This is a genomic window from Streptomyces sp. NPDC057280 (assembly GCF_042668605.1).
GTDB lineage: Bacteria > Actinomycetota > Actinomycetes > Streptomycetales > Streptomycetaceae > Streptomyces.
This window is the reverse complement of record NZ_JBHUYR010000013.1, coordinates 111,291-167,601: the sequence shown is the minus strand read 5'-3', so window position 1 is coordinate 167,601 and position 56,311 is coordinate 111,291. Positions and strand designations below refer to the sequence as shown.

At 71.5% G+C, this 56,311-nt stretch carries 49 protein-coding genes, 1 tRNA gene and 1 pseudogene (2 of these 51 only partly in view); 21 read left to right on the top strand and 30 right to left on the bottom strand.

Annotated elements, in window-relative coordinates:
* The 6 genes from ACFUO4_RS41670 to bldG form a co-directional block, all read right to left on the bottom strand.
* Positions 1–1,522: the 5' portion of a protein kinase gene (locus ACFUO4_RS41670; RefSeq protein ID WP_383495348.1), read on the bottom strand. 1,058 nt of this gene lie to the left of the window's left edge; the window shows 1,522 of its 2,580 coding nt (coding positions 1–1,522); the start codon lies at positions 1,520–1,522; the stop codon falls past the left edge of the window.
* 168 nt (positions 1,523–1,690) lie between these two features.
* On the bottom strand, positions 1,691–3,208 hold the full coding sequence (locus ACFUO4_RS41665) for a methyltransferase (protein ID WP_383495345.1): 1,518 nt from the start codon (positions 3,206–3,208) through the stop codon (positions 1,691–1,693).
* Between the two features lie 68 nt (positions 3,209–3,276).
* A complete protein-coding gene (locus tag ACFUO4_RS41660; protein WP_079312741.1) occupies positions 3,277–3,879 on the bottom strand; it encodes a small secreted protein in 603 nt (200 codons plus the stop codon).
* 194 nt (positions 3,880–4,073) lie between these two features.
* Positions 4,074–6,479 carry a sodium-translocating pyrophosphatase gene (locus tag ACFUO4_RS41655; RefSeq protein WP_383495341.1) on the bottom strand — a complete coding sequence of 802 codons (2,406 nt, stop codon included), beginning with the start codon at positions 6,477–6,479 and terminating at the stop codon, positions 4,074–4,076.
* Between the two features lie 275 nt (positions 6,480–6,754).
* Positions 6,755–7,192, bottom strand: a complete 438-nt coding sequence (locus tag ACFUO4_RS41650) for an ATP-binding protein (protein ID WP_383495338.1) — start codon at positions 7,190–7,192, stop codon at positions 6,755–6,757.
* A 119-nt stretch (positions 7,193–7,311) separates the two neighbouring features.
* Positions 7,312–7,653: an anti-sigma factor antagonist BldG gene (bldG, locus tag ACFUO4_RS41645; protein WP_005475923.1), complete on the bottom strand. Its 342-nt coding sequence runs from the start codon at positions 7,651–7,653 to the stop codon at positions 7,312–7,314.
* 81 nt (positions 7,654–7,734) lie between these two features.
* Between bldG and ACFUO4_RS41640 the strand changes: the two genes are divergently transcribed.
* Positions 7,735–10,446 (top strand): DEAD/DEAH box helicase, encoded by a 2,712-nt coding sequence (locus ACFUO4_RS41640; protein WP_383495333.1) that lies wholly within the window; start codon positions 7,735–7,737, stop codon positions 10,444–10,446.
* Here the strand turns inward: ACFUO4_RS41640 and ACFUO4_RS41635 are convergent.
* The 7 genes and pseudogenes from ACFUO4_RS41635 to ssd all read right to left on the bottom strand — a co-directional run.
* Positions 10,397–10,777: pseudogene (locus ACFUO4_RS41635) on the bottom strand (Rv3654c family TadE-like protein); the annotation flags it as partial. The gene ACFUO4_RS41640 and the pseudogene ACFUO4_RS41635 overlap by 50 nt on opposite strands.
* The gene (locus ACFUO4_RS41630; protein ID WP_383495330.1) at positions 10,774–11,130 is read right to left on the bottom strand and encodes a TadE family type IV pilus minor pilin; all 357 of its coding nucleotides are present in this window, start codon (positions 11,128–11,130) and stop codon (positions 10,774–10,776) included. The gene ACFUO4_RS41630 and the pseudogene ACFUO4_RS41635, both read right to left, overlap by 4 nt.
* A complete protein-coding gene (locus ACFUO4_RS41625) occupies positions 11,117–11,305 on the bottom strand; it encodes a DUF4244 domain-containing protein (protein WP_383495327.1) in 189 nt (62 codons plus the stop codon). Before ACFUO4_RS41625 ends, ACFUO4_RS41630 begins: the two co-directional genes overlap by 14 nt.
* A 90-nt stretch (positions 11,306–11,395) precedes the next feature.
* Entirely contained in the window at positions 11,396–12,181 is a 786-nt protein-coding gene (locus tag ACFUO4_RS41620; protein ID WP_383495324.1) for a type II secretion system F family protein, read from the bottom strand.
* A gap of 144 nt (positions 12,182–12,325) precedes the next feature.
* Positions 12,326–13,201, bottom strand: a complete 876-nt coding sequence (locus ACFUO4_RS41615) for a type II secretion system F family protein (RefSeq protein ID WP_383495321.1) — start codon at positions 13,199–13,201, stop codon at positions 12,326–12,328.
* Positions 13,185–14,348: a TadA family conjugal transfer-associated ATPase gene (locus ACFUO4_RS41610; RefSeq protein ID WP_383495318.1), complete on the bottom strand. Its 1,164-nt coding sequence runs from the start codon at positions 14,346–14,348 to the stop codon at positions 13,185–13,187. Before ACFUO4_RS41610 ends, ACFUO4_RS41615 begins: the two co-directional genes overlap by 17 nt.
* Before the next feature lie 470 nt (positions 14,349–14,818).
* Positions 14,819–15,922: a septum site-determining protein Ssd gene (gene ssd, locus ACFUO4_RS41605; protein WP_383495315.1), complete on the bottom strand. Its 1,104-nt coding sequence runs from the start codon at positions 15,920–15,922 to the stop codon at positions 14,819–14,821.
* Between the two features lie 585 nt (positions 15,923–16,507).
* Between ssd and ACFUO4_RS41600 the strand changes: the two genes are divergently transcribed.
* Positions 16,508–17,341, top strand: coding sequence for an HAD family phosphatase (locus ACFUO4_RS41600; protein WP_079309325.1), 834 nt, complete (start codon positions 16,508–16,510; stop codon positions 17,339–17,341).
* Positions 17,342–17,733: 392 nt separating this feature from the next.
* Here ACFUO4_RS41600 and ACFUO4_RS41595 read toward each other — a convergent pair whose 3' ends face one another.
* Positions 17,734–18,558, bottom strand: a complete 825-nt coding sequence (locus ACFUO4_RS41595) for a Fic family protein (RefSeq protein ID WP_079309326.1) — start codon at positions 18,556–18,558, stop codon at positions 17,734–17,736.
* Between the two features lie 101 nt (positions 18,559–18,659).
* Here ACFUO4_RS41595 and ACFUO4_RS41590 point away from each other — a divergent pair, with 101 nt between their 5' ends.
* Positions 18,660–19,640 carry an ATP-binding protein gene (locus ACFUO4_RS41590; RefSeq protein ID WP_383495312.1) on the top strand — a complete coding sequence of 327 codons (981 nt, stop codon included), beginning with the start codon at positions 18,660–18,662 and terminating at the stop codon, positions 19,638–19,640.
* Positions 19,641–19,647: 7 nt separating this feature from the next.
* On the opposite strand, the gene ACFUO4_RS41585 is transcribed toward ACFUO4_RS41590, so the two are convergent.
* The gene (locus ACFUO4_RS41585) at positions 19,648–20,922 is read right to left on the bottom strand and encodes a hypothetical protein (RefSeq protein ID WP_079309328.1); all 1,275 of its coding nucleotides are present in this window, start codon (positions 20,920–20,922) and stop codon (positions 19,648–19,650) included.
* 307 nt (positions 20,923–21,229) lie between these two features.
* On the opposite strand from ACFUO4_RS41585, the gene ACFUO4_RS41580 reads away from it, so the two are divergent.
* A complete protein-coding gene (locus tag ACFUO4_RS41580) occupies positions 21,230–23,707 on the top strand; it encodes a bifunctional SulP family inorganic anion transporter/carbonic anhydrase (RefSeq protein WP_383495308.1) in 2,478 nt (825 codons plus the stop codon).
* Positions 23,708–23,741: 34 nt separating this feature from the next.
* On the opposite strand, the gene ACFUO4_RS41575 is transcribed toward ACFUO4_RS41580, so the two are convergent.
* Together ACFUO4_RS41575 and ACFUO4_RS41570 are read right to left on the bottom strand one after the other, a co-directional pair.
* Positions 23,742–24,353, bottom strand: a complete 612-nt coding sequence (locus tag ACFUO4_RS41575; protein WP_383495305.1) for a hypothetical protein — start codon at positions 24,351–24,353, stop codon at positions 23,742–23,744.
* Entirely contained in the window at positions 24,350–24,970 is a 621-nt protein-coding gene (locus ACFUO4_RS41570; RefSeq protein ID WP_383495302.1) for an RNA polymerase sigma factor, read from the bottom strand. The genes ACFUO4_RS41575 and ACFUO4_RS41570 overlap by 4 nt, the downstream gene beginning before the upstream one ends.
* Before the next feature lie 241 nt (positions 24,971–25,211).
* On the opposite strand from ACFUO4_RS41570, the gene acs reads away from it, so the two are divergent.
* From acs to ACFUO4_RS41545, 5 genes are all read left to right on the top strand, one after another.
* Complete coding sequence (gene acs, locus ACFUO4_RS41565; RefSeq protein ID WP_079309331.1) at positions 25,212–27,170, top strand: acetate--CoA ligase; 1,959 nt, start codon at positions 25,212–25,214, stop codon at positions 27,168–27,170.
* A 173-nt stretch (positions 27,171–27,343) separates the two neighbouring features.
* Entirely contained in the window at positions 27,344–28,780 is a 1,437-nt protein-coding gene (gene nhaA, locus ACFUO4_RS41560) for a Na+/H+ antiporter NhaA (RefSeq protein ID WP_383495299.1), read from the top strand.
* 62 nt (positions 28,781–28,842) lie between these two features.
* Complete coding sequence (locus ACFUO4_RS41555) at positions 28,843–29,331, top strand: phage holin family protein (RefSeq protein WP_383495296.1); 489 nt, start codon at positions 28,843–28,845, stop codon at positions 29,329–29,331.
* A complete protein-coding gene (locus tag ACFUO4_RS41550; RefSeq protein WP_079309334.1) occupies positions 29,328–30,272 on the top strand; it encodes an alpha/beta fold hydrolase in 945 nt (314 codons plus the stop codon). Before ACFUO4_RS41555 ends, ACFUO4_RS41550 begins: the two co-directional genes overlap by 4 nt.
* Positions 30,273–30,399: 127 nt before the next feature.
* A complete protein-coding gene (locus ACFUO4_RS41545) occupies positions 30,400–30,582 on the top strand; it encodes a hypothetical protein (protein ID WP_079083232.1) in 183 nt (60 codons plus the stop codon).
* Positions 30,583–30,607: 25 nt separating this feature from the next.
* Here the strand turns inward: ACFUO4_RS41545 and ACFUO4_RS41540 are convergent, their stop codons facing one another.
* From ACFUO4_RS41540 to nth, 3 genes are read right to left on the bottom strand one after another with little or no spacing between them, the layout of a single operon-like run.
* A complete protein-coding gene (locus ACFUO4_RS41540; protein ID WP_079309335.1) occupies positions 30,608–31,807 on the bottom strand; it encodes a MarP family serine protease in 1,200 nt (399 codons plus the stop codon).
* Positions 31,808–31,855: 48 nt separating this feature from the next.
* A complete protein-coding gene (locus ACFUO4_RS41535) occupies positions 31,856–32,548 on the bottom strand; it encodes a CoA pyrophosphatase (RefSeq protein ID WP_079309379.1) in 693 nt (230 codons plus the stop codon).
* A 52-nt stretch (positions 32,549–32,600) separates the two neighbouring features.
* Positions 32,601–33,473 (bottom strand): endonuclease III, encoded by an 873-nt coding sequence (gene nth / locus ACFUO4_RS41530; RefSeq protein WP_383495289.1) that lies wholly within the window; start codon positions 33,471–33,473, stop codon positions 32,601–32,603.
* A gap of 348 nt (positions 33,474–33,821) precedes the next feature.
* Here nth and ACFUO4_RS41525 point away from each other — a divergent pair, with 348 nt between their 5' ends.
* On the top strand, positions 33,822–34,496 hold the full coding sequence (locus tag ACFUO4_RS41525; RefSeq protein WP_058924095.1) for a Crp/Fnr family transcriptional regulator: 675 nt from the start codon (positions 33,822–33,824) through the stop codon (positions 34,494–34,496).
* Positions 34,497–34,580: 84 nt separating this feature from the next.
* A complete protein-coding gene (locus ACFUO4_RS41520) occupies positions 34,581–35,402 on the top strand; it encodes a nucleotidyltransferase domain-containing protein (protein ID WP_383495286.1) in 822 nt (273 codons plus the stop codon).
* 12 nt (positions 35,403–35,414) lie between these two features.
* On the opposite strand, the gene ACFUO4_RS41515 is transcribed toward ACFUO4_RS41520, so the two are convergent.
* From ACFUO4_RS41515 to ACFUO4_RS41500, 4 genes are all read right to left on the bottom strand, one after another.
* Entirely contained in the window at positions 35,415–36,245 is an 831-nt protein-coding gene (locus ACFUO4_RS41515; protein ID WP_059194069.1) for an MBL fold metallo-hydrolase, read from the bottom strand.
* Positions 36,242–37,111, bottom strand: a complete 870-nt coding sequence (locus ACFUO4_RS41510; RefSeq protein WP_383495282.1) for an NUDIX hydrolase — start codon at positions 37,109–37,111, stop codon at positions 36,242–36,244. Before ACFUO4_RS41510 ends, ACFUO4_RS41515 begins: the two co-directional genes overlap by 4 nt.
* A 96-nt stretch (positions 37,112–37,207) precedes the next feature.
* On the bottom strand, positions 37,208–37,675 hold the full coding sequence (locus ACFUO4_RS41505) for a RidA family protein (RefSeq protein WP_079309340.1): 468 nt from the start codon (positions 37,673–37,675) through the stop codon (positions 37,208–37,210).
* Positions 37,672–37,830 carry a DUF4177 domain-containing protein gene (locus tag ACFUO4_RS41500; RefSeq protein WP_003967454.1) on the bottom strand — a complete coding sequence of 53 codons (159 nt, stop codon included), beginning with the start codon at positions 37,828–37,830 and terminating at the stop codon, positions 37,672–37,674. Before ACFUO4_RS41500 ends, ACFUO4_RS41505 begins: the two co-directional genes overlap by 4 nt.
* A gap of 286 nt (positions 37,831–38,116) precedes the next feature.
* Here ACFUO4_RS41500 and ACFUO4_RS41495 point away from each other — a divergent pair, with 286 nt between their 5' ends.
* Together ACFUO4_RS41495 and ACFUO4_RS41490 are read left to right on the top strand one after the other, a co-directional pair.
* On the top strand, positions 38,117–39,094 hold the full coding sequence (locus ACFUO4_RS41495) for an ArsA-related P-loop ATPase (protein WP_079309341.1): 978 nt from the start codon (positions 38,117–38,119) through the stop codon (positions 39,092–39,094).
* On the top strand, positions 39,091–40,398 hold the full coding sequence (locus ACFUO4_RS41490) for an ArsA family ATPase (RefSeq protein ID WP_079309342.1): 1,308 nt from the start codon (positions 39,091–39,093) through the stop codon (positions 40,396–40,398). Before ACFUO4_RS41495 ends, ACFUO4_RS41490 begins: the two co-directional genes overlap by 4 nt.
* 59 nt (positions 40,399–40,457) lie before the next feature.
* Here ACFUO4_RS41490 and wblA read toward each other — a convergent pair whose 3' ends face one another.
* Positions 40,458–40,796 (bottom strand): transcriptional regulator WblA, encoded by a 339-nt coding sequence (wblA, locus tag ACFUO4_RS41485; RefSeq protein ID WP_179143393.1) that lies wholly within the window; start codon positions 40,794–40,796, stop codon positions 40,458–40,460.
* 474 nt (positions 40,797–41,270) lie between these two features.
* Between wblA and ACFUO4_RS41480 the strand changes: the two genes are divergently transcribed.
* The gene (locus tag ACFUO4_RS41480) at positions 41,271–43,544 is read left to right on the top strand and encodes a transglycosylase domain-containing protein (RefSeq protein ID WP_383495277.1); all 2,274 of its coding nucleotides are present in this window, start codon (positions 41,271–41,273) and stop codon (positions 43,542–43,544) included.
* A gap of 324 nt (positions 43,545–43,868) precedes the next feature.
* On the opposite strand, the gene ACFUO4_RS41475 is transcribed toward ACFUO4_RS41480, so the two are convergent.
* Positions 43,869–44,336 (bottom strand): GatB/YqeY domain-containing protein, encoded by a 468-nt coding sequence (locus ACFUO4_RS41475; RefSeq protein WP_079309344.1) that lies wholly within the window; start codon positions 44,334–44,336, stop codon positions 43,869–43,871.
* 100 nt (positions 44,337–44,436) lie between these two features.
* Between ACFUO4_RS41475 and ACFUO4_RS41470 the strand changes: the two genes are divergently transcribed.
* The 4 genes from ACFUO4_RS41470 (at position 44,437) to ACFUO4_RS41455 (ending at position 47,534) form a co-directional block, all read left to right on the top strand.
* Positions 44,437–45,363 carry a metallophosphoesterase gene (locus ACFUO4_RS41470; RefSeq protein WP_079309345.1) on the top strand — a complete coding sequence of 309 codons (927 nt, stop codon included), beginning with the start codon at positions 44,437–44,439 and terminating at the stop codon, positions 45,361–45,363.
* 430 nt (positions 45,364–45,793) lie between these two features.
* On the top strand, positions 45,794–46,588 hold the full coding sequence (locus ACFUO4_RS41465) for a Pr6Pr family membrane protein (RefSeq protein ID WP_383495273.1): 795 nt from the start codon (positions 45,794–45,796) through the stop codon (positions 46,586–46,588).
* A gap of 42 nt (positions 46,589–46,630) precedes the next feature.
* A tRNA-Pro gene (locus tag ACFUO4_RS41460) sits at positions 46,631–46,704 on the top strand.
* 518 nt (positions 46,705–47,222) lie between these two features.
* Positions 47,223–47,534: a zinc-ribbon domain-containing protein gene (locus tag ACFUO4_RS41455; protein ID WP_383495270.1), complete on the top strand. Its 312-nt coding sequence runs from the start codon at positions 47,223–47,225 to the stop codon at positions 47,532–47,534.
* A gap of 42 nt (positions 47,535–47,576) precedes the next feature.
* Here the strand turns inward: ACFUO4_RS41455 and ACFUO4_RS41450 are convergent, their stop codons facing one another.
* Positions 47,577–48,380, bottom strand: a complete 804-nt coding sequence (locus tag ACFUO4_RS41450) for an NAD(P)H-dependent oxidoreductase (protein WP_383495434.1) — start codon at positions 48,378–48,380, stop codon at positions 47,577–47,579.
* A gap of 174 nt (positions 48,381–48,554) precedes the next feature.
* Here ACFUO4_RS41450 and ACFUO4_RS41445 point away from each other — a divergent pair, with 174 nt between their 5' ends.
* On the top strand, positions 48,555–49,385 hold the full coding sequence (locus ACFUO4_RS41445; protein ID WP_383495267.1) for a helix-turn-helix domain-containing protein: 831 nt from the start codon (positions 48,555–48,557) through the stop codon (positions 49,383–49,385).
* A gap of 90 nt (positions 49,386–49,475) precedes the next feature.
* Here ACFUO4_RS41445 and ACFUO4_RS41440 read toward each other — a convergent pair whose 3' ends face one another.
* The gene (locus ACFUO4_RS41440; RefSeq protein ID WP_383495264.1) at positions 49,476–50,237 is read right to left on the bottom strand and encodes a TIGR03943 family putative permease subunit; all 762 of its coding nucleotides are present in this window, start codon (positions 50,235–50,237) and stop codon (positions 49,476–49,478) included.
* Positions 50,234–51,175 (bottom strand): permease, encoded by a 942-nt coding sequence (locus ACFUO4_RS41435; RefSeq protein WP_383495431.1) that lies wholly within the window; start codon positions 51,173–51,175, stop codon positions 50,234–50,236. The genes ACFUO4_RS41440 and ACFUO4_RS41435 overlap by 4 nt, the downstream gene beginning before the upstream one ends.
* A gap of 401 nt (positions 51,176–51,576) precedes the next feature.
* Between ACFUO4_RS41435 and ACFUO4_RS41430 the strand changes: the two genes are divergently transcribed.
* Positions 51,577–53,523 carry an NAD-binding protein gene (locus ACFUO4_RS41430; protein WP_383495261.1) on the top strand — a complete coding sequence of 649 codons (1,947 nt, stop codon included), beginning with the start codon at positions 51,577–51,579 and terminating at the stop codon, positions 53,521–53,523.
* 705 nt (positions 53,524–54,228) lie between these two features.
* On the opposite strand, the gene ACFUO4_RS41425 is transcribed toward ACFUO4_RS41430, so the two are convergent.
* Positions 54,229–56,148, bottom strand: a complete 1,920-nt coding sequence (locus ACFUO4_RS41425) for a prolyl oligopeptidase family serine peptidase (protein WP_383495258.1) — start codon at positions 56,146–56,148, stop codon at positions 54,229–54,231.
* A gap of 130 nt (positions 56,149–56,278) precedes the next feature.
* Between ACFUO4_RS41425 and ACFUO4_RS41420 the strand changes: the two genes are divergently transcribed.
* Positions 56,279–56,311: the 5' portion of an SURF1 family protein gene (locus ACFUO4_RS41420; RefSeq protein WP_079309369.1), read on the top strand. Its footprint extends 753 nt past the window's final position; only the first 33 of its 786 coding nucleotides appear in the window; it begins with the start codon at positions 56,279–56,281; its stop codon lies off the right edge, out of view.

Below are 56,311 nucleotides of genomic sequence, written 5' to 3'. Positions count from 1 at the left end.
GGGCGCCGCCGCCCGCGTAGGGGCCGTAGGGCGTGGGGCCGCCGCTGCTCGCGTAGGGCCCTTGCGCATAGGGGTTGCCGGGCTCGGGCGAGGGTGAGGACGGCTGCTGAGGGACGGCGGCCTGCCGCCACGGGTCGTACGCGGCCCCGGCCGCCCCACCTCCGCCGGCTGCTGCTCCCGGCGTGTGGGGCGTCTGCGGGGCGCCCGGCGTGAAGGGCCCGCCCGACGACGGCGGAACGCCTGGCGTGAAGCCCCCACCCGACGACGGCGGCGCCCCCGGCGTGAAGCCCCCACCCGGCGTGCCCGGCGTCTGCGGCGTCCCAGGTGCCTGCGGAGCACCCGGCGTCTGCGGGGCACCCGGCGTCCCAGGCCCCGCACCACCACCCCCGCCACCCCCGCTGGCCCACCCCGGCGACGTACTCGCGACGTACCCCGGCGGTGAGCCGTCCATCAGCCCGCCTCCCGGAGCGGCACCGGAGCCGACCGGTTGCCCGCCCGCCCCCTCACCCGCACCGAACGCCCCTGCACCCGCACCGAACCCACCGTGCGGCGGCCCGAATCCGGGCGTCGCGCCGAACCCCGCCGCCGCCCCGGCGTCGACACCTGCCCCCGCCTGTCCCGCCTCTCCCGCCGCCGCGGGCCAACCCGGCGATGCCCCTCGCACCACCCGCTCCAGCCCCCGCGCCACCGCCTCCGGCGACGACCTGCGCACCGGGTCCTTCACCAGCAACCCCTGGAGTACGGGTGCCAGTTCACCGGCCCGTACCGGTGCCGTCGGTTCCTCCCCGAGCAGGGCCGTCAGGGTCGCGTACTCGCCGTTTCGGTCGAAGGGGCCGTGGCCCTCCACGGCCCAGTACAGGGTCGCGCCCAGCGAGAACAGATCCGCGGCCGGTGACGGCGGCTCCCCACGCGCGCGCTCCGGCGCGAGATAGCCGGGCGTGCCGAGGATGCCCGCCGTGGCGGTGAGCCGGGGTTCCCGGGACTCGGGCTGGAGGGCGATGCCGTAGTCGGTGAGCAGCACGCGCGCGTACGGGTCGCCTGAAGCATCCGAGCCCAGCAGGATGTTGGCCGGTTTCACATCCCTGTGGAGGATGCCGATCCGGTGCCCCGCGGTCAGCGCGTCGAGCACGGCGAGTCCGACGCGGGCCGCCTGGACGGGCGGCAGCGGCCCCGAACTCCGCACCACCGCCTGGAGGTCGACCGCGTCCGGCACGTACTCCATGACGATCCACGGCAGTCCCTCGTGCACCACCACGTCATGCACCGTCGCCACGTGGCGATGCCCGCGCAGCCGCGCCGCGTGCCGCGCCTCGCTGCGGGCCCGCGCGATGCGCTGCGCGGGCTCGCTCGCGTCCATCGGTACGTCCGGAAGCGCGATCTCCTTCAGCGCGACCTCGCACGCCAACTCGTCGTCGTACGCCAGCCAGACCCGGCCCATGCCGCCCGCGCCGAGCGTCCGCAGCAGCCGGTAGCGGCCGCCGACGACCCTGCCTTCACCGTGATCCGGCGTCTCCCCCGACATCACGCCTCCCCCCGAGGCCCGAGCGGGTACGCCTCCCCCGAGGACGCGTCGGGCCTGCCCCTCGAAGGTAGCCTCGCACGCCCCACTGACAGGAGACCTTTTCGTCACCAATCAGGCCAGACCTGGCGCACGCGCCTCAGGCGTGTGCGCGGGGCGCAGGCGTCGCACTCACGCCGGCTCCAGGAACCCCTGCTCCACCAGCACCCGGATCTGCGCCGGTGTACGGTCCCGCAGCAACACCGGGTCCTCGCCCACCAGTTGCGCGATCGCGTCCAGGATCCGCCCCGCGCTCAGCGAGCCGTCGCACACGCCGGCGAAGCCCGCGCCGACGGTGTCCACCTTGGTGGCGCGGCGCATGCCGCGGTTCTGGCGCAGCACCACATGCTCCGGGTCCTCGGCGCCGGGCAGCCCGACCTGCTCCTGCACGATCTCCGGCGCCAGCTTGAAGTGCCCTTCCAGCAGCGCCGCGTCGTCGTGGTCCCGCAGATAGTCGAGCCGCTCGAAGTGCGCCGCGACGGTGTCGCCGAGCGGCTGCTCGACGGGGTGCGGCCACTCCTCCGCGATGACCGAGGGCACGGCGGCCGCCGTCTTGCGCAGGGTGATCCAGCCGAACCCGACCGCCTTCACCTTGCGCGCCTCGAACTCGTCCAGCCAGGCGTCGTACAGCGCCTGGTACTCGGCCGGGTCCCCACGGTGGTCACCGGCGTCCCTGAGCCACAGCTCGGCGTATTGCGTGACGTCCTGCACCTCGCGCTGGACGATCCACGCGTCGCAACCGCGCGGCACCCACGACCTGAGCCTGTCCTGCCAGTCCTCCCCTTCCACGTGCTGCCAGTTGGCGAGGAACTGCGCGAACCCGCCCTCGTTCAGCCGTTCCCCCGCCTGCTGAACGAGCGACCGGCACAGATCGTCCCCGCCCATCCCGCCGTCCCGGTACGTCAGCCGGGCGCCCGGCGAGATCACGAAGGGCGGGTTGGAGACGATCAGGTCGTACGTCTCGTCGTCGCGCACCGGCTCGAAGAGGGAGCCCTCCCGCACGTCGGCCGCGGGGGCGCCGGACAGGGCCAGGGTCAGCGCGGTGATGTGCAGCGCGCGCGGGTTGAGGTCGGTCGCCGTCACGCGCGTGGCGTGCCGAGCGGCGTGCAGCGCCTGGATGCCGGACCCGGTGCCGAGGTCGAGCGCGGCGCCGACGGGCGTGCGGACGGTGATGCCGGCGAGGGTCGTGGAGGCGCCGCCGACGCCGAGGACGACGCCCTCCTCGCGGCTGCCGATGCCCCCGGCGCCGCCCACGGCGCACCCCAGGTCGGACACGATGAACCAGTCCTCGCCGTCGGGCCCGCCGTACGGCCGTACGTCCACCGTCGCGGCCACTTCCTCGGCACCGGCCCGCACCAGCCACCCGGCCTCCAGACACGCCTCCAGGGGCAGTACGTCCGCCACGCGCGCGTGGAGCACGGGTTGCTGGAGCAGGAAGAGCCGTACGAGCACCTCCAGCGCGCTGTCCCCGCGGGTGGCCCGCAGCGCGGGCACCGTCTCGCTGCGGGCGAGCGCCGCGTACGCGGGCGCGCCGAGCAGTTCGAGCAGGCCGTCGGCGGTGAAGGAGGCGCCCAGGAGGGCGTCGCGCAGGGCGGCGGCGACGTCGGGGCGGTCGGCGGAGGGCAGGGGGGCAAGGCTGGAGTCACTCACCACCCCATTGTGGACGCAAACCGGCGCCGCAGGCGGTGCCTGCGGCGCCGGGACGGCCGGAGCGGGTGTCAGCCGTTCGTCGCCGACGGCGTGGCGGACGCGCTCTTGCAGCTCTCCTGCTGGGCCATCGCCTTGCCGACGTCACCCTCTTCGAGGTTCTTGAGGGCGTCGCTGCCGCTGGTGCTCAGCTTGTCGAGCTCGGTCGCGACGTCCTTGAGGCCGTCCGCGAACTTGCCCTGGTCCTTCGTGTCGAGCTCGTCGACCTGCTTCTTGAGAGACGCGTAGGAGGCGGACAGGCTGTTGAGCTCCTTGACCGCGTCCAGCTGCTTCTTCTCGGCGTTCTTGCTGTCGCCGGTGTCGGGGGCCCCGGCCTTCTGCACGGCCGCGCCGATCGCCTTGTAGGCGTCGGACATGTCCTGGAAGGCCTGGGCGTCGGTCTTCTGGACGTCCTCCGGCTTGCTGTTGTCCGAGGTCTGCTGCTGGATCGCGGCGTTCGCGGCCTCGATCTTCTTGGCCTGCGGCTGGACGGCGTCACAGACCTGCTTGGCCCAGGCGTCCAGCTTCTCGCTGTTGTCGTCACCGCTGCTGCATGCCGACAGCGCCATCGCCAGTACCGCACCGCCGGACAGCGCGGCTGCGAGCTTCTTGTTCACCGGATTGGTCCCTTCCATGGCTCCTCGGCCCCGGAACATACACGGCACCTGGAGGACATCTACAAGCAGGACGTCCGATAAGTCATGCATTAAAGCCATTTGCACCAAGTGAGAGAAGGGTCACGAAGGGGGCGTGCGCACACAGAGCGGGCGGGCAGCGCATCCACCGCGCCGCCCGCCCGCCCCAGGTGAGGAGGCTGTCGCAAGACCGCCTACGACACCACCGCGGGGTCGGCCGAACTCGCCACCCTCTTGGCACCGTCCTCCTCGTCCCCCACGGCGATCCCGCGCCGCTTGGAGACGTAGACCGCGCCGACGATCACGGCGAGCGAGAGCAGGGCGATCCCGATCCGGACGCCGATGCTCTTGTCCTCGCCGTAGCTGAACTTGATGACCGCAGGCGCGATGAGCAGCGCGACGAGGTTCATCACCTTCAGCAGCGGGTTGATCGCGGGCCCGGCGGTGTCCTTGAAGGGGTCGCCGACCGTGTCGCCGATGACGGTCGCGGCGTGGGCCTCGCTGCCCTTGCCGCCGTGATGGCCGTCCTCGACGAGCTTCTTGGCGTTGTCCCAGGCACCGCCGGAGTTGGCGAGGAACACCGCCATGAGCGTGCCCGCCCCGATCGCGCCCGCGAGATACGCGCCGAGCGCGCCGACACCGAGCGTGAACCCGATGAAGATCGGCGCCATGACGGCGAGCAGCCCGGGTGTGGCGAGCTCGCGCAGGGCGTCCCTCGTACAGATGTCGACGACCTTGCCGTACTCCGGCTTCTCGCTGTAGTCCATGATCCCGGGCCGCTCGCGGAACTGCCGCCGCACCTCGTAGACCACGGAACCCGCCGACCGCGACACGGCGTTGATGGCGAGCCCGGAGAAGAGGAAGACGACCGCGGCGCCCGCGATGAGGCCGACGAGGTTGTTGGGCTGCGAGATGTCCATCATCAGGTTCATCGGGGCGCCCTCGCCGGACACCTTCTCCCCGACGTCCTGCGCGCCCGTGAGGATCGCGTCACGGTACGACCCGAAGAGCGCCGACGCCGCCAGGACGGCGGTGGCGATGGCGATGCCCTTGGTGATGGCCTTGGTGGTGTTGCCCACGGCGTCCAGGTTGGTGAGCACCTGCGCGCCCGCGCCCTCGACGTCACCGGACATCTCGGCGATGCCCTGGGCGTTGTCGGAGACGGGACCGAAGGTGTCCATGGCGACGATCACGCCGACTGTGGTGAGCAGACCGGTGCCGGCCAGCGCCACCGCGAACAGCGCCAGCATGATCGACGTACCGCCGAGCAGGAACGCCCCGTAGACGCCGAGGCCGATCAGCAGGGCGGTGTAGACGGCCGATTCGAGACCGACGGAGATACCGGCGAGGACGACGGTGGCCGGGCCGGTGAGCGAGGTCTTGCCGATGTCCCTGACGGGACGGCGGCTGGTCTCGGTGAAGTAGCCGGTCAGCTGCTGAATGACGGCGGCCAGCAGGATGCCGATGGCGACCGCGACGAGCGCGAGGATCCGCGGGTCGCCGTCCTTCCCGGAGATCGCGCCGTCGGTGACGCCGTCGAGATCGGCGTACGACGACGGCAGGTACGCGAAGACGGCCACGGCGACCAGCACGAGCGAGATCACCGCGGAGATGAAGAACCCCCGGTTGATCGCGGACATGCCGCTGCGGTCGGACCGGCGCGGCGCCACCGCGAAGATGCCGATCATGGCGGTCAGCACACCGATCGCGGGCACGATCAGCGGGAAGGCGAGCCCGGAGTCACCGAACGCCGCCTTGCCGAGGATCAGCGCGGCGACCAGGGTCACGGCGTACGACTCGAAGAGGTCGGCCGCCATACCGGCGCAGTCGCCGACGTTGTCGCCCACGTTGTCGGCGATGGTCGCGGCATTGCGCGGGTCGTCCTCCGGAATGCCCTGCTCGACCTTGCCGACCAGGTCGGCGCCGACGTCGGCGGCCTTGGTGAAGATGCCGCCGCCGACACGCATGAACATGGCGATCAGGGCGGCCCCGAGGCCGAAGCCCTCGAGCACCTTCGGCGCGTCGGCCGCGTACACCAGCACGACACAGGAGGCGCCCAGCAGACCGAGCCCCACCGTGAACATGCCGACGACGCCGCCCGTGCGGAAAGCGATCTTCATTGCTTTGTGCGAGACGGCGGTGAGATCCTTTTCCGGTTCACCTTCCGCCGGGGTCGCTTCCCGTGCCGCCGCGGCAACGCGCACATTGCTGCGCACGGCGAGCCACATGCCGATATATCCGGTGGCCGCCGAGAACCCCGCGCCGATCAAGAAGAAGACGGATCGACCGGCACGCTGATTCCAGTCGTCCGCGGGCAGCAGCATGAGCAGGAAGAACACGACCACGGCGAATACGCCGAGTGTGCGCAGCTGCCGGGCCAGATAGGCGTTGGCGCCTTCCTGTACGGCCGCTGCGATCTCTTTCATGCTGTCGGTTCCCTCGCCCGCCGCGAGCACCTGGCGCACCAGGACACCCGCGACCACGAGCGCGGCCACCGCGACGGCGGCGATCACCCAGACGATGATCCGGTTGTCGTCCGTCAGGACCGCGGCTGCGAGAGAAGTGGGATGGTCCAACTGAGGGGTAGAAAGCCCCGCCATTCGTCCTCCTTGACGCTTGGGCTGAGCTCAAGATGTGGACGGATTGTAGGTAGCGGAACCTGATCAAAACAGTGGGCGGTAAACGGAATTCGCCTTCACATGCTCTTCAGCAAATGATCGACGTCACGCCACAGAACCCGAAAGAGCTAATGCCCCAAAGGCATTGACTGATCGTGAATCATTTCACGAATTCCGAAAATACAAAGGGCCCCGCCGGAGCGGAGCCCTTTGATGTTCTGCAAGTATGTACTCGCATGTACTCGTATATATGAAGGTCAGGGAAGCGTTGCGGCCGGCGGAGTGGTCGGCCAGGTCATACGGATCGACCCGCCGTGCTCCCCCGCGGTGACCTCCACGTCGTCGACGAGGCCGCTGATGACCGCGAGGCCCATCTCGTCCTCCTCGGTCTCCGCGTCCGGGTCCTCGGCCGCCGCGCCGGGCGCCCGGTCACCCGGGGCCGAACGCGGCGCCTCGTCGCCGACCTCGATGGAGAACTGCTTCTCCTCCTCGATCAGCAGCACCTTCACCGGAGCGGTGATGCCGCCGTTCCGGTGCAGTCCGACGGCACGGGAACAGGCCTCGCCGACGGCGAGCCGCACCTCGTCGAGCACGGCCTCGTCCACTCCGGACCTGCGCGCCACCGCCGCCGCCACCAGGCGGGCGGTCCGGACGTGCTCGGGCAGCGCGCTGAAGCGGAGTTCAACGGTGGCCATGCATCCCCCTCGGAACTACGGGCGTGCTGTCGGGGGACCGGACCGCCGATTTGTCCGGACCCCCCAGGTACTACAGCCGTCCCGGGCGCGGTTCAGGTCACCACGCCCGGTCCGCTGGTTCAGTCGGTCGCCGCCACCGCTTCGTCGACCGAGGTGTGGATCGGGAACACCTTGGTGAGACCGGTGATGCGGAAGATCTTCAGAATGCGCTCCTGGTTGCAGACCAGGCGCAGCGAGCCCTCATGGGCACGCACCCGCTTCAGGCCGCCGACCAGCACGCCGAGCCCGGTGGAGTCGAGGAAGTCCACGCCCTCCATGTCGACGACGAGGTGGAAACTCCCGTCGTTCACCAGCTCGACCAGCTGCTCGCGCAGCTTGGGCGCGGTATATACGTCGATTTCGCCACCGACCTCGACGACCGTACGATCGCCGACGGTACGGGTCGACAGGGACAGGTCCACGGATCCTCCAGCACCTTGCTATCGAGCGGTCGCCCGTTAGGACACTCTCGGCAGAGCCCCCAGGACGGTTCGCCAGCCGCGATGGCATTCAATCACTTACCGGCAGGCGTGCACGACGCCTTGGTCCCATTGTCCGTCACGCCGGTGACACACTCGGTGCCGATGGCCAAGAATCACCGATCCGATCGATCCCCGACGGACGCCGTATCCCGGGTGGACCCGGGCACGGTGCTGGGCAGGCTCGCCTCGGGGCCGAGCCGTGCTTCGCGCATCACTCATACGGAGCACTTGCCCCCGCGGGCGGGTCGGCATGCCGTCTGGCCTGACCGGATTCGCCCGGAGGTGCTCGCGGCCGTGCAGGCGGCGGGCATCGAGCACCCCTGGGCCCACCAGGCACGCGCCGCGGAGCACGCCCTGGACGGCGAGTCGGTGGTCGTCGCCACCGGCACCGCCTCCGGCAAGTCCCTGGCGTACCTCACGCCCGTCCTGTCGGCCCTCCTGGACGGCTCCGAGGCCCCCAACGGCCGCGGCGCCACCGCGCTCTACCTCGCCCCGACGAAGGCGCTCGCGGCGGATCAGTGCCGTTCCGTGAAGGAACTTTCACAACCGCTGGGCAATTCAGTTCGACCAGCCGTCTACGACGGTGACACCCCGTTCGAGGAACGCGAGTGGATCCGCCAGTACGCCAACTACGTGCTGACCAACCCCGACATGCTGCACCGCGGCATCCTCCCGTCCCACCCCCGCTGGTCCTCCTTCCTGAAGGCGCTCAGGTACGTCGTCATCGACGAGGTCCACACCTACCGCGGCGTCTTCGGCTCCCACGTCGCCCAGGTCCTGCGCCGACTGCGCCGCCTCTGCGCCCGCTACGGCTCCTCGCCGGTCTTCCTGCTGGCCTCCGCGACCGCCGCCGAGCCCGCGGTCGCCGCCCGCCGCCTCACCGGCCTGCCGGTCGTCGAGGTCGCCGACGACGCCTCCCCGCGCGGTGAGCTGGTCTTCGCCCTCTGGGAGCCCCCGCTCACCGAGATGCAGGGCGAGAAGGGCGCGCCGGTCCGCCGCACGGCCACCGCCGAGACGGCCGACCTGCTGACCGACCTGACGGTCCAGGGCGTCCGCTCGGTCGCCTTCGTCCGCTCCCGGCGCGGCGCCGAGCTCATCTCGGTCATCGCCCAGGAACGGCTGGCCGAGGTCGACCGCTCGCTGGCCCGGCGTGTCGCCGCCTACCGCGGCGGCTATCTCCCGGAGGAGCGCCGCGCCCTGGAGCAGGCCCTCCACTCGGGCGAATTGCTGGGGCTGGCGGCGACGACGGCCCTGGAGCTGGGCATCGACGTCTCCGGTCTGGACGCCGTCGTCATCGCCGGCTACCCGGGCACGCGCGCGTCCCTGTGGCAGCAGGCCGGCCGGGCGGGCCGCTCCGGGCAGGGCGCCCTGGCCGTCCTGGTCGCCCGCGACGACCCCCTGGACACCTTCCTCGTCCACCACCCCGAGGCCCTCTTCGACCGCCCTGTGGAGACGACGGTCCTCGACCCGGACAACCCCTACGTCCTCGCCCCGCACCTGTGTGCGGCGGCGGCGGAACTTCCGCTGACGGACGAGGACCTGGAGCTGTTCGGCCCGGAGACCGCGGGCCTGCTCCCCCAGCTGGAGGCCGCGAAGCTGCTGCGCCGCCGCACCAAGGCCTGGCACTGGACCCGCAGGGAGTCCGCCGCCGACCTCGCCGACATCCGCGGCGGCGGCGGCCGCCCGGTGCAGATCGTCGAGTCCGGCACGGGCCGCCTGCTCGGCACGGTCGACGCGGGCGCGGCCCACACGACCGTCCACGAGGGCGCCGTCCACCTCCACCAGGGCCGCACCTATCTGGTCCGGTCCCTGGACCTGGAGGACTCGGTGGCGCTGGTGTCGGAAGCGAACCCGCCGTACTCGACCGTGGCCCGCGACACCACCTCCATCGCCGTCCTGGAGACGGACGTCGAAGTCCCCTGGGGCCAGGGCCGGTTGTGCTACGGCTCCGTCGAGGTCACCAACCAGGTGGTCTCCTTCCTCCGCCGCCGCCTCATCACCGGCGAGGTCCTGGGCGAGACGAAACTCGACCTCCCTCCTCGTACGTTGCGCACCCGCGCGGTGTGGTGGACCGTCACCGAGGACCAGTTGGACGAGGCCCGCATCAACCCCGAGATCCTCGGCGGCGCCCTGCACGCCGCCGAACACGCCTCCATCGGCCTGCTCCCCCTCTTCGCGACCTGCGACCGCTGGGACATCGGCGGGGTGTCCATCCCCCTGCACCCCGACACCCTCCTCCCGACGGTCTTCGTCTACGACGGCCACCCCGGCGGCGCGGGCTTCGCGGAGCGCGCCTTCCACACCGCCCGCGCCTGGCTCACCGCCACCCGCGAAGCCATCGCCTCCTGCGAGTGCGACGCCGGCTGCCCGTCCTGCATCCAGTCCCCCAAGTGCGGCAACGGCAACGACCCGTTGCACAAGAGGGGGGCGGTGCGGTTGCTCACGGCGTTGCTGCGGGGGGCGCCGGGGGAGGGGGCGGCTGGGTCCTCGGGGCCGACGGAGGGGGTGGCTCCGGAAGCTGGTCCCCAGGCGCCGGCGGAGCGTTCGGTCCCGGAAGCCGGTTCCCAGGCGCTGGCAGAGGGGTCGGTCCCGGAAGCCGGTCACCAAGCGCCGGCGCAAGGTTCGGTCCCGGAAGCCGGTCACCAGACGTCGGCGGAGGGTTCGGCGCCGGAAGTGGATCTCCAGGATCCGGCGCCGGGACCGGCTGTTCCGCCGGTCCCGCCCGGGCCCTGACCTCCGCCGCGAACGGCCCCCGCCCTGCCGTCGCCGTCACGTCCGAGACGTCACCCACCAGCGCGCACCGCACGAGCCGCGTGCCCTGCGCCACGGCCACCCGACCGGCCCTGGCGCAGGCCGCGGTAGCGCCCTCGGCCCAGTGGTCCGCCGCCGCGAGCGCCGCCAGATCCGCACCGCCGGCCGCACGATGCCGGGTCACCACGGCCTGCCCCAGAGCGAGCACGACCCCGAACACCACGCAGAGCACGGCGATCGCACCGACGCTCCACACGGTGGCGGAGCCACGGTCGGAACCGATCCCCCGCCGACGCACACCGCGCCCGCTCATCTCCAGCCCTCCACCGAGGCCACGGCCTCCTCCCGCACCTCGAACGGCAACCCGCCCAGCACCGGCGGCCTGGCCACGACCACCACCCGGACCTGCGTCTTCTCCCGGCTGACCGTGACCTTCGCACCGCGCGGCGCCGCCCCGCGGGCCACTTCGACGACCGCGTCTGCCGGGTCCTCCCGCGCCGCCGCCCTGGCCCCCGTCCGAGCCGCGTCCACGCACTGGATCTGCGCGGCCACCACGAGCAGCCCCCACACCAGCGCCATCGCGAACATCACCAGCACGGGCAGCACCACGGCGGACTCCGCCGTGACGAACCCCCGGTCCGCGCGGTCCCGTTCACATCCGCGCATCGAGGGCCTGCTTCACGATGCCCTGGAGCTCCGCGCTGACGGCCCCGCTGGTCACCACCTTGTAGAGGACGACCGCGAACGCCACCGCCGCGACGATCCCCATCGCGTACTCCGAGGTGACCATCCCCGTGTCCTTCCGCGCCGTTCGAAGCCGCGCGAGTACCACCTTGTACATCTCAACCCCCGTAAGGATCAGCTCTGTTGTCTCTTCTGCTCTGCCATCTCTTACTTCTCGATCACCGCAGCCGGCTCACGCCCGCCCCCGTCATCCACCACCCCCTCCCATGGCCGCGCCCGCCAGTCCGATCACGATGGGCAGCACCCCCACCGCGATGAACGCGGGCAGAAAACACAGCCCCACCGGCGCGGTCACGAGGACGGCGGCCCGCCGGGCCCGTGCCGTCGCGGTGCGCGCCCAGTCGGCCCGGGCCTCCGAGGCGAGCCGGGCGACGGGGACGGCGGCGGGCAGTCCCGAGACGTCGGCCCGTTCCAGCAGCCGCGCCAGGGGTCCGGCGCCCGGCATCGAGGCCAGTCGGCGCCAGGCGTCGCCGGGTTCACCGCCCAGCCGCACCTCCGCCGCGCCCCGCGCCAGCCCCTCCCCGACCGGGCCGCCCAGCGCCTCGCCCACGGCCTGCGCCGCGACCACCGGTCCGGCACCGGCCGCGATACAGGCCGCCAGCAGATCGGCCGCGAGGGGCAGTTGACGCGCGGCCTCTCCGGCGTCGTACTCCTCCTCGGCGCCCGCGGCCGTCTGCCGCCTGCGCCACCACCACAGCCCGACGGCCACGCCCAGCCCGACGGCGACCCCGGCGACACCCCCGACGAGAGCCCACCCGCCGGCCACCACGCCCGCCGAGGGCAGCCACCGCCGCACGGCCTTCCGCGGGTCACCCCGCGGCCCCGCGGACTTCGCCTCCCGCGCCACGAGCCGGGCCAGTCGCCGCCGAACCGCCCGCTCGCGGCGCACCCGCTCGACCCACCTCGCCCCCCACGCGAGAACCAGCAAGGCCCCCACCACTGCCCCCAACCTGTGGACAACCTCCGCACTCACCGCACCCTCCTCACGCTCCGCCGCTCCGGCCCACCAGCGCCCCTCCCCCGTCTCACAGCCCCCCTCCTCCGCACGCCCCGGCCCTCCCCCGTCTCACAGCCCCCTTCTCCGCACGCCCCGGCCCATCACCGCCCCGCGCCCCGCTCACACCGCCTCCGCTCCCCGCACGATCCGCATCGCCCACCACATCCCCAGCCCCTCCAGCACCCCGCCCACCACCAGGCACCCCAGCCCCGGTCCCGTGTGCAGCAGGACGTGGAGCGGGTCGGAGCCGAGGGCCGTGCCGAGCAGCAGGCCCAGGACCGGCAGGCCGGCGAGCATCAGGGCCGTGGCGCGGGCGCCCGACAACTGGGCGCGCAGGTCGGCGCGTTGATCCCGCTCGGCGCGCAAGGCCGCTTCGAGCCGGTCGACCCCCGCGGCCAGCCCCGCACCCCGGTCCACAGCCACCCGCCAGCACGCCGCGAGCCCCAGCAGCCCGTCGGCCCCCGGCTGCCGTGCCGCCGCCGCGAGCGCGTCCGGCACGTCACCGCCGAACCGCGCCGCCGCCAGCACGGCCGCCTGCGCGTCACCGAGCCCGTCGCCGTCGCGCGCGGCCCGCAGCAGGGCCTCGCCCGGCTGCCGCCCGGCCCGCACCTCTCCGGCGAGCACCCCGCACAGCGCGATGACCGCGTCCCCGCGCCGCTCCCGAGCCCGCCGCTCCCGCCGGGCCAACCGCACCCGCCGCAGCAACGGCACCCCGGCCAACCCGGCGACCAGCGGCACCACCGAGGCCCCCAGCACCGCGAGCACCGCCCCTGCCGCCGCCGACCACCACTCGGCCCCCAGGCCGGCCCGCAACCGCCGCACCTCACCGCCCAGTCGCCCCCACAGGGGCGGCGGCCCGGTGCCGGCCGCACCGCCGCTCCCCGCGAGCAGCAGCCGTGCCCGTCGAGCCCCGACATGGGGCCCGCCCAGCAACCAGACGACCGCCCCGGCACAGGCCACGGCGGCAGCCGCCGACATCTCACTCACCCCGGTCATGGCATCCCTCTCCGAGCAGCCCCCGCAGCCGCTCCCACCCCTGCTCGTACGCGAAGCCCTCCGCGCGCCAGCGCAGCGCCGGCACCGTGCACACCAGCCCCGAGGGATCCCGTTCCAGCACCCGCACCTCGGCGATCCGCCGCCGTCCGGTCCGGTCGCGCACCAGGTGCAGCACGACCGACAGGGCGGCCGCCACCTGGGAGTGCAGCGCGGCCCGGTCGAGCCCGGCGGCCGTGCCGAGCGCCTCCAGACGGGCCGGCACATCGGCGGCGGCGTTCGCGTGGACCGTCCCGCAGCCGCCCTCGTGACCGGTGTTCAACGCGGCCAGCAGATGCACCACTTCGGGCCCCCGCACCTCGCCCACGACCAGCCGGTCCGGCCGCATCCGCAGCGCCTGCCGCACCAGGTCCTGGAGCGTGACCAGACCCGCGCCCTCCTGGTTGGCCGGTCTGCTCTCCAGGCGGACGACGTGCGGATGGTCGGGCCGCAGTTCCGCCGAGTCCTCGGCGAGCACGATCCGCTCCCCGGGCCCGACCAGCCCCAGCAGCGCGCTCAGCAGCGTCGTCTTGCCGCTGCCGGTCCCGCCGCTGATGAGGAACGACAGCCGTGCGTCGACCAGCGCCCGCAGCACCCGGTCCCCGCCCGGCGGCACGGTGCCCGCCGCCACCAACTCGTCGAGCGTGAACGCGCGCGGCCGCACGACCCGCAGCGACAGACAGGTGCAGTCGACGGCCACCGGTGGCAGCACCGCGTGGAGCCGTGTCCCGTCGGGCAGCCGGGCGTCCGCCCACGGCCGTGCGTCGTCGAGGCGCCGCCCGGCCACCGCGGCCAGCCGCTGCGCGAGGCGTCGTACGGCCGCGGCGTCGGGGAAGGAGACCCCCGTCAGCTCCAGTCCGCCGCCCCGGTCCACCCAGACCCGGTCCGGCGCCGACACCAGGACATCGGTGACGGACGGGTCGGCCAGGAGCGGCTCCAACGGCCCGCTGCCGACCAGCTCGGACCGCAACCGCGCGGCGGCGCCCAGGACTTCGGCGTCCCCGAGCACCCGCCCCTGCTCACGCAGTGCCTGCGCCACACGCGCGGGCGTCGGTTCGGCCCCGCTCTCGGCGAGCCACTGCCGCACACCGTCGAGAAGCTCCGGAGCCATGTCGGCCCCGCCCTGCGCACTCCCGAACCGCCCTGGAGCCGGGCCCACATCACCCCGCACCCCGCCCGAGACCTCCGGAGCCAGGCCCTCGCCACGCCGCGCGCCATCAAAGGCACCCGCGCCGCCCCGAACCCGGCCGAACGCACCCGGCCCCACGTCCGCGCCGTCCTCCATCCGGCCGAACACACCCGGCCGCCCGTCCGCGCCGTCCTCTATCCGGCCGAACGCACCCGGCCGGACGTCCGCGCCGCCCCCTGCCCGACCGAACCCACCGGACCTCGCCTCCGCGCCACCCCGTGCACCCTCGAACCCACCGGGCCCCGCCTCCGCGCCACCCCGTGCACCCTCGAACGCACCCGGCCCAGCCCCGTCGCCACCCGGCCCGCCACGCGCATGTGCCCGCTCATCTGCACGCGCGCATGTCAGCTCGTCCGCACGCGCGCGTGCCCACGCGTCCTCCAGCGCCGCGGTCATGCCGCCTCCACCAGTGCCCGCTCCCAGAACTCCTTGCAGAACCGCGTCAGCGGTCCCCTCCCGGCGCCGGGCGGTGTCCTGGCCTCGTGCGGTCGCAGCAGGCCCGCCTCGACCGGCACCTCGCCCAGCAGGGGCAGGCCGAGCAGGCGTGCCACCTCACGGTCGTCGAGTCCGGGTGCGTACGGGCCCCGTACGGCGACCCGCAGGTCCCGTACGACCATCCCGACCGCGGAGGCCACCCGTCCGGCCGCCGCGACGGCCCGCAGCTCCGCGGGAACGACGAGGATGCCGAGGTCGAGCTGGGCGAGCGTCTCGGCCACGCCGCCGTCGATACGGCGGGGCAGGTCCACGACGACCGTGCCGCCCCGGCGTCGGGCCGCGGCCAGCACCGCGCGGACGGCCTGCGGCGGGACGGCGACGCAGTCGCCGCGGTCCCAGCTGAGCACCCGCAGGGAGTGCAGCTCGGGCAGCGACTCCTCCAGGGCGCCACCGCCGACCCTGCCGCGCGAGGCGGCGAACGCCGGCCAGCGCAGCCCCTCGGCGGTCTCCCCGCCGAGGAGTACGTCGAGTCCGCCGCCCAGCGGATCGGCGTCCACGAGCAGGGTGCGCAGTCCCTCCCGCGCGGAGGTGACGGCCAGCGCGCACGCGAGCGTGGAGGCGCCGGCCCCGCCCCGGCCGCCGATGACGCCGACGGTGAGGGCGGGCCGGCCGACGCCCTCGGCGACGTCGGCGATCCGGTCGACGAGCCACTGCTCGCCGTCGGGCAGCATCAGGACGTGGTCGGCGCCGATCTCGACGGCCCGGCGCCACACCCCGGAGTCGTCCTGGTCCCTGCCGACGAGCACCACCCCGCCTCTGCGCGCGGCGCCCCGCACTCGTCGTACGGCATCGTCGCCGACCAGGACGAGCGGCGCGGCCTCCCATCGGTCCCGCGGCTCGGGCACCCCTGGGTGCACCTCGGGTGTGGCGCCGGCCGCCGCGCAGAGCCGGAGCAGGTCGTCGAGGAGCCCGGGGTCCTCGGTGATGATCAACGGTCCGCCCTGGCGCCCTCCGGCGCCGGACGGCGGATCGTGTGTGACGGCTGCGGCCACGCTTTCCATCCCCCTTCGCTGCATCCCGCGAGGGCATCAAGCGCCTCGCGATTCCCGAACGTGTGAAGAACCGGCAACCGGCCTCCATATGAACGGCCGATAGGAACCGGCCAAACGCGCCCGGTTAACCGGATCCGGCCATCGGATCGGCGTCGGCGGGCCGCGCTGGAATCACGGTGCAACGCAGCGGGAAATGAAGTGGATCTTGGTCGATATCTGTGGACAACTCGCCCGTTGTGAATATGTCCGTCACCCAAACCGGTGAGCTCCGCACCGGTTCCGGCCGACCTCTGTGCGACTTCCGCAGAGCAGCGCTACGACTACGGACAGTGACGGATCACGGGCATACGGAAGAGGCGGCCGAAGCCGCCTCGGTGCGGCGCTACAGCCGCTTGCGAAAAAGAGAAAACCCACCCGGACATGCGACGACCCCCACCGGGGGGGAGAGTGGGGGTCGTCTCCACGGCCGACTCGGGGGGGGAGGAGCCGGGCCGGGTTAGCACGGTCGCGAACGATCCGTGACTTCCATGGTGTACCCGAGAGCCCTCTCAGGCAAACCCACGCGCCCCACCTTACGCCGAATGGGCTGCGCCTATGCTCGGGGTCGTGGAAAACCACTCCTTGCCCCGCACAGCGGCCTTCTTTGACCTGGACAAGACGGTCATTGCGAAGTCGAGCACGCTCACGTTCAGCAAGTCGTTCTACCAAGGCGGCCTGATCAACCGCAGGGCCGCGGTGCGTACCGCGTACGCCCAGTTCGTCTTCCTCGTGGGCGGTATGGACCACGACCAGATGGAGCGGACCCGCGAGTACCTCTCCCAGCTCGTGCGCGGCTGGAACGTGCAGCAGGTGAAGGAGATCGTCGCCGAGACCCTGCACGACCTGATCGACCCGATCATCTACGACGAGGCCGCCTCCCTCATCGAGGAGCACCACCGGGCCGGCCGTGACGTCGTGATCGTGTCCACGTCGGGCGCGGAGGTCGTCGAGCCGATCGGTGAACTCCTCGGCGCGGACCGCGTGGTGGCGACCCGGATGGTGGTCGGCGAGGACGGCTGCTTCACCGGCGAGGTGGAGTACTACGCCTACGGTCCGACGAAGGCCGAGGCGATCAAGGAGCTGGCCGAGTCCGAGGGGTACGACCTGGAGCGCTGTTACGCCTACAGCGACTCGGCGACCGATCTGCCGATGCTCCAGTCGGTGGGCCATCCGCACGCCGTGAATCCGGACCGCGCGCTGCGTCGTGAGGCGCTCGCGCGCGGGTGGCCGATTCTCGATTTCCACCGTCCGGTCCGGCTCAAGCAGCGCTTCCCCGCGTTCTCCGTACCGCCCCGCCCGGCACTGGTCGCGGCGGCCGCCATAGGGGCCGCGGCCGCCACCGCGGGCCTCGTCTGGTACGCGAGCCGGCGCCGGGCGTCGGCTCTCTGAGCTGCGCCGGGGTCACGACTGTGCCCATGTCCGGCATATCGGTGCCCGTTTAGCGCCTGTTTGAGAGTAAAAGTAAAGAACTGCAGCCAGCACTTCCGCTTACCCGGGTCCTGGAGTACAAAGGGGTTAACGGCCCGCGAGACCAAGGACATCCGAGAGGATCACCTTAATAACGCATTTGGCCCCACGGACCGCGCATGAACACTGGGCACCCACGCGACGTCGACCCGTCGATTACGGGCCAGCCGCACCAGGTGACGGGCAAAGTTCCCGACCTGATGGGCAACATATCGAGGACGCTTGGTAACCCGGTGAGCATGCCAGCGGCGGTACGAATCCTCGTACCGCCGCAACCCTGTTCAGGCCCCCCGCGCGGGGGGCCTGTTTCGTTCCTACGCCGCCCCGCGCTGCAATGCCTCGCACACCGCGGTCGACTCGCGCGCACCGAGTTCGATCGCCTTGCCGCAGTGGGCGATCCAGGCGGCCATCCCCTCCGGAGTGCCGGAGACATAGCCTTCGAGCGCCGCCAGATAGGCCGCCCGGCCCAGTTCGGCGTGGCCGACCTCGGCCGGGCAGACGGACTTGGGATCGAGACCACTGCCGATCAGGACGATGCGCTCGGCCGCACGCGCGACGAGGCCGTTGTGGGAGGTGAAGGGCCGCAGCGCGAGGAGTTCACCGTGCACGACGGCCGACGTCACCAGCGCGGGGGCGGAACTGCCCGCGATGATCAGCTCGGACAGGCCCTCCAGGCGGCCGTTGACCTCCGCCGCGCTCGGCAGCGGCAGCTCGATCAGCGGCTCGTCGACCGGTTCGCCCTCCCGGCGCGGACGCCCGACCTCGTCGCCGCTGCTCGCCGCGGCCACCAGGTGCAGCCGGGCCAGGACGCGCAGGGGCGACTGCCGCCAGATGGACAGGAGTTGGCCGGCCTCCGCGGTCAGCCTGAGCGCGGCGCCCATCACGCGCGCCTCGTCGTCCCCGCTGAAGTCGGAGCGGCGGCGCACCTCTTCGAGCGCCCAGTCGGCACCGGACAGCGCCGCGGAGCCGCGTGAGCCACGCAGCGCGGCCTCGCCGGTGACCGTGTTGCTGCGGCGCCGCATGATCCGGTGTCCGTAGACCCGGTCCACGGCCTTGCGCACGGACTCCACGGAGTCGGCCACACCGGGCAGCGAGCCCAGGGCCGCGAGCGGGTCGGCGGTCGCGCCTGTCGTACTCATGAGTACGACCCTACGCAACGCCGGGCCGGACCCCACGATGGAGTGGTCTTCTTCACGCACACCTGCCACGTACAGCTACTGCACCACTACCCTTCGTGAACATGAAAATTGCTTTCGTCGGGAAGGGCGGCAGCGGCAAGACCACCCTGTCCTCCCTGTTCATCCGGTATCTCGCCACGACCGGGCGGCCGGTGGTCGCGGTCGACGCCGACATCAACCAGCACCTGGGCGCCGCCCTCGGCCTCGACGAGGCGGAGGCCGCCGCGCTGCCCGCGATGGGCGAGCGGCTGAAGCTGATCAAGGAGTACCTGCGCGGCGACAACCCGCGCATCGCCTCCGCCGAGACGATGATCAAGACGACACCGCCCGGCGAGGGCTCCCGCCTGCTGCGCGTGCGCGAGGACAACCCGGTCTACGACGCCTGCGCCCGGCCGGTGGAACTCGACGGCGACACCGTCCGTTTGATGGTCACCGGGCCCTTCACCGACGCCGACCTGGGAGTGGCCTGCTACCACTCCAAGACGGGAGCGGTGGAGCTGTGCCTGAACCACCTGGTGGACGGGCGCGACGAATACGTCGTGGTGGACATGACCGCCGGCTCCGACTCCTTCGCCTCCGGCATGTTCACCCGCTTCGACATCACGTTCCTCGTCGCCGAGCCGACCCGGAAGGGGGTCTCCGTCTATCGCCAGTACAAGGAGTACGCCCAGGACTACGGCGTCGTGCTGAAAGTCGTCGGCAACAAGGTGCAGGGCCAGGACGACCTCGACTTCCTGCGCGCCGAGGTCGGGGACGACCTGCTCGTGACGGTCGGGCACTCGGACTGGGTGCGCGCCATGGAGAAGGGCCGGCCGCCCCGGTTCGCGCTCCTGGAGGACGCCAACCGCCGCGCGCTGCGCCTGTTGCAGACAGCCGTCGACGCGACGTACGACCTGCGCGACTGGCAGCGCTACACCCACCAGATGGTGCACTTCCACCTGAAGAACGCCCAGGCCTGGGGCAACGAGCGGACCGGGGCCGACCTGGCGGCGCAGGTCGACCCCGGGTTCGTGCTCGGCGAGAGCCTGGTGGCGACCGCCTGACGGACCCCTACCGCCCCGCCGCCGGAGCCCCCGGTACGCCCTTCGGGGCCGGGGCCGGGCGGCTGGAGAGGAAGGACGCCCAGCCCTGCTTCGGGGCCTCGCCGACGCCGAGCGTCCGCATCTTGGCCAGGACCTCGGGGTCCTGGGCGTCCAGCCAGTCGGCGAGCTGCCGGAAGGAGACACAGCGCACGTCGGGCTTGTTGCAGACCTGCTCGACGGTCTCCTCGACGGCGCGCATGTAGGTGCCGCCGTTCCAGGACTCGAAGTGGTTGCCGATGATCAGCGGGGCGCGGTTGCCGTCGTAGGCGCGGTGGAAGCCCTTGAGCAGGCCGTCACGCATCTGGTCGCCCCAGAACTCGTACTTGTTCGGGTCGCCCTGGGTGTTGGTGCCGGACTGGTTGACCATGAAGTTGTAGTCCATGGTCAGCTGCTCGTAGGAGTGCCCGGGGAACGGCACGAGCTGCATCGACAGGTCCCACAGCCCCTCCTTCTTCCGCGGCCAGAGCTGCTCGTTGACACCGCTGGTGTCGTAGCGGAAGCCCAGCTCGCGGGCGGCCTTCATGAAGTTCTTCTGGCCCTCCAGGCAGGGCGTGCGGGCGCCGACGAGCTCCTTGTCGTAGTCGAAGGGGAGCGGGGCGGCCTTCTTCATGCCGGTGTTGGTCTTCCAGGACTTCACGAACTGCTTCGCCTGGGCGATCTCGTCCTTCCACTCCTCGACCGACCACTGGCCGACCCCGCCGCCGCTCCCGCAGAAGTGGCCGTTGAAGTGGGTGCCGATCTCGTTGCCCTCCAGCCACGCCCCGCGCAGCTGCTTCACGGTCGCGGCGATGCCCTCCTCGTCGTTGAAGCCGATGTCGGAGCGGCCCGGGGAGTGCTGCGGCGGCCGGTACAGGTCGCGCTTCTCCTCCGGCAGCATGTACACGCCGCTGAGGAAGTAGGTCATGGTCGCGTTGTTCGCCTTGGCGACCTTGCGGAAGTGGGAGAACAGCTTCTGGCCGTCCTCGCCGGCGCCGTCCCAGGAGAACACCACGAACTGCGGCGGCTTCTGACCGGTCTTCATCCGTTCCGGCCGGGGCAGGTGGGGCTGGGCGCCGGTGTACGCGGTGGAGCCGTCGCCGATCAGGCGGACCGCGCTCTTCGGCGGTGCCTGGGCGGGCTTCGCCTTCTGCGGGCCGGCGGCCCCTTCCTTGGAACCGTCGGTGCCGATCGCGCATCCGGCGAGCGATGCGGCACAGACCGCGGCGACCACGGCGCCGGCGGCGATCCTCTGGGTGGCGGCCATGTTCCGCCCACCTACTTCCTTCTGTCCGGGAACTGGGGCCAACGACAGCGCCGCCAAGCTCGCACGAGACCGAGAAGGAATTAGTACGACAAGCCGATGAAATATCTGCATCACCCTGATGGGTGACTTATGGGGCCATTTGCCAGAAAAGTCTATGCCTGGCCTTTACTCTGAATTACGATCCGTTTACCGAGCGTTGATTCATCCCGCCGCTGCACGCCGTGACCCACGGCCGCGACCCGACCCCCGCCATCGGGCGGGGGACCACCTGTTCCGCGACCGCGCTGCCCCGGAGGAGACGGGAACTATGTCCGCCTGCGTCCCCACCCGCGCCGCCGACTCGAGTCGGACGAAGCGCATCCACCGACCCCACAGCCCCCCGCCGTCCCGGCCCCGCCGCTTCCGCATCGCGGGCGCCGACGTGTCGGCCTCGATCGCGGTCTTCCTGATCGCCCTGCCCCTGTCCCTGGGCATCGCCCTCGCCACCGGCGCGCCCCTCCAGGCCGGTCTCGTCGCCGCCGCCGTGGGAGGCCTCGTCGCCGGACGGCTCGGCGGCTCCGCGCTCCAGGTGAGCGGCCCGGCCGCCGGGCTCACGGTCGTCACCGCCGACCTCATCCACCGCTACGGCTGGCGCACCACCTGTGCGATCACGGTCCTCGCCGGTCTGGCCCAACTCGGCCTCGGCTGCCTGCGCGTGGCCCGCACCGCCCTCGCCGTCAGCCCCGCGATCGTGCACGGCATGCTCGCCGGCATCGGCGTCACCATCGCCGTGGCCCAGCTGCACATCGTGCTCGGCGGCACCCCGCAGAGTTCCGTCCTGGCCAACCTCCGTGCGCTGCCCGCCCAGTTGGCCGGCCTCGCGCCGGCCGCCGTGTCGGTGAGCGTGCTGACGCTGACCCTGCTGCTGCTCTGGCCGCGCATCCCCGGCCGGGTGGGCCGTCTGCTGCGCAAGGTCCCGGCCGCTCTCGTCGCCGTCACCGGCGCCAGCGCGGTCGCGGCCCTCACCGGGCTGTCCGTGCCCAAGGTGGACCTGCCCTCCTGGAGCAGCCACGCCTTGGCCGGACTGCCCGAGGGGCCGGTGCTCGGCATCGCCGCCGCCGTCCTGACGACCACCCTGGTGTGCAGCGTGCAGTCGCTGCTCGGCGCGGTCGCCGTGGACAAGATGGCGGCCGCCCGGCCCGGTCTGACCGCCCGGGTCGGACGCTCCAACCTGGATCGTGAGCTGCTCGGCCAGGGCGCCGCCAACATCGTCTCCGGCACGCTCGGCGGACTCCCGGTCGCAGGGGTCGCCGTGCGCAGTTCGGCGAATGTGCACGCGGGTGCCGTGAGCCGGAACTCCACGATGCTGCACGGCGTTCTCGTAGTGATCGCCGCACTGCTGATGGTCCCCGTCCTGGAGTTCATCCCGCTCGCCTCACTCGCCGCCCTGGTGATGGCCGTCGGCATCCAGATGGTGTCCCTGCACCACATCCGTACGGTGACCCGCCACCGCGAGGTCCTGGTGTACGCCGTCACCACCCTCGGCGTGGTGGCCCTCGGCGTCCTGGAGGGCGTGACCCTCGGCATCGCCGTGGCCGTCGCCGTCGCCCTGCACCGCCTCACCCGCACCCGCATCACGCATGAGCACGACGAACAGGAAGGAGTCCATCACGTCCATGTACGAGGCCAGTTGACGTTCCTCGCGGTGCCCCGCCTCAGCCGGGCCCTGCACCTCGTTCCCCACGGCGCCCATGTCGTCGTCGAGTTGGACGGCTCCTTCATGGACCACGCGGCGTTCGAGGCACTGCAGGACTGGCAGAACACGCACACCGCGCAGGGCGGCACCGTCGAACTCACGGGCCGCCGCGCCGGAATCACGATCGCCGAGCCCGGCGAGACGCCCGCGACCGGCACCGGCACCACGCACCCGGCGGACGCCGACGCTCCACCGACCGCCGCCGGCTGCCGCTGCCGCCCCTGGACACCCTGGCGCAACCACCAGTGCGAACGCCCACCGTCCGCGCCACAGTCCGAGACGTCCGACGCACCCCAGGCGCCCGGCACACCCGGCGCGACGACCGGTGCGCCCGACACCCCCTCCCCCGGCGCCGCCCGCGCCGACGGCCCGAGCGGGCATGAACTGGCCCGTGGTATCAGCGCGTTCCAGCGCCACACCGCTCCCCTGGTGCGGGGTGAGCTGGCCCGGCTGGCCCGTGAGGGGCAGCAGCCCTCCCAGCTCTTCCTCACCTGCGCCGACTCGCGGCTGGTCACCTCGATGATCACCTCCAGTGGTCCGGGCGACCTGTTCGTGGTGCGCAACGTCGGCAACCTCGTCCCGCTACCCGGCGAGGAGAGCGGGGACGACTCGGTCGCGGCCGCGATCGAGTACGCGGTGGACGTGCTGAAGGTGCGGTCCATCACGGTGTGCGGCCACTCCGGGTGCGGAGCCATGCAGGCCCTGCTCAACTCCGATCCCGGAGGCGTCCAGACGCCGCTCAAGCGGTGGCTGCGGCACGGACTGCCGAGTCTGGAGCGCATGGCCGACGACGGCCGGCCGTGGGCCAGACTCGCCGGCCGGGCGCCCGCGGACGCGGTGGAGCAGCTGTGTCTGACCAACGTGGTCCAGCAGCTGGAGCATCTGCGGGCGCACGAGTCGGTGGCCCGGGCGCTGCACAGAAGGGAGTTGGAGCTGCACGGGATGTACTTCCACGTGGGCGAGGCGCAGGCGTATCTGCTCACCGAGGCCTCGGACGCGGGGGTGTTCGACCACGTGACCGGCGCCGAGGAGCTGCGCAGCCCGGCGTAAGCGCATCCCCGATCTCCCTTACCCCGTGCCCCGCTCAGCGGAGACCGGATGTCTCTGCCGGGTGGGGTGCGGCGGGGACCGGATTGCAAGGGCCGGCCTCACCGCGGAGGAAGGAGAGGCTGGAGACCGGCAGGAAGCTCCCGTCGGGCTGGCGCTGCCCCATCTCCACGACGGCCAGGGTGTCCCCGCGCCGCAGGTCGAACACCCTGCTGGGGCCCCCGTCCGCATCCGGGCGGCCCCGGACCCATTCCCCCCGGTTCTCCGTGCACTCGTAACCGTTCGGCAGCTTGTCCACGACCACGCGGATGCCGTTCGCCTCCAGCCGCTTGACGAGCGCGTCCGGCATGGTGCCGCCGAGGCCGAACTCGTTCATGGTGACCGTCACGGTCCCATCCGCATGCGACACCACCGCATAGGCCGGGCTCTCGGCTGGTGAGCCCGGCAGCAGCACCGCGGCACCCGCGACGGCGGCGCAGGCCAGGGCGACGAGTGCGAGCCTCGGCGCCGTGAACGCCGTACGGGCCCTGAAGCGGCGGCGCTCCACGGACGTCGGCGCCGCCTCGGCCGTACCGTCGTCCGCGCGCAAGCCGATCTCGCGTCGGAGTTCCGCCAGCAGCCGGTCCTCGAATGTCGTCCTGGTGGTCATGCCTCTCCCCCGGTTCCTCCGGTGACGTACGACAGGGATGTGGCGCGCGGCCCGTCGGCGGGCTCGTCCGCCGCCCGGCGCAGCGACTTGCGGGCCCGGTGCAGCCGTACGCGGGCCGTGACCTGGGTGATGCCCAGGGCGGCGGCGGTCTCGGGGACCGTCAGCTGGTCGACCACGATCAGCTCCAGAACGGCTCGCTCCCCCGCGGGGAGCCGTTCCAGCGCGGCGAGGGCGCGGCGGCCCGGGGACTCCGCGTCGAGCTTGTCCTCCAGGCGCGCGATGTCGTCCGGCTCCAGCAGCCGCCGCCCGGAGATGCGCCGGTCGCGGACCGTCTCCCGGGCCACGCGGCGGTGTTCCCCCGCGACGACGTTGCGGGCGATGCCGTAGAGCCAGGCGGTCTCACTGCCCCGGCCCGGGCGGTAGGTGTGGGCGGAGTCCAGGACCGCGAGGAAAATCTCGGCGGTCAGGTCGGCGACCGTGTGCGGGTCGGCGACACGCCGGGCCACGAAAGATGTCATCGCGTCCACATGGCGCCGGTAGAACTCCTCGAAGAGCTCTGGGTCGCGGACCGCCGCCTGCGGCCCGCCCCGTATCCCTTCCACACGTACCTCCTTCATGTCGGGGGCGCTTCATCAGTACTTGGGCCGGAGTGTGAAAGGCGTTACAGGGACTGAACTCTGCCTGGTCGGCGTCCGTGGGTACGGATGACGCCGGCCGCCACCGAAGACGTACGAAAAGGTCCCACAGACCGTCCCGCACAGGTCTAAACCAATTTTCCGTCGACCCTTGTCAGCAGGGGCTTCGGTCTGATGAGCTGTGGCCTGGGACACAACGGACACCCTGGGAAAGGGAGATGTCGTGAGCAACGAATCCTTGGCCAACCTGCTCAAGGAAGAGCGCAGGTTCGCGCCGCCCGCGGACCTGGCAGCGAACGCCAACGTCACCGCGGAGGCGTACGAACAGGCCAAGGCTGACAGGCTCGGCTTCTGGGCCGCGCAGGCCCGTCGGCTGACCTGGGCCAAGGAGCCGACCGAGACGCTGGACTGGTCGAACCCGCCGTTCGCCAAGTGGTTCAAGGACGGCGAGCTCAACGTCGCGTACAACTGCGTCGACCGGCATGTCGAGGCGGGCCACGGCGACCGGGTCGCCATCCACTTCGAGGGGGAGCCCGGCGACAGCCGCGCGATCACCTACGCCGAGCTCAAGGACGAGGTCTCCAAGGCCGCGAACGCCCTGCTGGAGCTGGGAGTTCAGAAGGGCGACCGGGTCGCCGTCTACATGCCGATGATCCCGGAGACGGCGATCGCGATGCTGGCCTGCGCCCGGATCGGCGCCGCGCACTCCGTCGTCTTCGGCGGGTTCAGCGCCGACGCGCTCGCGACCCGTATCCAGGACGCGGACGCCAAGGTCGTCATCACCTCCGACGGCGGCTACCGGCGCGGCAAGCCGTCCGCGCTCAAGCCGGCCGTGGACGAGGCTGCCGACAAGGCGGGCAACGTCGAGCACGTGCTCGTCGTGCGGCGCACCGGGCAGGAAGTGGCCTGGAACGACAGCCGGGACCTGTGGTGGCACGAGATCGTCGACCGGCAGTCCACCGAACACACCCCCGAGGCCTTCGAGGCCGAGCAGCCGCTCTTCATCCTCTACACGTCCGGTACGACGGGTAAGCCGAAGGGCATCCTGCACACCTCCGGCGGCTACCTCACCCAGGCCGCGTACACCCACTACGCCGTCTTCGACCTCAAGCCGGAGACGGACGTGTACTGGTGCACGGCCGACGTCGGCTGGGTCACCGGGCACTCCTACATCGTCTACGGGCCGCTCGCGAACGGCGCCACCCAGGTCATGTACGAGGGCACGCCGGACACCCCGCACCAGGGCCGCTTCTGGGAGATCGTGCAGAAGTACGGGGTCACGATCCTGTACACGGCGCCGACCGCCATCCGTACGTTCATGAAGTGGGGCGACGACATCCCCGCGAAGTTCGATCTCAGCAGCCTGCGGGTGCTGGGGTCGGTCGGTGAGCCGATCAACCCCGAGGCCTGGATCTGGTACCGCAAGCACATCGGCGCCGACCGGACGCCGATCGTGGACACCTGGTGGCAGACCGAGACCGGCGCGATGATGATCTCGCCGCTCCCGGGCGTGACGGAGACCAAGCCCGGTTCCGCGCAGACCCCGCTGCCCGGCATCTCCGCCACCGTCGTCGACGACGAGGCGAACGAGGTGCCGAACGGCGGTGGCGGCTACCTGGTGCTGACCGAGCCGTGGCCGTCGATGCTGCGCACCATCTGGGGCGACGACCAGCGCTTCCTCGACACCTACTGGTCGCGCTTCGAGGGCAAGTACTTCGCCGGTGACGGCGCGAAGAAGGACGACGACGGCGACGTCTGGCTGCTCGGCCGGGTCGACGACGTGATGCTCGTGTCCGGGCACAACATCTCCACCACCGAGGTCGAGTCCGCGCTCGTCTCCCACCCGTCCGTCGCCGAGGCGGCCGTCGTCGGTGCCGCCGACGAGACCACCGGACAGGCCATCGTCGCCTTCGTGATCCTGCGCGGCACGGCGAACGCCGAGGACGAGAACCTCATCGCCGACCTGCGCAACCACGTCGGCGCCACCCTCGGCCCGATCGCCAAGCCCAAGCGCGTCCTGCCGGTGGCCGAGCTGCCGAAGACCCGCTCCGGCAAGATCATGCGCCGCCTGCTGCGGGACGTCGCCGAGAACCGCCAGCTCGGTGACGTGACGACCCTGACCGACTCCACGGTCATGGACCTCATCCAGGCCAAGCTCCCGGCCGCACCCAGCGAGGACTGAGCCCGCCGAGAAGAGGGGCGGCGTCACCGCCGTAGAAAAGGGGCGCCCGGCGTGAGAACGCGCCGGGCGCCCCTTTTAGGTAAACTAAACAAAACTAGCGTGACTCCACAGGTGTGCCGGGAAGTCTGGTCGGCGAGCAGCTCAGCCCTACCCACCGACCGGAGGTCCCCCTCATGGCCGCGCCCCGCTCCTCCACCCCCCGCAAGGTCTTCGGACGGCTCTCGCTGCCCGAACGCACCTTCGTGGCGGACGCGCTGCGCACCGAGACCGTGGGCGGTGTGCTGCTCCTCGCCGCCGCGATCGCCGCGCTGATCTGGGCGAACGTCCCCGCACTGCACGACAGCTACGAGTCGGCCAGCCACTTCCACTTCGGCCCCGAGGCCCTCGGCCTGAACCTCTCCGTCGCCCACTGGGCCGCCGACGGCCTTCTCGCGATCTTCTTCTTCGTCGCCGGCATCGAACTCAAGCGCGAGCTGGTCGCCGGTGACCTCAGGGACCCCAAGGCGGCCGCGCTGCCGGTCGTCGCGGCCCTGTGCGGGATGGCCGTACCGGCGCTCGTCTACACGCTCACCAACCTCAGCGGCGGCGGATCGCTCGACGGGTGGGCGGTCCCGACCGCGACCGACATCGCTTTCGCGCTCGCCGTGCTCGCCGTCATCGGAACGTCCCTGCCGAGCGCCCTGCGCGCCTTCCTGCTCACGCTCGCCGTCGTCGACGACCTCTTCGCGATCCTGATCATCGCGGTCTTCTTCACCGACCGGATCGACTTCGCCGCCCTCGGCGGCGCGGCGATCGGCCTGGCCGTCTTCTGGCTGCTGCTGCGCAAGGAAGTACGCGGCTGGTACGTGTACGTCCCGCTCGCCCTGGTGATCTGGGGGCTGATGTACAACAGCGGCATCCACGCCACCATCGCCGGCGTCGCCATGGGCCTGATGCTGCGCTGCACCACGCGCGAGGGCGAGCAGCACTCCCCCGGCGAGCATGTCGAGCACCTGGTGCGCCCCCTCTCGGCGGGTCTGGCCGTACCGCTGTTCGCGCTGTTCAGCGCCGGTGTCTCAGTCTCCGGCGGCGCTCTCGGCGACGTGTTCACCAAGCCGGAGACCCTCGGCGTCGTCCTCGGACTCGTCGTCGGCAAGGCGATCGGCATCTTCGGCGGGACCTGGCTGACGGCACGCTTCACCCGGGCCTCGCTCAGCGACGACCTGGAGTGGGCGGACGTCTTCGCCGTCGCGACCCTCGCCGGCATCGGCTTCACCGTGTCGCTGCTCATCGGCGAGCTGGCCTTCGACGGGGACGCGGCCCTCACCGACGAGGTCAAGGCGGCCGTGCTGACGGGCTCGCTCATCGCGGCGACCCTCGCGACCGTGCTGCTGAAGGTGCGCAACGCCAAGTACCGGCGGATGGTCGAGGCCGAGGAGCGCGACGACGACCTCGACGGCATCCCGGACATCTACGAGGAGGACGACCCGGCGTACCACCTGCGGATGGCCGAGATCCACGAGAGCAAGGCCGCCGAGCACCGCCGGATCGCCGAACTGAAGGCCGCGCAACGCGCCGGGCTTGCCGAAGTGACGGGCGGGGCAGGCGAGGAGGACGACCGTCGGGCATGATCTGACGGGACGGTACAAAAGACATGCCCCCATAGAGTCCCAGTGAATATAGGGAGACCGCGATGAGCGCACCCGACGGCAGCCCGGTCGGCGCCGAACGCAGTATCGGCCAGCTGTTCGCCTCGGCGACGACCGAGATGTCCGCGCTGGTGCACGACGAGATCGCACTGGCCAAGGCACAGCTCAAGCGGGACGTGAAGCGCGGCGCGACGAGCGGCGGCGCGTTCATGGTGGCCGGCGGCGTGCTGGTGTTCTCGCTGCCGATGCTGAACTTCGCGCTGGCGTACGGCATCCGGACCTGGAGCGACTGGAACCTCGCGGTCTGCTTCCTGCTGTCCTTCGCCGCCAACGTCCTCATCGCGGGCGTCCTCGCGCTGATCGGCATGGTCTTCGCGAAGAAGGCCAAGCAGAGCGGCGGCGCGCAGAAGACCGCCGCGTCGATGAAGGAGACGGCGAGCATCCTGCAGAACGCCAAGCCGCACCCGCGGCCCGAGCTGCCGCAGGACCGTGTCCCGGAGGCCATCGAGGCTGTGGCACGCTCGTCGTCATGAGCGAGCCCGCCACTCCTTCGGCCGAATCCGTCGTACGGCCCGACGTCCTCGGTGACAGACCGCTGACCCACCGGGACGTCGCCGCCAACGGCGCGCGGTTCCACATCGCCGAGATGGGCGACGGGCCGCTCGTGCTGCTGCTGCACGGCTTCCCGCAGTTCTGGTGGGCGTGGCGGCATCAGCTGCCCGCCCTCGCGGACGCCGGTTTCCGGGCCGTCGCCATGGACCTGCGGGGTGTCGGCGGCAGCGACCGCACCCCGCGCGGCTACGACCCGGCGAACCTGGCCCTCGACATCACCGGCGTGATCCGCTCGCTGGGCGAGCCGGACGCCGCGCTGGTCGGCCATGACCTGGGCGGGTATCTGGCGTGGACGGCGGCGGCGATGCGGCCCAAGCTGGTGCGGCGGCTCGCGGTGTCCTCGATGCCGCATCCGCGGCGCTGGCGCTCGGCGATGCTCTCGGACGTCAAGCAGACCCGCGCCGGGTCCTACATCTGGGGGTTCCAGCGCCCTTGGATCCCGGAGCGGCAGCTGACCGCGGACGACGGTGCGCTGGTCGCCGAGCTGATCCGGGACTGGTCCGGGCCGAGCCTGCCGGACGACGACGCGGTGGAGACGTACCGCCGCGCGATGTGCATCCCGTCGACCGCGCACTGCTCGATCGAGCCGTACCGCTGGATGGTGCGGTCGATGGCCCGCCCGGACGGCGTCCAGTTCAACCGGCGCATGAAGCGGCCGGTCCGCGTGCCGACGCTGCATCTGCACGGCTCGCTCGATCCGGTGATGCGGACCCGGAGCGCGGCCGGTTCCGGGGAGTACGTCGAAGCGCCGTACCGCTGGCGGCTGTTCGACGGTCTCGGGCATTTCCCGCACGAGGAGGATCCGGTCGCTTTCTCCACCGAACTGATCAATTGGCTGAAAGACCCCGAACCCGATCGGTGACCGTCCGAACGCGCCCGGTATCCGGACCTGAACATCTGTCCTACGAACAGCCACTTGCCCGGCGCATAGGCCAATTGGGGGCCGTGGGGGCGGTTATCGACCTTGGGGCAGGGGCACACGTCGGGGTATGGGCTGGACGCACGACTACAGTGACGCAGCACGCTCCCGCCGCTCGGGCCACGGTCTGAGCCCCCACCAGCGAGGAGGTGCCCCGCAGGAGCAGGGAGCGGACCTCCGGGTGGGCATCCCGCGCATCCTGCGCCGCCGGGCCCGCTGGGTCTCGGTACGGCTGCGTCACCCCCGAGGCTGACGCGCCCTCAGACCCTCCCCGCGACTCACAGCGCGCAGCTGTCGCTGTCCACCTGTTGGTTCGCGGTGCGCCCCTTGTCGATGTCCTCCCGGATCTCGTCCGCGGTCAGCGCGTACCCGGTCTCGGCGTTGTCGAGGGACTTCGCGAACACGACCCCGTACACCTCGCCTTCGGGCGTGAGCAGCGGGCCGCCGGAGTTTCCCTGGCGGACGGTCGCGTAGAGGGAGTACACATCGCGGTGCACGGTGCCGCGGTGGTAGATGTCCGGACCGTTGGCCGGGATGCGCCCGCGCACGCGCGCGGCACGGACGTCGTACGCGCCGTTCTCCGGGAACCCGGCGATGATCGCGTCGTCGCCGCTGACGGCGTCCGTGGCCGTGAACTTCAGGGCGGGCGCCTTCAGTTCGGGTACGTCGAGGACGGCGATGTCGCGCTTCCAGTCGTACAGCACGACCGTGGCGTCGTACTTCGGGCCCTCGCCGCCGATCTGGACGGTGGGCTCGTCGACGCCGCCCACGACATGCGCGTTGGTCATGACGCGGCGCTCGCCGAACACGAAGCCGCTGCCTTCGAGGACCTTGCCGCAGCTCTGGGCGGTGCCCATGACCTTGACGATGGACTGCTTGGCCTTGGCGGCGACCGGGCTGCCCACGAGCGCGGGGTCCGGCGGCTGGACCTCCTTGATCGGCTCGTCGGAGAACGGGCTGAAGACCTGCGGGAAGCCGTTCTGCGCGAGGACCGAGGTGAAGTCCTTGAACCAGGTGTCGGCCGCGTCCGGCAGCGCCTCGGAGACCCCGAGGAGCACCTTGGAGCCGCGGACCTCCTTGCCGAGGGTCGGCAGGGTGGTCTGGGCGAGGGCGGAGCCGATGAGCCAGGCCACGAGGAGCATCGCGACCACATTGACCAGGGCGCCGCCGGTGGCGTCCAGGGCGCGGGCCGGGGACCACGTGATGTAGCGGCGGAGCTTGTTGCCGAGGTGGGTGGTCAGGGCCTGGCCGACGGAGGCGCAGACGATGACGACGACCACGGCGACGACGGCCGCGGTGGTGCTGACCTCCGACTTGTCGGTCAGGGCGTCCCAGATGACGGGGAGCACATAGACGGCGACGAGACCGCCGCCCAGGAAACCGATCACCGACAGGATGCCGACGACGAAGCCCTGGCGATAGCCGACGATCGCGAACCACACGGCGGCGACCAGCAACAGGATGTCCAGCACGTTCACCGGTTCAGGCCTCGCCTCATCACATGACACTGCACGGCAGACACCCTGTCATGACCGCCAGTCGAGCGGGACCTGCCTGTCCCGGTCCCAGGGGCGCTCCCAGCCGGAGTAGTGCAGCAGCCGGTCGATGATTCCGGCCGTGAATCCCCAGACCAGGGCCGATTCGACCAGGAATGCCGGACCTCGGTGGCCGCTGGGGTGGACGGTGGTGGCCCGGTTGCCCGGGTCCGTGAGATCCGCCACGGGGACGGTGAAGACGCGGGCCGTCTCGTTGGGATCGACGACCCCCACCGGGGTCGGCTCGCGCCACCAGCCCAGCACGGGCGTGACGACGAAGCCGCTGACCGGGATGTACAGCTTGGGCAGCACGCCGAAGAGCTGGACGCCGGTCGGATCGAGGCCCGTCTCCTCCTCGGCCTCGCGCAGCGCGGCCCGCAGCGGCCCGTCGCCCTGCGGATCGCCGTCCTCCGGGTCGAGGGCGCCGCCCGGGAAGGACGGCTGCCCGGCATGGGAGCGCAGCGAGCTGGCCCGCTCCATGAGCAGCAGCTCGGGCCCGCGCTCGCCCTCCCCGAACAGGATCAGCACGGCGGACTGCCGCCCCGCGCCGTCCGCCGGCGGCAGGAAGCGGCTCAGCTGCACCGGCTCGACCGTCTCCACGGCACGCACCACCGGGTCCAGCCAGCCGGGCAGGCCGTCCTTGCGCAGCGCCACGCTGCCCTGCGCGTTGCTCGCGTGCGTCATCGCCACCCCCGTTCCACCCGCTTCAACGCCCGGGTATCCCCTGATCGTTCCGTCATCCGGCCCCCAGCGGCGGGGCCGCCTTGCCGCCCGCGTCCAGATAGGCCTGGGGCGGGTTGAGGCGCTGGCCCGGGAAGCCGCCCTTCTCGTACTTGAGGAGCTTCTTCGCCTTCTCGGGGTCCGTCTCGCCCTCGCCGTACGCCGGGCAGAGCGGGGCGATGGGGCAGGCGCCGCAGGCGGGCTTGCGGGCGTGGCAGATGCGGCGGCCGTGCCAGATGACGTGGTGGGAGAGGTCGGTCCAGTCGCTCTTCGGGAACAGCGCGCCGACCGCGGCCTCGATCTTGTCGGGGTCGGTCTCGTCCGTCCACTGCCAGCGCCGCACCAGCCGCTGGAAGTGCGTGTCCACGGTGATGCCGGGCCGCCCGAAGGCGTTGCCGAGGACCACGAACGCGGTCTTGCGGCCGACGCCGGGCAGCTTGACGAGGTCCTCCAGCTTGCCGGGCACCTCGCCGCCGAACTGCTCCACCAGCGCCTTCGACAGCCCTATGACCGACTTGGTCTTGGCCCGGAAGAACCCGGTCGGGCGGAGGATCTCCTCGACCTCCTCGGGGTTGGCGGCGGCCAGGTCCTCGGGGGTGGGGTACTTGGCGAAGAGCGCCGGGGTCGTCTGATTGACCCTCAGGTCGGTGGTCTGGGCCGACAGGACCGTGGCGACGACGAGCTCGAAGGGGTTGGTGAAGTCCAACTCGGGGTGGGCGTACGGATAGACCTCGGCCAGTTCGCGGTTGATACGGCGGGCGCGGCGGACCAGGGCGGTGGCGGACTCGGCTCTGGCGGGCTTGACGGCCACCTTCTTCGCCGGGGCGGCCTTCTTCACGGCGACCTTCTTGGCGGCAGCCTTCTGCACGGCCTCCGGGGCCTTCTTCACCGCAGCCTTCCTTGTCGCTTTTACGGCTTTCTTCGCTTTGCTCTTTCCGCCACCGGAGTTCTGTTCGCCCACAGCGGAATCCCGATGTGCAACCACCCGTCCAGCCCCCTTGGCCTGTGTTCTCACCGGCGATTTGGACACCCGGCCAGCCTAAAGCCCGACACCGACAATCGCCCCGGACCCAGGAGATCGGCCCCCGATTGGACCCCTGCCGCTTACCTCAGGACAGGTGTGCGGCATCCTTGTGACAGATCACACTGTTTGGACCGTCCGGCAAAATGGGGACCACGGTCCCCTGGTACCAAGGGGGAGAAAGATCCCCTGAGCAGGTCGACAAGGAGAGAACTCGTGGACGACGTCCTCCGGCGCAACCCGCTCTTCGCGGCACTCGACGACGAGCAGGCCGCGGAGCTGCGCGCCTCCATGAGTGAGGTGACTCTCGCTCGCGGCGACTCCCTCTTCCACGAGGGCGACCCCGGCGACCGGCTCTACGTCGTCACCGAGGGCAAGGTCAAGCTCCACCGCACCTCCCCCGACGGCCGCGAGAACATGCTCGCCGTCGTCGGCCCCGGCGAGCTGATCGGCGAGCTGTCGCTGTTCGACCCGGGCCCGCGCACGGCGACCGCCACCGCGCTGACCGAGGTCAAGCTGCTCGGCCTCGGCCACGGCGACCTCCAGCCCTGGCTGAACGTCCGCCCCGAGGTCGCCGGCGCCCTGCTGCGCGCCGTGGCCCGCCGGCTGCGCAAGACCAACGACCAGATGTCCGACCTGGTGTTCTCGGACGTCCCCGGCCGTGTCGCCCGTGCGCTCCTGGACCTGTCCCGCCGCTTCGGCGTGCAGTCCGAGGAGGGCATCCACGTCGTCCACGACCTCACGCAGGAAGAGCTGGCCCAGCTGGTCGGCGCGTCCCGCGAGACGGTCAACAAGGCCCTCGCCGACTTCGCCCAGCGCGGGTGGCTCCGCCTGGAGGCGCGAGCGGTGATCCTGCTGGACGTGGAGCGGCTCGCGAAGCGCTCGCGCTGACCGCAGGGGTCTTTCAGGGGGCTGGGGCCCCAGCCCCCGCACGGCCTCGTCCTCAAACGCCGGACGGGCTGCTGTAGTTGTCCCATGTCTGAAAATGTGCCCTCCAGAGGTCTCGACCCGCAGGGCTACATCGCGCGCGAAGGCTCCCTCGCGCGCGTGCCGCACGCCTTCCGTCCCGTCGTCGCCATGGCACGGGACCGGCTGCTGGACGTCTTCGGGTCCCGGCTGCACAGCGCCTACCTCTACGGCTCGATCCCGCGCGGCACCGCGCGCGTGGGCCGCAGCGACCTCGATCTGCTGGTCGCCCTGCGCGAGGAGCCCACGGAGGCCGACCGGGACGCCGTACGGGCCCTCGGGGACGCGCTCGACAAGGAGTTCCCGGAGATCGACGGCGTCGGGACACTGCTCTACAGCCGGACGCGCCTCCTGAGCGAGCCGGAGACCTACGACCTCGGCTGGTTCGTGGCCTGCCTCTGCACGCCGCTGCTCGGTGACGACCTGGCCGAATACCTGCCGCGCTACCGCCCCGACTCGCTCCTGGCCCGCGAGACCAACGGCGACCTCGCCCTGCTGCTCCCGCGCTGGCGCGCCCGCATCGAGGCCTCGGGCGACTCCGAGGAGGCCCTGCGCCCCCTCGTCCGCTTCATGTCCCGCCACCTCGTCCGCACCGGCTTCACGCTCGTCATGCCCCGCTGGAACGGCTGGACGAGCGACCTGGGCGAGATGGCGGCGGCGTTCGGCACGTACTACCCCGAGCGGGCCGAGCAGCTGCGCGAGGCGGCCGTACGCGGCCACGAGCCGACCGGGGACCGGGCCGTCCTGCTGTCGTATGTCGACGACCTGGGCCCCTGGCTCGCGGACGAGTACGCGCGCGTGCACGGCGTGAAGGCACCGCGCCCCGACTAGGGCCTCCCGGGGCTAGATGAGCCCGTGCTCCTCCAGATAGTCCATCTGCGCCCGCACCGACAGCTCCGCCGCCGGCCACAGGGAGCGGTCCACGTCGGCGTAGACGTGGGCGACGACCTGGGACGGGGTCCGGTAGCCGTCCTCCACCGCCGTCTCCACCTGGGCGAGCCGATGGGCGCGGTGGGCGAGGTAGAACTCGACGGCGCCCTGGGCGTCCTCCAGGACGGGGCCGTGGCCGGGCAGGACCGTGTGGACGCCGTCGTCGACCGTGAGGGACCGCAGCCGGCGCAGGGAGTCCAGATAGTCGCCCAGGCGGCCGTCGGGGTGCGCCACGACCGTCGTACCGCGGCCCAGGATGGTGTCACCGGTCAGGACCGCCTGATCGGCCGGGAGATGGAAGCACAGGGAGTCGGAGGTGTGGCCCGGAGTCGGCACGACCCTGAGCTCCAGGCCGCCGACGGTGACGACGTCCCCGGCCGCCAGCCCCTCGTCGCCGAGCCGCAGCGCCGGGTCCAGGGCACGCACGCGCGTGCCCGTCAGCTCGGCGAACCGGGCGGCGCCCTCGGCGTGGTCCGGGTGACCGTGGGTCAGCAGGGTGAGCGCGACACGCTTGCCGGCCTTCTCGGCGGTGTCGACGACATGGCGCAGGTGGCCCTCGTCGAGCGGTCCGGGGTCGACCACGACGGCCAGTTCGGAGTCGGGCTCGGCGAGGATCCAGGTGTTCGTGCCGTCCAGGGTCATCGCGGACGCGTTGGGCGCCAGCACGTTCACGGCCCGCGGGGTGGCGGGGCCGGAGAGGACCCCGCCCCGGGGCTGGCCGGGAAGGGCTGCTGCGTCCGTCATGCCGTGGCTCCACCGGTCGGGATGTGCTTGGTGAACTCCTCGTGCCCCGGCCAGGACAGCACAATCTCCTCGCCGTCCAGCCTGGCCCGGGCCAGGACCGGGGTCAGATCGCGGGCGGGCGCCGCCGCGAGCGCCTCCGCAGCCGCCGAGTACCCGGTCAGCTGGCGCAGTGTCGCGATCGTGGGCGGCATCATCAGCAGCTCGCCCTTGTCGTACGCCGAGGCCGCGTCCGCCGGTGCGATCCACACCGTGCGGTCCGCCTCCGTGGAGGCGTTGCGGGTGCGCTGGCCGGCGGGCAGGGCGGCGACGAAGAACCAGGTGTCGTAGCGGCGCGACTCGAACTCCGGAGTGATCCAGCGCGTCCACGCCCCCAGCAGGTCCGAGCGCAGGACCAGGCCGCGGCGCTCCAGGAACCCGGCGAAGGACAGGTCCCGGGCGACCAGAGCCTCGCGGTCGGCCTCCCAGTCCGCGCCGGTGGTGTCCCCGACCACCGAGTCGGGGGTCTCACCGGCGAGAAGGACGCCTGCCTCCTCGTACGTCTCGCGGACGGCCGCGCAGACGATCGCCTGGGCCTCGGTCTCCGTGACGGCGAGCCTGCGTGACCACCACGCGCGCGTGGGGCCCGCCCAGCGGATCCGGTGGTCGTCGTCGCGCGGGTCGACGCCGCCGCCCGGATACGCGTACGCGCCTCCGGCGAAGGCCATGGAGGCGCGTCTGCGCAGCATGTGCACGGCGGGGCCGGCGGCGGTGTCCTTCAGGAGCATGACCGTGGCCGCGCGCTTGGGGACGACCGGGGTGAGGGTGCCCTCCGCGAGCGCACGGATGCGTGCCGGCCAGTCCTGCGGAAACCACTGCCCATTCGCCATGGGCGGAGGCTATCCCGTGGTGTGCGAATGTTCGAGAGGGGCCCGGAAGGGCCCGGAAGTGCGGCGATGCCGCCGTACGGGCCCGTAGGCGGCGCTCTACGCCTCCGTGAGCTCCACCTGGACCTCGACCTCCACCGGCGCGTCCAGCGGCAGCACGGCCACGCCCACGGCGCTGCGCGCGTGCACGCCCTTGTCGCCGAGGACCTCGCCGAGCAGCTCGCTGGCGCCGTTGATCACGCCGGGCTGGCCGGTGAAGTCCGCGGCCGAGGCCACGAACCCGACGACCTTCACCACGCGCGCGACCCGGTCCAGGTCACCGGCGACGGACTTGACGGCCGCCAGCGCGTTCAGGGCGCAGATGCGGGCCAGGTCCTTGGCCTCCTCCGCGGTGACCTCGGCGCCCACCTTGCCGGTGACCGGGAGCTTGCCCTCGACCATCGGCAGCTGGCCGGAGGTGTACACGTACACGCCCGACTGCACGGCCGGCTGGTACGCGGCGAGCGGCGGCACCACCTCGGGCAGCGTCAGTCCGAGCTCGGCCAGCCGAGCCTCGACGGCGCTCACGCCTTCTCCCGCTTGAGGTAGGCCACCAGCTGCTCGGGGTTGTTCGGCCCGGGCACGACCTGGACGAGCTCCCAGCCGTCCTCGCCCCAGGTGTCCAGAATCTGCTTCGTCGCGTGCACGAGCAGCGGCACAGTCGCGTATTCCCACTTGGTCATGTGGCCGACTCTAGCCGCTGGCCGGGCCCGGCTTCCCGGCCGTCGCCACCCACAAGCTCCAGCCGTCGCCGCCCACAGGATCCGGCCATTGCCGCGCGCGGGCTCAGACCGTCCCCGCTCACAGGCTCAGGCCGTTGCCGCGCGCACAGGCCCAGACCGGCGCCGCCCACCGGCTTCGGCGGTGGCCGGCCCGCGGGCTCCGGGCGGCTTGTCCACAGCCTGCTGCTTTGGCGCTTATCCACAGCCTGCTGCTTGACGCGCACGCCGAGTGGTTACGCTCGAAGACGTGAGCAGGCTCCAGGTCGTCAGCGGCAAGGGCGGAACCGGTAAGACCACGGTGGCCGCAGCCCTCGCGCTGGCCCTGGCCGACGAGGGGAAGCGCACGCTTCTCGTCGAGGTCGAGGGCCGGCAGGGCATCGCACAGCTCTTCGAGACGGAGGCATTGCCCTATGAGGAACGGAAGATCGCGGTAGCTCCCGGCGGCGGGGAGGTGTACGCCCTCGCCATCGACCCCGAACTGGCCCTTCTGGACTACCTCCAGATGTTCTACAAACTCGGCGGCGCGGGCCGCGCCCTGAAGAAGCTCGGCGCCATCGACTTCGCCACCACCATCGCGCCCGGCCTCAGGGACGTACTCCTGACCGGCAAGGCGTGCGAGGCGGTGCGCCGCAAGGAGAAGTCCGGGCGGTTCGCCTACGACTACGTCGTGATGGACGCCCCGCCCACCGGGCGCATCACGCGCTTCCTGAACGTGAACGACGAAGTGGCGGGGCTCGCCAAGATAGGGCCCATACACAATCAGGCGCAGGCCGTGATGCGGGTGCTGAAGTCGCCGGAGACGGCCGTGCACCTGGTGACGCTCCTGGAGGAGATGCCCGTCCAGGAGACCGCGGACGGCATCGCGGAGCTGCGGGCGGCGAAGCTGCCGGTGGGCCGGGTCATCGTGAACATGGTGCGCCCGGAGGTGTTGGACGCGGCCGAGCTGGAACTCGTACGCGGCACGGCGCGTTCTTCCTTCGCGCAGGCGCTGTCCGCCGCGGGGCTCGGCGGGGCGCGGCGCGGTGGGCATGCCGAGCGGCTGGTGGACCCGCTCCTGGCCCAGGCCGAGGAGTACGCCGAGCGGTACGCGCTGGAGCACGAACAGCGTGCGGTGCTCGGCGAACTGGGCCTGCCGCTGCATGAACTGCCGCTGCTCGCCGAGGGAATGGACCTGGCGGGCTTGTACCAACTGGCCAAGGAACTGCGGAAGCAGGGGATGTCATGAGCCCGGACGCCGAGCGGCAGCACCGCCTATCCCACGCGCGCGTGCTCGATCTCGACCCCGTGCTCGACGACCCGGCGACCCGCATCGTGGTGTGCTGCGGGTCGGGCGGCGTCGGCAAGACCACGACCGCGGCGGCGCTCGGGCTGCGGGCCGCCGAGCGGGGCCGCAAGGTGGTCGTGCTGACCATCGACCCGGCCCGCCGGCTCGCCCAGTCCATGGGCATCGACTCCCTGGACAACACCCCGCGCCGGGTGAAGGGCGTCGAGGGCGACGGCGAGCTGCACGCGATGATGCTCGACATGAAGCGCACCTTCGACGAGATCGTCGAGGCGCACGCGGACCCCGCGCGGGCCTCCGCGATCCTGGGCAACCCCTTCTACCAGTCCCTCTCGGCGGGCTTCGCGGGCACGCAGGAGTACATGGCGATGGAGAAGCTGGGGCAGCTGCGGGCGCGCGACGAGTGGGACCTGATCGTCGTCGACACCCCGCCGTCCCGGTCCGCCCTGGACTTCCTGGACGCGCCCAAGCGGCTGGGGTCCTTCCTCGACGGCCGGCTCATCCGGCTGCTCACCGCCCCGGCCAAACTGGGCGGCCGCGCGGGGATGAAGTTCCTCAACGTCGGGATGTCGATGATGACCGGCACCCTCGGCAAGCTGCTGGGGGGCCAGCTGCTCAAGGACGTCCAGACGTTCGTCTCCGCGATGGACACCACCTTCGGCGGCTTCCGTACGCGCGCGGACGCCACGTACAAGCTGCTCCAGGCGCCCGGGACCGCCTTCCTGGTGGTCGCCGCGCCCGAGCGGGACGCGCTGCGCGAGGCCGCCTACTTCGTGGAGCGGCTCGCGGCCGAGGACATGCCGCTCGCCGGGCTGGTGCTCAACCGGGTCCACGGCAGCGGCGCCGCCCGGCTGTCGGCCGAGCGGGCACTCGCCGCCGCGGAGGATCTCGACCTGGTGGGCGACCGCGCCGCGGAAAATCTTGAAGAGGCCCGCATTGTCGATCAGGAGGACGGGAAAGCTGGAGTTCGTAACTCTCCCGACACAGACGGCAGTTCAGGTTCCCCCACCTCGGACCCGACCGTCCCACAACTCACCGCAGGCCTGCTGAGGCTGCATGCCGAGCGTATGCAGCTGCTCTCCCGCGAGCAGCGCACGCGTGACCGCTTCACCGCGCTCCACCCCGAGGTGGCGGTGGCAGAGGTGGCCGCGCTGCCCGGCGACGTCCATGACCTCGCGGGGCTGCGGGACATCGGGGCACGGCTCGCGGCCGGCCGGCCGGAGCTGCCCGAGACCACCGACGACTGAGCCGACCGGCGACGGTGCCGATGGACGACCGAGCCGGACCGATGGCTGAGCCGGTGGGCTCAGCTCACCGCCGCGAAGTTCTCGTACACCTCGTCGTCGTCGAGGGGCAGGATGCCGACCCCTCGTTCGTACTCCAGGCGCGCTGTCTCCAGAAGCCGGCGCCATGAAGTGACAGTTGGCCGCCTGCGCAGCAGTGCGCGGCGCTCCCGCTCCGTCATGCCTCCCCACACGCCGAACTCGACGCGGTTGTCGAGCGCATCGGCCAGGCACTCGGTCCGCACCGGGCATCCGGTGCACACCGCCTTGGCCCTGTTCTGCGCTGCTCCTTGAACGAACAGTTCATCCGGATCGGTAGTGCGGCAGGCCGCCTGCGCACTCCAGTCGGTTACCCAGCCCATACCGGCGCCGTCCTCTCCCGAATCGAGGCTCCCCCACGGCGGCAGCGGCATATTCACCGCCGCCAGTTGAGGACGTTACGGAAGGTGGGCACAGCGCAACACCCCCTTCGGGCCCAATCTTGAATGGCCCGAACGGACTATGCGTAAGCGGCAGATCACCCGGGGGAGTGAGCCCGCGACATGCGCGACCATCCCGGCAAAGCGGGACAGTTCTGTTGAGTCACAACGGGCACCTGGTGACACACAAGGCGGATTCGGACACGCCCCCACCAGAAAGTCGGGGAACCTCCGGAACGATTCGGGGTCGCCGGACGTATTGATACGTGGCCGCACTGCTGTGACAGTTGAGAGCAGCTTAGGCCAAGGCCTGCGCGCGTGTCCGGCGAATGAGAAGGCAGAGTCTCTCTTTGCCATGCGCTCGAAACGGCCTGTGCACTTCGTCGAACGCTCATGAGTACGGATTAGGCTGCCCCCATGTCGAAGAAGCGCTCCGGTGGCGGTCTCTCCGCCACCCAGCAGGCCGCGAAGTTCCTCGGTGTCAGCGTGCTCTCGGGAGCGGTGCTGGCCGGCATCGCCCTGCCCGCCGTCGGCGCGCTCGGACTCGCCGCCAAGGGGTCGGTCGAGAGCTTCGACGAACTCCCGGCCAATCTGAAGACGCCCCCACTGAGCCAGCGCACCACGATCCTCGACGCCAAGGGCGGCACCATCGCCACGGTCTACTCGCGTGACCGCACGGTGGTGGAGCTCAAGGACATCTCGCCGTACATGCAGAAGGCGATCGTCGCGATCGAGGACTCGCGCTTCTACCAGCACGGCGCGGTGGACCTGAAGGGCGTGCTGCGCGCCCTCAACCAGAACGCCCAGAGCGGCGGGGTGGCCCAGGGCGCGTCCACCCTCACCCAGCAGTACGTGAAGAACGTCTTCGTGGAGGAGGCGGGCGACGACCCCACCAAGGTCGCCCAGGCCACCCAGCAGACCATCGGCCGCAAGATCCGCGAGCTGAAGTACGCGATCCAGGTCGAGGAGGAGCTGGGCAAGCAGAAGATCCTCGAGAACTACCTGAACATCACGTTCTTCGGCCAGCAGGCCTACGGCATCGAGGCCGCCGCCCAGCGCTACTTCTCGACGTCCGCCAAGGACCTCACCCTCGCCCAGTCGGCGCTGCTCGCGGGCATCGTCCAGTCGCCCAGCCGGTACGACCCGGTCAACGACGAGGCGGAGGCCACCAAGCGCCGCAATGTGGTGCTCCAGCGCATGGCCGAGGTCGGCGACATCTCGCGGGCCGAGGCCGCCAAGGCGCAGAAGGAGAAGCTGGGCCTGAAGGTCAGCAAGCCGCGCAACGGCTGCATCACCGCGGTCGACGGCGCCGGCTTCTTCTGCGACTACGTACGCAATGTCTTCCTCACCGACCCGATCTTCGGCAAGTCCAAGGAGGAACGCGCCAAGATCTGGAACCGGGGCGGTCTGACGATCAAGACCACCCTCGATCCGCAGGCGCAGGACTCGGTCCAGGCATCCCTGAAGAACCACGTCTACAAGTCGGACAAGGTCGCCGCCGCGGCCACCCTCGTCGAGCCCGGCACCGGCAAGATCGTGGCGATGGGCCAGTCGAAGCCGTACGGCACCAACGCCAAGCAGCACGAGACCGTGATCAACTACTCGGTCAACTACAGCATGGGCGGCTCCAACTTCGGCTTCCCGACCGGTTCGACGTTCAAGCCGTTCGTCGCGGCGGCCGCGCTGGAGGAGGGCCGCCCGGCCGACCAGGAGTACTCGTCGCCGTACCAGATGGAGTACCCGAGCCCCGTCCAGACCTGCGACAGCAGGCCCTGGGTCAACACCAACGGCGAGAAGCTGGAGAACGAGTCGGAGTCGGAACGGGGCCCCTTCCGCCTGCGCAAGGCGATGGAGCTGTCGGTCAACACCTACTTCGTGCAGATGATCTCCGACATCGGCCTGTGCCCGGTGGTCAACATGACCAACAAGCTCCAGGTCGTGCAGGGCAACGGCGACAAGCTCCCCGAGGTCCCGGCCATCGCCCTGGGCTCCAAGGGCATCTCCCCGCTGACGATGGCCAGCGCGTACGCCGCCTTCGCCGCCCGCGGCATGTACTGCACGCCGGTCGCCATCGAGTCGATCACCCAGAAGGTCGGCCAGGAGAAGAAGTCGCTCGAGGTCCCCAAGTCGACCTGCTCGCGTGCGATGTCCGAGACGACCGCGGACACCATCAACCAGCTCCTCAAGGGCGTGGTCGACTCCGGCACCGGCAAGACGGCGGGCCTCACCGACCGCCAGAACGCCGGTAAGACGGGTACGACGGACTCCCGCAAGAACGCCTGGTTCGTCGGCTACACGCCGAACCTCTCGGGCGCCGTCTGGGTCGGCAGCGCCACCCAGAAGGTCGAGATGCACCAGATCTCCATCGGCGGCGAGTACTACGACCTCGTCTTCGGCGGCAAGGTCCCGGGCCCGATCTGGAAGGACGCCATGACCGGCGCCCTCGCGGGCAAGGACGCCCCCGGGTTCAACTACGTCGAGATCCCCGAGCACAACACCCCGGACCCCGGCAACGGAGACGGGAACGACGACGGGAACGGCAACGGAGACGGGGACAACGGAGACGGCAACGGCAACAACGGCGGCAACGGCAACGGCGGCACCGACGGAGGCGCCTTCCCGAACCCGACGATCTCGATCCCGGAGAACCTGTTCCAGGGGAACAACGGGAACGGAGGGCGGCGGGGGTAGCCGCGGAGGGAGGGGCGGCGGCTTACCGCCGCTTCGCTTCACGACGACGGCCCCTTCACCGTCGTACGGAGTTGTCTGTCTTCTCTGTACGACGGTGAAGGGGCCGGACGCGTTCTGGGGGCTGAGTGTGGGGGCTCTCGGTCAGCCGGGCCGTGAGGGCTCTCGGTCAGCCGGGCTCAGTCGGCCGCCCTGAGCCCCCCTTGCTGCCGGAGGCCTTCTCTCTCAGCCGGGGGCCTTCTCTCAGCCCCAGCCGGGGACCCTCTCTCAGCCGGGGGCCTTCTCTCAGCCCCAGCCGGGGACCCTCTCTCAGTTGGAGGCCTTCTCTCAGCCGGCCAGCAGCTTCTTCACCGTGGCGGCGACGCGGCCGCCCTCGGCGAGGCCCGCGACCTTCGGGTTCACGATCTTCATGACGGCACCCATGGCCCGCGGCCCCTCGGCGCCGGCGGCCTTGGCCTCCTCGACGGCCTGGGCGACGATGTCGTTCAGCTCGTCGTCGGACAGCTGCTTGGGCAGGTACTCGGCGAGGACCTCGCCCTCCGCCTTCTCCCGCTCGGCGCTCTCGGCGCGACCACCCTGCGCGAAGGCGTCCGCGGCCTCGCGGCGCTTCTTCGCCTCCTTGGCGATCACCTTGAGGACCTCGTCGTCAGAGAGCTCGCGCTTCTCCTTGCCCGCGACCTCTTCCTTGGTGATCGCGGCGAGCGTCAGCCGGAGCGTCGAGGAGCGGAGCTCATCGCGCTCCTTGATCGCGGCGTTGAGGTCTTCCTGCAGCTTCGACTTGAGCGTGGTGGTCATGGGTCCGATTCTCGCAGGTGTACGACGCGGGACGCCCGTGCATTTACGGGACCGCGGACGTCTGGTCAAGGGGACGCCCACGGTCTGACACGATGGAGGCATGCGCGCGCGATACGGAGTTCCCTTGGGAATGGCGGCGGTTGGCGCCGCCGGCTTGCTCTACTCGGCGGGATTCGAAGCCCGTTCCTTCCGCCTGCGACGGGTGACGGTCCCCGTCCTCCCCGCCGGCATGCGGCCCCTGCGCGTGCTCCAGGTCTCCGACATCCACATGGTCGGCGGCCAGCGCAAGAAGCAGCGCTGGCTGCGGTCGCTGGCGGGGCTGCGCCCGGACTTCGTGATCAACACGGGCGACAACCTGTCGGACCCGGAGGGCGTGCCGGAGGTCCTGGACGCGCTGGGCCCGCTGATGGAGTTCCCGGGGGCGTACGTCTTCGGCTCCAACGACTACTACGGCCCACGCCCCCGCAACCCCGCCCGCTATCTCCTGGAGAAGGCCAGCGGCCGGCACGGCCTGAACGGCAACCCGCCCGCGGTAAGCGTGGTCCACAACCCGTGGGAGGACCTGCGGGACGGCTTCGACGCGGCGGGCTGGCTCAACCTGACGAACACGCGCGGCACGTTGAAGGTCGAGGGTGTGTCGGTGGAGCTGACGGGACTGGACGACCCGCACATCAAGAGGGACCGGTACGCGGAGGTGGCGGGCGGTCCCTCGTCCGCGGTGGACTTCTCGATGGGTGTGGTGCACGCGCCGTACCTGCGCGTCCTCGACGCGTACGCGGCCGACGCGTACCCGCTGATCCTGGCGGGCCACACGCACGGCGGCCAGCTGTGCATCCCGTTCTACGGCGCCCTCGTCACCAACTGCGATCTCGACACGGACCGGGTGAAGGGTCTGTCGACGCACACGGCGGAGGGCAGGACGTCGTATCTGCACGTCTCGGCGGGCTGCGGCACGAACCGGTACACACCGGTGCGGTTCGCTTGTCCGCCGGAGGCTACGTTGTTGACGTTGGTGGGGCGGGAGTAGGGCGGTCGTCGGCTGGCGGGCTGGCGGCTTGGCCGACTGGCCGACTGGCCGACTGGCCGACTGGTGGCTTGGCCGACTGGCGGCTTGGCCGCTTGGCCGCTTGGCCGCTTGGCCGCTTGGCCGCTTGGCCGCTTGGCCGCTTGGCCGCTTGGCGGAACAACGGGGTGGCGGCGGGTCGGTCGGGTTGGCGTCGCGGACCGCGGGTGAGGGTGCGGGCCGTTGCTGACCGGGGCTGGGAGGCTGAGCGGGGCCTGAGCGGGGCTGGCCGGGGTTGAGCAGGGCCGACCGGGGTTGAGCGGGTTGAGCGGGGCTGGCCGGGGCTGGCCGGGGCTGACCGGGGTTGAGCAGGGCCGGCCGGGGTTGAGCGGGTGATTAACCCGCACGGCCCGCCCGTATCGCCCCTTTTGTCGCCCCTGCTTAGCGTGAGGGCATGACCGCCCCGATACCCAGGGACATCCCGGACCTCCCCGCGGTCCCGGGTGCACCCGCGCTGCTGCCCTCCCCCGTCCCCGCCGCGGCGGTGGTGGCCCCCGTACGCCGCCCGCTGGCCGCCACGTACCGCCTGCTGGTCGCCCTCGCGGCCACCGCGGCGGTGACGATCGACCTGCTCCTGGGCAGCCCGACGCGCGTTTTGAGCTACTTCACGATCCAGAGCGCCGCCCTGCTGGCGCTGGTCTCCGCGGCGTCGGCCCGCAGGGCCTGGACCGCACGCCGCCCGCTGCCGGCCGGCCTGACCGGCGCGACGCTCCTCTACGTCCTCCTGACGGGGCTGGTCTACCACCTGCTCCTGGCGGACACGACGACACCGTTCTCGATGACGGACGCGGCCGAGCCGACGGGCTGGGCGAAGATCACGAACGTGGCCCTGCACACGGCGCTGCCGATCGCGGCGACGCTGGACTGGCTGCTGCTCACAGCCCCGGGCCGCCTGCGCCTGCGGCATGCGGCGACCTGGCTGCTGTTCCCGCTGGCCTACCTGGCCTTCTCCTTCACACGGGGTGAGCTGCTCGTCCCCGGCACCCCGGCCCGCTACCTCTACCCGTTCCTGGACGTCGACGTGCACGGCTACAAGACGGTCCTGGGCAACGCCCTGCTCCTGGGCCTCTCCTTCTACGCCCTCGCCGTCCTCCTCGTAGCCCTCGACCACATCCGCCCGAACCCCCTCCGCCATCGCGCCCACCACCGCGCGAAAACCGGATTTCGTCTCCAGCCACCAGTGGGCTAAAGTAAACGACGTCGCCGCGACAAGCAGGAACAGCAGCGACATCGGGGTGTAGCGCAGCTTGGCAGCGCGCTTCGTTCGGGACGAAGAGGTCGTGGGTTCAAATCCCGCCACCCCGACAGCCAAAACAGCAGGTGAGGCGCCTACCGGTTTCGTAGGTGCCTCACCTGTTTCTGCGTGTGCGGGGTGGACTGCTCGTCGCGGTGGGGACGCTTCGGTGCTGCTTGCGGGGTCGGGCCGTCAGGGTCGGTGGTGTAATGAGCGAAGGTGATCGGCGTATAGCGGACCTCGAGTCCACGTCGTGCCCGTCGTCCTTGCTCTGGCCAATCCGCCGGGATAGCGGGACGTATGGCTCGATCCCTCGGTCTTCGAGGACCTCGATCAGGTCTCGGGGAACTCGCCGTTCTGCACCACCGTGAGACGGTCATTGGTTCTGAAGGCGCATCCGAATCACAGGTCCGAGTTTCCGAGTCCGCGCGCCGGCTTCGTTCTGGCGTGGCGTTTTGCGGAGCAGGAAGCGGTGACGTGGGGTGCCGCGGGGCTTCGGGCGCTCTGTCGTTCGGCTGGTGTTGCCCGGGCGGCCGTAGCCTTGGGGCGCAGGAAGTGAACCGATGAGCCCGTTAAGGACGTCCACCCGATGATCATCTTTGGCACCAAGGGATATCTGTACCAGCTCGCGATACTCACGCTGGTCTGCGGCGGCTGTGGCAACCCCGCCGCTCACACCCTCCGGAAGCGCGTCACGAAGTTCACGCTGTTCTTCGTGCCGTTGTTCCCCATCTCGACCAAGTACGCGACGCAGTGCACCTTCTGCGGCACGGAGGTGAAGATCGGGAAGGAGCAGGCCGAGCAGCTTCAGGCGCAGGCGGCGGGTGCTGCCGCCCCGTACGGGCAGGGCCAGGGGCAGGGGCAGGGGTACGGGCAAGCCCAGCAGCCTTATCAGTCCTGAGTCGGCGTCGACCCCGGCGGTGTCGACCCCGTGCTTAGCCTCTCAGTGGATGACGTCCGAGTGCGGGTCGGGGTGCTTGTGCAGGTCCAAGCCCGTTGTGCCCTCCCTCTCCCTGCCCGGCAGCAGTCGCATGTCGTGGTCGTAGTCGCCGCCTGTGAGGGTGCGGAAGGGGATCGGGGGGTCCGTGAACAGGGTGTCCAAGCGGCGGGCGTAGGCCTCGCGGGCGGGGGCGTAGCGCTCGGGGGGCATGCGGTCCGTGTCGTAGACCGCGAAGGGTTCCAGCGGGGTCATGCCGGTGAACCAGAACAGGCCGTGCTGGAGCGGGTGGAGGACGTCGGTGAGGCGGCCGTGGATGCCCCGGTCGGAGAAGGCCGTCTCCCTCGCGCCGAGCGTCACCGAGAGCAGGGCCCGGCGGCCGGCCAGCGCGCTGCCGGTGTCGTCGTACGGTGGCGGGACCTTCGGGCCGTAAGCGAAACCGCTCGTGAAGACGCGGTCGATCCAGCCCTTCAGGATCGCGGGGGCCGAGAACCACCACATCGGAAACTGGAAGACGACCGCGTCCGACCAGCGGATCTTCTCCTGTTCCGCGGCGATGTCCGGGGCCAGGCGGCCGGACAGTGTGGCCTCCTCCGAGTCGCGCATCACGTGCAGGCGGCGTCGTCCTCGGTGGCCGTGGTCCGGGTAGTCGTTCGTGTCGACCGTCGGGTTCCACTTCATCGCATACAGGTCGGAGAGCCGGACGTCGTGGCCCGCCGCGCGCAGGTGGTCTACGGCGAACCTGGTCAACGCCGCATTCAGGGAGCGGGGTTCGGGGTGGGCGCTGACGATCAGGATCTTCTTCTTCATGCCGTTCATGCCGTTCATGCCGTTCATGCCGTTCGTGGAATTCATGGGGGTCATGGAGCTCATGCCGTCACGGTCTCCCGGTGGGCAGCGGCCTAGCCAGAACCCTCCTTGACCGGTGGAATGCGAATCCTGGTATTGCGAGGACCAGCCTGAGGCACGCGGATACTGGGACGCATGGACGGGATCTACGACAGCCGGCGCGCCCTCGGTGGGTTTCTGCGGGCCCGTCGGGGGCGGGTCGCCCCGGAGCGGGCCGGGGTGGCCGGGGGCGGGCGGCGGCGGGTGCGGGGGCTGCGGCGGGAGGAGCTGGCCCAGCTCGCCGGGATCAGCGTGGACTACTACGTCCGCCTGGAACAGGGGCGGGCCACGGCGCCGTCCGCCGAGGTGCTCGACGCCCTGTCCCGTGCGCTCGGTCTCGACGCGGCGGAGCGGCGGCATCTGGACACCCTGGCCGCCGGGCGGCCCGACCCCGTGCCGCGGCAGCGGATCGGGCCGGGGCTGCGGCGGGCGCTGGACGCGATGGACGGGCTGCCCGTTTTCGTGACCAACCACCGGCTCGACGTCGTTGCCTGGAACCGGCTGGGGGCCGCGCTCATGGGTGGTCTGGACGTGCCGGGGCGGCGCGACCTCAACAACGCCCGGTTCGTGCTTCTGGACCCTGCCGCGCGGGACCTCCATCCCGACTGGGAGGACCGGGCCGCGGAGGCGGTCGGGCAGCTGCGGGTCGCTGCCGGGCGTCATCCCGACGACGCCGAACTGACCGGGCTCATCGCCGAACTCGCCGAGCGCAGTGCGGAGTTCCGGCGGATCTGGGACTCCGGTGAGGTCACCATGTGCGCGGCCGGGCGCAAGCGGGTGCGGCATCCCGCCGTCGGGGTGCTGGAGTTGGACTTCGAGACGTTGCATGTGCCGGCCGCGCCCGGGGAGTCCGGGCTGGTGCTGCATGTGTTCAGCGCGGCGGAGGGCAGTCCTGAGGCTGCCGCGCTCAGCAAGCTGCTCGCCTAGTCACCAGCGAGCTGCTCGCCTGTCACCAGCGAGTTGCTCGCCTGTCACCAGCGAGTTGCTCGCCTGGTCACCAGCAAACTGCTCGTCTGGTCAGTTGTTCCAGGTCTCGTCGTACGGGTCCGCGGGCGTCGCCACCGGGCGGGCCGACGTCACCTTCAGATAGGGGATCGGGCCGTTGTTGACCGGGTCCTTGGTGCGCTCGGGCGTGTAGGTGCCGGTGGCCTCCAGCCAGGCGTCCGGTCTCAGCACCGGCGGGATCTTGCCGTTCAGGGCGATCTTCACCGGCTGGGCATCCGCGGCACAGCAGTTCAGGGCCATGCGGACCAGGTAGGGGTGGCCGGCTCCGTCCAGGGCGACGAAACCGGTGATCTTGATCTCGCGGCCGCGCAGCTCACGGCCGTGGTCGTAGACGGCACGGCCCGCGTAGTCGGCCACTCCGAGGCGCAGCGGGCCGGTGGCGGGGAGGTCCTCGTAGCCGTATGCCTGCTGGAGTGCCGTACCGGAACGCATCGCGCTGTAGGAGCCGAGGGCGGGTGGGGCGACGAGGACGAGGGCGAGGAGGGGGAGGACCAGGAGCCAGGAGACGCGGGGTTCGCGGTGGTTGTGGTCCGCGTGGTCGTCCTGGTCCGCGTGGTCGTCTTGGTGCGCATGGTCGTCCTGGTCCGCGTGGTGGGCGCTTCGGCGCTCGTACCACAGGGTCGCCAGTGCCGCCGCGATCAGGACCGCGCCGGACAGCAGGAGCAGGGGGCGCAGGCCTGCCTTGACGTAGCGCAGGTACAGGTCGGTGGAGCCCGCGTGCAGCAGGGTCGCGCCGAGCAGGAACATGACCGCCGACTGGGCGTGCCGGTTCACAGCAGCACCGCCCCCGTCAGCACCGCCACCAGGACGGCGAGGGCGAAGGTGGCGGGCGCGAAGCGGAGCGCGAAGCCGCGGCCGAAGGTGCCCGCCTGCATCGCGAACAGCTTCAGGTCGATCATCGGGCCGACCGTCAGGAACGCCAGCCGTGCCGTGAGCGAGAACTGCGACAGCGACGCCGCCACGAACGCGTCCGCCTCCGAGCAGATCGACAGCAGTACGGCGAGGACGGCGAGGGCGAGGACGGACACCACCGGGTTGCCGGCCGCCGCCCGCAGCCATTCCTGCGGTACGACCGCCTTCAGCGTCGCCGCCGCCATCGCGCCGATGACCAGGAAACCGCCGGCGTGCATCACGTCGTGCCGCACCGAACCCCAGAACGCCGCTCCCTTGCCCTGCCCCTCGTACGAGGCACGGGCCGGGGGCCGCAGCCAGTCCGCGCGGCCGAGGCGCAGCCACAGCCAGCCCATCGCGCACGCCACCAGCAGGCCCGCGACCAGGCGGCCGAGCACCATCTCCGGGTTGCGCGGGAAGGCGACGGCCGTCGCCGTCAGCACCACCGGGTTGATCGCCGGGGCGGAGAGGAGGAAGGCGAGGGCCGCGGCCGGGGTGACGCCGCGTCGGACCAGCGCGCCCGCCACCGGCACCGACGCGCACTCGCAGCCCGGCAGCACCGCGCCCGCCACGCCCGCGACCGGCACCGCCAGCGCCGGGTTCTTCGGCAGGGCGCGGGCGAAGAACGACGCCGGCACGAACACCGCGATCGCCGCCGACAGCAGGACGCCGAGCACGAGGAACGGCAGCGCCTGCACGGTCACCGCCACGAAGACCGTCATCCAGCTCTGCATCACCGGGCTGGCCAGCGCGCCGCGGATGGGGCCCTGGAGGAGGAGAGTCAGGAGCAGGAGCATCGTGAGCAGGAGCGGGGAGTTCAGGTGGCGGGCTTGCTCGTCGCCGCCCTTGCCCTTGCTCTCGCCCTCACCCTCGCCTTTGGGCGCCGGCTGCTCGGACTTCGGGGGTGGCGTCGGTTCCGCCGCCGCGGGCGGGGCTTCTTCGGTGATCGCCACGGGTGAGGTACCTCCGGTGGTGCGCGAGGGCGTGGGGTGCACGTGGATTTCCCTCCCCTTCAGTACGGGGGGTGCGAGGTGCGCGTTCAGCTCGTGCCGGTCGCTGTTGGCCGCCGTGGGTTGCTATTGGCCGCTGTCGGTGGCTGTCGGTCGCTTCTGGAACCACCCGTCTCGTTGAGGCAGTCTTTTCCCTCGTGGCGAGCCTTCCGAATCAGAGTCCGCAGGGTCAACAAGGTCAGCAGAGTCGGCAGGGGGACACGGCCGCGCACATGGTGGTGTGCGGGGACGACGGGCTCGCCCATCGGCTGGCCGCCGAGTTGCGGGGCGTGTACGGGGAGCAGGTCACGCTCGTCGTACCGGCGTCCGAGCGGACGGTGCGGCCGCCCGTGGTCGGGCGGGCCCGGGCGGCGTCGGCGGCGCTGCTCGACCGGATGGTGAGCGCCGCCGCCGGGCGGACCGGCGGGAGTGAACCCGTCGGCGGGGAACGGCTGGTGGAGGCCGCGGAGGCTTCGGAAGCCGTGCTCGCCGACGCGGGTGTGGAGCGGGCCGCGGCGCTGGCGCTCGTGTACGACGACGACGAGACCAACATCCGCGCCGCGCTGACCGCCCGTCGTCTCAATCCACGGCTGCGGCTCGTACTGCGGCTCTACAACCGGAGGTTGGGGCAGCACATCGAGGAACTGCTCGATCAGGCGGCCGCGTTGGCCTCCGGCGGCGGCCAGGGTGGCGGTGCCGGTGACGGGGTTTTCGACGCCTCTACGACCGTGTTGTCCGACGCCGATACCGCCGCGCCGGCGCTCGTGGCCTCCGCGGTCGCCGGGACCAGCAAGGTCGTGCAGACGGACGGGTTGTTGCTGCGGGCGGTGGAGCGGCCGCCGGGGGATGCCCGTGGGGCCGGGCTTGCCACGCTGGCCTTGCTGTCCGGGACCGGAAATGGGACCGGGAACGGGGCTGGCAACGGGGCTGGCAATGGGGCCGGTGACGGGGTCGGCAACGGCGTCGCCGGAGAGCAAGGGCCCGAGTTGCTGCCGGATGCCGAGGCCGTACGCGCGTCGGGTGGGCGCGGGACCGTCGTACTGGAGCAGGTGTCGTACGCCGGACCGCCGCTGCCCGCCGGGCGGGGCGGGGGGATCGTGCCGCCGTTCGCCTCGTTGTTCTCGCGGCGGTTGCGGTGGTCGTTGGCCGGGCTCGTGGGGTGTGTGGCCGCGCTCGCCCTCGCGCTGTCGGTGGTGACCGGTGAGCATCCGCTGTTCGCCACCTACGAGACGCTTCTGGATCTCTTCGCCATCAACGATCCCGCGCTCGGGGCGCCGATCGGGCGGCAGATCCTGCAACTCCTCACCGGGCTCGTGGGGTTGTTGCTGCTCCCGGTGCTGCTGGCCGCGGTGCTGGAGGCGCTCGGGACCTTCCGGTCCGCGTCGGCGCTGCGGAAACCTCCTCGGGGGCTGGGTGGACATGTGGTGCTCCTCGGGCTCGGGAAGATCGGTACGCGGGTGCTCACGCGGTTGCGGGAACTGGACATTCCTGTGGTGTGTGTCGAGTCGGGGGCGGAGGCGCGGGGGCTTGCGACGGCTCGGCGGTTGCGGGTGCCGGTGGTGCTCGGGGATGTGACGCAGGAAGGGGTGCTGGAGGCGGCGAAGATCCATCGGGCGCATGCGCTGTTGGCCGTGACCAGTTCGGATACGACGAACCTCGAGGCCGCCTTGTATGCGCGGTCCGTGCGGCCCGATCTGCGGGTGGTGTTGCGGCTGTACGACGACGACTTCGCGACGGCGGTGTACCGGACGCTGCGGGCTGCGCATCCTCGGGCGTCGACGCGGAGTCGGAGCGTTTCTCATCTGGCCGCGCCCGCGTTCGCCGGGGCGATGATGGGGCGGCAGATCCTCGGGGCGATTCCTGTGGAGCGGCGGGTGTTGTTGTTCGCGGCGATGGAGGTGGGCGGGCATCCGCAGTTGGAGGGGCGGACTGTGGGGGAGGCGTTTCGGGCGGGGGCGTGGCGGGTGTTGGCGTTGGACACGGCTGCGGGTGGGGAGCGGGCTGGGGCGGAGCCGGCTGTGGAGGGGGCGTACGAGGAGGGGGCTGTGCCTTCGGGGTTGGTGTGGGAACTGCCGCACAACTATGTGCTGAAGGGGTCGGACCGGGTGGTGTTGGCGGCTACGCGGCGGGGGTTGGCGGAGTTGTTGGGGCGGCGGGCGCGGGACGGGGCGTTGAGCTGAGGCGGCTTGGCTTGGGGGACCCGGGACCCGGTGTCGGAGCTGAGGCGGCTTGGCGGTCCCCCGGCGTGGCGCTGAGCGGCGGCTTGTCTGCCACCCGGCGTGGGGGCTGGGCGGGGGTGGGTCTCGCTCGCCCGCGCTGGCGGGGTGCCGCTGCGCCCACCCGTGCCGCCCCAGCGGCACGACTGCCCGCAGCGGCGGCGAGTGGGTGGCGGACGCTGCTGGGGTGGGCGCCGGCCCAGCAGCGCGACTGACCGCAGCGGCGGCGGAGAGGCGGCTGGCGTGCCCGGGCGGGTGCAGCGGCGGCGAGTGAGTGGCGGACGCTGCTCGGGTGGGCGCCGACCCAGCAGCGCGACTGACCGCAGCGGCGGCGGAGAGGCGGCTGGCGTGCCCGGGCGGGTGCAGCGGCGACAAGTGGACGGCGGACGCTGCTCGGGTGGGCGCCGACCCAGCAGCGCGACTGCCCGCAGCCAGGCAGGCACACAGGCAGGTGCCGCTAGTGGGCTGGGCGCCGACCCAGCGCTCGGCTGCCCGCGGCCAGGCAGGTCGACAGCCGGCTGCCGCTGCTCGGCTGGGTACGGGCCCGGCGGCACTGCTGACCGCAGACGAGTAAGCAGTCAGCCAGCTGCCGCTGTCCGAGTGGGCGCCGGCCCTTGTGGTGCGGCTGTCCGGCAGCCGTGCCGATCGTGGGGCGGCGCCCCGGCGGGGTTAGGCAGGGGTGGGGCTGTTGTTCAAGTGGCGGGCTGCGAAGTCCAGTTCCAGCCTTACCTGCTTGATCCTCTCGTCCACCACCAACGAACCGTGGCCCGCGTCGTAGCGGTAGACCTCGTGGGTCGCCCCCCTTGTCTCCAGGCGCTTCACATAGTTGTCGATCTGGCGGATCGGGCAGCGGGGGTCGTTGACGCCGGCCGAGATGTAGACCGGGGCCTTGACCTGGTCGACGTAGGTGAGGGGGGACGAGGCCTCGAAGCGGTCCGGGACTTCTTCCGGGGTGCCGCCCAGGAGCGTGCGGTCCATGGCCTTCAGCGCTTCCATCTCGTCGTGGTACGCCGTGACGTAGTCGGCGACCGGGACCGCCGCGATGCCGAGGGTCCACGCGTCGGGCTGGGTGCCGAGGCCGAGGAGGGTGAGGTAGCCGCCCCAGGAGCCGCCGGTGAGGATCAGGCGGGTGGGGTCGGCGAGGCCGGACGTCACCGCCCATTCACGGACCGCCGCGATGTCCTCCAGCTCGATCAGGCCGACCCGGTGCTTGAGGGCGTCCGTCCAGGCGCGGCCGTAGCCCGTCGAGCCGCGGTAGTTCACTCTGACCACCGCGTAGCCGTGGTCCACCCAGGCCGCCGGGCCCGCCGCGAAGGCGTCGCTGTCGTGCCAGGTCGGGCCGCCGTGGATGTCGAAGACCGTGGGGAGCGGACCCGTCGCGCCCGCCGGCTTCTGGACCAGGGCGTGGATGCGGCCGCCCGGGCCCTCCACCCACACGTCCTCCACCGGCACCGAGCCGGGGGATTTCATGCCTGGCGGGTCCAGCACCACCGCGCCGGTCGTGGAGCGGACCGTCGAGGGCTGCGCCGCCGACGACCAGAGGTACTCCACGCTGCCGTCGGGGCGGGCCGTCGCGCCGGAGACCGAGCCCGCCGGGGTGGGGATCTTCACCAGCACGCGGGTGGTCAGGTCGTAGCGGAACAACTCGCTGCGGGCCTCGAAGCTGTGGGCGATGAGCAGCCCCGTGCCGTCCGGGTACCACTCCGCGCTGACGTCGCCCGGCAGGTCGAGGGCCAGGTCCGTCTCCTCCCCCGAGGCCACGTCCCACACCAGCGGCTCCCAACGCCCCCGGCGCTGATGCCCGATGAGCAGGCGGCTGTCCCCGTCGACCGGCGCGAAGCCCAGCACCTCCAGGCCCAGTTCCTCGGTGCCGCCCTTGGTGTCGTCCAGCTCGGCGACCGGTGTGCCGTCGAGGCGGACCACGCGCAGCGCCGAGTGCATCGCGTCGCCGTGCTCGGTGTGCTCCAGGGCGATCAGCGAGCCGTCGTGGGAGAGGTCGCCGACGCCCGCGGACTCGCGATGCCGGTAGATCTCCACCGGGGGTTCCGACGGGGACTCCGGCAAGGGCTCCGAAGGTGACTCCGACGGGGACTGTGCCGTACGGACGACGTAGATCGTCGTACCGTCCTCGTCCGTCGAGCGGCCCACCACCGCCGTGCGACCGTCGCGGCCGAGAGCCAGGCCCGCCGGGTAGGAGGCGTCGAGGCCGGGGGCGGCCGGTTCGTCCGGGCCGCCCTCGAACGGCTGGCGGCGCCAGACGCCGAACTCGTCGCCGTCCTTGTCGTCGAACCACCAGATCCACGCGCCGTCCGGGGTCAGCACGCCGTCCGTCGTGCCGTTCGGCCGGTCGGTGACCTGGCGCTGGGCGCCGGTGGCCCGGTCCCAGGCGTACAGCTCGTACGTCCCTGTCGCGTTCGACACGAACAGGGAGCGGTCCGGGGCGTCCTCCGCCCAGTCCGGCAGGGAGACCCGGGGCGCCCGGAAGCGCTTCTCCCACTCCGGCATCGCTTCCCGCCGTTCGCTCGCGACACCCTGCAGGTCACTCTGTTCGTTCTGTCCGGGCGCGGCGGACCCGTTGCTCTCAGTCATGGGCCCATACTGCCCGCCCGCACAGACAATTCACGGGCGGGGTGCACAGCCTGTGGACAACTCATTGCCTGTGGACAACCTGGCCGACCCCGCGGACCGAGGCTTCCCGGCTGCCCCGTACCGTTGAGGTGTGTACCGGTTTCTGCTGACGCCCCGTTGGTGG

Excerpts from the sequence above, each read along its gene's own strand:
- ACFUO4_RS41660 (WP_079312741.1), bottom strand. The coding sequence starts at position 3,879 with ATGGAAGGGACCAATCCGGTGAACAAGAAGCTCGCAGCCGCGCTGTCC.
- ACFUO4_RS41655 (WP_383495341.1), bottom strand. The coding sequence starts at position 6,479 with ATGGCGGGGCTTTCTACCCCTCAGTTGGACCATCCCACTTCTCTCGCA.
- ACFUO4_RS41650 (WP_383495338.1), bottom strand. The coding sequence starts at position 7,192 with ATGGCCACCGTTGAACTCCGCTTCAGCGCGCTGCCCGAGCACGTCCGG.
- ACFUO4_RS41640 (WP_383495333.1), top strand. The coding sequence starts at position 7,735 with ATGGCATTCAATCACTTACCGGCAGGCGTGCACGACGCCTTGGTCCCA.
- ACFUO4_RS41630 (WP_383495330.1), bottom strand. The coding sequence starts at position 11,130 with ATGCGCGGATGTGAACGGGACCGCGCGGACCGGGGGTTCGTCACGGCG.
- ACFUO4_RS41625 (WP_383495327.1), bottom strand. The coding sequence starts at position 11,305 with ATGTACAAGGTGGTACTCGCGCGGCTTCGAACGGCGCGGAAGGACACG.
- ACFUO4_RS41615 (WP_383495321.1), bottom strand. The coding sequence starts at position 13,201 with ATGACCGGGGTGAGTGAGATGTCGGCGGCTGCCGCCGTGGCCTGTGCC.
- ACFUO4_RS41610 (WP_383495318.1), bottom strand. The coding sequence starts at position 14,348 with ATGGCTCCGGAGCTTCTCGACGGTGTGCGGCAGTGGCTCGCCGAGAGC.
- ssd (WP_383495315.1), bottom strand. The coding sequence starts at position 15,922 with ATGGAAAGCGTGGCCGCAGCCGTCACACACGATCCGCCGTCCGGCGCC.
- ACFUO4_RS41600 (WP_079309325.1), top strand. The coding sequence starts at position 16,508 with ATGCTCGGGGTCGTGGAAAACCACTCCTTGCCCCGCACAGCGGCCTTC.
- ACFUO4_RS41595 (WP_079309326.1), bottom strand. The coding sequence starts at position 18,558 with ATGAGTACGACAGGCGCGACCGCCGACCCGCTCGCGGCCCTGGGCTCG.
- ACFUO4_RS41590 (WP_383495312.1), top strand. The coding sequence starts at position 18,660 with ATGAAAATTGCTTTCGTCGGGAAGGGCGGCAGCGGCAAGACCACCCTG.
- ACFUO4_RS41585 (WP_079309328.1), bottom strand. The coding sequence starts at position 20,922 with ATGGCCGCCACCCAGAGGATCGCCGCCGGCGCCGTGGTCGCCGCGGTC.
- ACFUO4_RS41580 (WP_383495308.1), top strand. The coding sequence starts at position 21,230 with ATGTCCGCCTGCGTCCCCACCCGCGCCGCCGACTCGAGTCGGACGAAG.
- ACFUO4_RS41575 (WP_383495305.1), bottom strand. The coding sequence starts at position 24,353 with ATGACCACCAGGACGACATTCGAGGACCGGCTGCTGGCGGAACTCCGA.
- ACFUO4_RS41570 (WP_383495302.1), bottom strand. The coding sequence starts at position 24,970 with ATGAAGGAGGTACGTGTGGAAGGGATACGGGGCGGGCCGCAGGCGGCG.
- nhaA (WP_383495299.1), top strand. The coding sequence starts at position 27,344 with ATGGCCGCGCCCCGCTCCTCCACCCCCCGCAAGGTCTTCGGACGGCTC.
- ACFUO4_RS41555 (WP_383495296.1), top strand. The coding sequence starts at position 28,843 with ATGAGCGCACCCGACGGCAGCCCGGTCGGCGCCGAACGCAGTATCGGC.
- ACFUO4_RS41550 (WP_079309334.1), top strand. The coding sequence starts at position 29,328 with ATGAGCGAGCCCGCCACTCCTTCGGCCGAATCCGTCGTACGGCCCGAC.
- ACFUO4_RS41545 (WP_079083232.1), top strand. The coding sequence starts at position 30,400 with ATGGGCTGGACGCACGACTACAGTGACGCAGCACGCTCCCGCCGCTCG.
- ACFUO4_RS41535 (WP_079309379.1), bottom strand. The coding sequence starts at position 32,548 with ATGACGCACGCGAGCAACGCGCAGGGCAGCGTGGCGCTGCGCAAGGAC.
- ACFUO4_RS41520 (WP_383495286.1), top strand. The coding sequence starts at position 34,581 with ATGTCTGAAAATGTGCCCTCCAGAGGTCTCGACCCGCAGGGCTACATC.
- ACFUO4_RS41515 (WP_059194069.1), bottom strand. The coding sequence starts at position 36,245 with ATGACGGACGCAGCAGCCCTTCCCGGCCAGCCCCGGGGCGGGGTCCTC.
- ACFUO4_RS41510 (WP_383495282.1), bottom strand. The coding sequence starts at position 37,111 with ATGGCGAATGGGCAGTGGTTTCCGCAGGACTGGCCGGCACGCATCCGT.
- ACFUO4_RS41500 (WP_003967454.1), bottom strand. The coding sequence starts at position 37,830 with ATGACCAAGTGGGAATACGCGACTGTGCCGCTGCTCGTGCACGCGACG.
- ACFUO4_RS41490 (WP_079309342.1), top strand. The coding sequence starts at position 39,091 with ATGAGCCCGGACGCCGAGCGGCAGCACCGCCTATCCCACGCGCGCGTG.
- wblA (WP_179143393.1), bottom strand. The coding sequence starts at position 40,796 with ATGGGCTGGGTAACCGACTGGAGTGCGCAGGCGGCCTGCCGCACTACC.
- ACFUO4_RS41480 (WP_383495277.1), top strand. The coding sequence starts at position 41,271 with ATGTCGAAGAAGCGCTCCGGTGGCGGTCTCTCCGCCACCCAGCAGGCC.
- ACFUO4_RS41475 (WP_079309344.1), bottom strand. The coding sequence starts at position 44,336 with ATGACCACCACGCTCAAGTCGAAGCTGCAGGAAGACCTCAACGCCGCG.
- ACFUO4_RS41470 (WP_079309345.1), top strand. The coding sequence starts at position 44,437 with ATGCGCGCGCGATACGGAGTTCCCTTGGGAATGGCGGCGGTTGGCGCC.
- ACFUO4_RS41465 (WP_383495273.1), top strand. The coding sequence starts at position 45,794 with ATGACCGCCCCGATACCCAGGGACATCCCGGACCTCCCCGCGGTCCCG.
- ACFUO4_RS41455 (WP_383495270.1), top strand. The coding sequence starts at position 47,223 with ATGATCATCTTTGGCACCAAGGGATATCTGTACCAGCTCGCGATACTC.
- ACFUO4_RS41450 (WP_383495434.1), bottom strand. The coding sequence starts at position 48,380 with ATGAAGAAGAAGATCCTGATCGTCAGCGCCCACCCCGAACCCCGCTCC.
- ACFUO4_RS41445 (WP_383495267.1), top strand. The coding sequence starts at position 48,555 with ATGGACGGGATCTACGACAGCCGGCGCGCCCTCGGTGGGTTTCTGCGG.
- ACFUO4_RS41430 (WP_383495261.1), top strand. The coding sequence starts at position 51,577 with ATGGTGGTGTGCGGGGACGACGGGCTCGCCCATCGGCTGGCCGCCGAG.
- ACFUO4_RS41425 (WP_383495258.1), bottom strand. The coding sequence starts at position 56,148 with ATGACTGAGAGCAACGGGTCCGCCGCGCCCGGACAGAACGAACAGAGT.